At 73.4% G+C, this 57,671-nt stretch carries 52 protein-coding genes and 2 pseudogenes (1 of these 54 running past the window's edge); 25 read left to right on the forward strand and 29 right to left on the reverse strand.

What is annotated here, in order from left to right:
* Positions 1-233: 233 nt before the first annotated feature.
* From AAH979_RS10110 to leuS, 3 genes and pseudogenes are all read right to left on the reverse strand, one after another.
* A pseudogene (locus tag AAH979_RS10110) lies at positions 234-459 on the reverse strand (transposase); the annotation flags it as partial.
* Between the two features lie 21 nt (positions 460-480).
* Entirely contained in the window at positions 481-1,980 is a 1,500-nt protein-coding gene (locus AAH979_RS10115; protein ID WP_346257816.1) for a pentapeptide repeat-containing protein, read from the reverse strand.
* Between the two features lie 162 nt (positions 1,981-2,142).
* Positions 2,143-4,986 (reverse strand): leucine--tRNA ligase, encoded by a 2,844-nt coding sequence (leuS, locus tag AAH979_RS10120; protein ID WP_346257817.1) that lies wholly within the window; start codon positions 4,984-4,986, stop codon positions 2,143-2,145.
* A gap of 410 nt (positions 4,987-5,396) precedes the next feature.
* On the opposite strand from leuS, the gene AAH979_RS10125 reads away from it, so the two are divergent.
* From AAH979_RS10125 to AAH979_RS10135, 3 genes are all read left to right on the forward strand, one after another.
* Positions 5,397-6,455: a MoxR family ATPase gene (locus tag AAH979_RS10125; RefSeq protein ID WP_346257818.1), complete on the forward strand. Its 1,059-nt coding sequence runs from the start codon at positions 5,397-5,399 to the stop codon at positions 6,453-6,455.
* A 2-nt stretch (positions 6,456-6,457) separates the two neighbouring features.
* Positions 6,458-7,756 carry a DUF58 domain-containing protein gene (locus AAH979_RS10130; RefSeq protein ID WP_346257819.1) on the forward strand — a complete coding sequence of 433 codons (1,299 nt, stop codon included), beginning with the start codon at positions 6,458-6,460 and terminating at the stop codon, positions 7,754-7,756.
* Positions 7,757-7,842: 86 nt separating this feature from the next.
* Entirely contained in the window at positions 7,843-10,320 is a 2,478-nt protein-coding gene (locus AAH979_RS10135) for a DUF3488 and transglutaminase-like domain-containing protein (protein WP_346257820.1), read from the forward strand.
* Positions 10,321-10,683: 363 nt separating this feature from the next.
* On the opposite strand, the gene AAH979_RS10140 is transcribed toward AAH979_RS10135, so the two are convergent.
* Together AAH979_RS10140 and AAH979_RS10145 are read right to left on the reverse strand one after the other, a co-directional pair.
* The gene (locus AAH979_RS10140; protein WP_101367165.1) at positions 10,684-11,070 is read right to left on the reverse strand and encodes a DUF3040 domain-containing protein; all 387 of its coding nucleotides are present in this window, start codon (positions 11,068-11,070) and stop codon (positions 10,684-10,686) included.
* 115 nt (positions 11,071-11,185) lie between these two features.
* Positions 11,186-12,445, reverse strand: a complete 1,260-nt coding sequence (locus tag AAH979_RS10145) for a DNA polymerase IV (protein WP_346257821.1) — start codon at positions 12,443-12,445, stop codon at positions 11,186-11,188.
* Positions 12,446-12,563: 118 nt separating this feature from the next.
* Here AAH979_RS10145 and AAH979_RS10150 point away from each other — a divergent pair, with 118 nt between their 5' ends.
* On the forward strand, positions 12,564-13,568 hold the full coding sequence (locus AAH979_RS10150) for an aldo/keto reductase (RefSeq protein WP_346257822.1): 1,005 nt from the start codon (positions 12,564-12,566) through the stop codon (positions 13,566-13,568).
* Between the two features lie 52 nt (positions 13,569-13,620).
* Positions 13,621-14,202, forward strand: a complete 582-nt coding sequence (locus AAH979_RS10155) for a hypothetical protein (RefSeq protein WP_346257823.1) — start codon at positions 13,621-13,623, stop codon at positions 14,200-14,202.
* A 39-nt stretch (positions 14,203-14,241) separates the two neighbouring features.
* On the opposite strand, the gene AAH979_RS10160 is transcribed toward AAH979_RS10155, so the two are convergent.
* From AAH979_RS10160 to AAH979_RS10195, 8 genes are all read right to left on the reverse strand, one after another.
* Positions 14,242-14,508, reverse strand: coding sequence for a hypothetical protein (locus tag AAH979_RS10160; protein WP_346257824.1), 267 nt, complete (start codon positions 14,506-14,508; stop codon positions 14,242-14,244).
* Between the two features lie 69 nt (positions 14,509-14,577).
* The gene (locus tag AAH979_RS10165) at positions 14,578-15,054 is read right to left on the reverse strand and encodes a hypothetical protein (protein WP_346257825.1); all 477 of its coding nucleotides are present in this window, start codon (positions 15,052-15,054) and stop codon (positions 14,578-14,580) included.
* Positions 14,961-15,533, reverse strand: coding sequence for a hypothetical protein (locus tag AAH979_RS10170; RefSeq protein ID WP_346257826.1), 573 nt, complete (start codon positions 15,531-15,533; stop codon positions 14,961-14,963). Before AAH979_RS10170 ends, AAH979_RS10165 begins: the two co-directional genes overlap by 94 nt.
* Positions 15,534-15,622: 89 nt before the next feature.
* Positions 15,623-15,928, reverse strand: coding sequence for a hypothetical protein (locus AAH979_RS10175; protein ID WP_346257827.1), 306 nt, complete (start codon positions 15,926-15,928; stop codon positions 15,623-15,625).
* Positions 15,925-16,494, reverse strand: a complete 570-nt coding sequence (locus AAH979_RS10180; RefSeq protein WP_346257828.1) for a hypothetical protein — start codon at positions 16,492-16,494, stop codon at positions 15,925-15,927. Before AAH979_RS10180 ends, AAH979_RS10175 begins: the two co-directional genes overlap by 4 nt.
* Positions 16,495-16,503: 9 nt before the next feature.
* On the reverse strand, positions 16,504-17,040 hold the full coding sequence (locus AAH979_RS10185; protein WP_346257829.1) for a MauE/DoxX family redox-associated membrane protein: 537 nt from the start codon (positions 17,038-17,040) through the stop codon (positions 16,504-16,506).
* Positions 17,041-17,162: 122 nt separating this feature from the next.
* Entirely contained in the window at positions 17,163-18,536 is a 1,374-nt protein-coding gene (locus tag AAH979_RS10190) for a nucleotide pyrophosphatase/phosphodiesterase family protein (protein ID WP_346257830.1), read from the reverse strand.
* A complete protein-coding gene (locus tag AAH979_RS10195; RefSeq protein ID WP_346257831.1) occupies positions 18,533-19,282 on the reverse strand; it encodes a methyltransferase domain-containing protein in 750 nt (249 codons plus the stop codon). Before AAH979_RS10195 ends, AAH979_RS10190 begins: the two co-directional genes overlap by 4 nt.
* Before the next feature lie 218 nt (positions 19,283-19,500).
* Between AAH979_RS10195 and AAH979_RS10200 the strand changes: the two genes are divergently transcribed.
* From AAH979_RS10200 to AAH979_RS10220, 5 genes are all read left to right on the forward strand, one after another.
* On the forward strand, positions 19,501-20,037 hold the full coding sequence (locus AAH979_RS10200; RefSeq protein ID WP_346257832.1) for an RNA polymerase sigma factor: 537 nt from the start codon (positions 19,501-19,503) through the stop codon (positions 20,035-20,037).
* Positions 20,034-20,849: a zf-HC2 domain-containing protein gene (locus tag AAH979_RS10205; RefSeq protein WP_346257833.1), complete on the forward strand. Its 816-nt coding sequence runs from the start codon at positions 20,034-20,036 to the stop codon at positions 20,847-20,849. The genes AAH979_RS10200 and AAH979_RS10205 overlap by 4 nt, the downstream gene beginning before the upstream one ends.
* Positions 20,850-21,002: 153 nt before the next feature.
* A complete protein-coding gene (locus AAH979_RS10210) occupies positions 21,003-21,755 on the forward strand; it encodes an ABC transporter ATP-binding protein (RefSeq protein ID WP_346257834.1) in 753 nt (250 codons plus the stop codon).
* Positions 21,752-23,020, forward strand: coding sequence for a hypothetical protein (locus AAH979_RS10215; RefSeq protein ID WP_346257835.1), 1,269 nt, complete (start codon positions 21,752-21,754; stop codon positions 23,018-23,020). The genes AAH979_RS10210 and AAH979_RS10215 overlap by 4 nt, the downstream gene beginning before the upstream one ends.
* Entirely contained in the window at positions 23,017-23,634 is a 618-nt protein-coding gene (locus tag AAH979_RS10220) for a hypothetical protein (RefSeq protein ID WP_346257836.1), read from the forward strand. Before AAH979_RS10215 ends, AAH979_RS10220 begins: the two co-directional genes overlap by 4 nt.
* 18 nt (positions 23,635-23,652) lie before the next feature.
* On the opposite strand, the gene AAH979_RS10225 is transcribed toward AAH979_RS10220, so the two are convergent.
* Both AAH979_RS10225 and AAH979_RS10230 read right to left on the reverse strand, forming a co-directional pair.
* Complete coding sequence (locus tag AAH979_RS10225) at positions 23,653-27,054, reverse strand: error-prone DNA polymerase (protein WP_346258002.1); 3,402 nt, start codon at positions 27,052-27,054, stop codon at positions 23,653-23,655.
* 57 nt (positions 27,055-27,111) lie between these two features.
* Positions 27,112-28,776, reverse strand: a complete 1,665-nt coding sequence (locus tag AAH979_RS10230; protein WP_346257837.1) for a DNA polymerase Y family protein — start codon at positions 28,774-28,776, stop codon at positions 27,112-27,114.
* Between the two features lie 459 nt (positions 28,777-29,235).
* Here AAH979_RS10230 and AAH979_RS10235 point away from each other — a divergent pair, with 459 nt between their 5' ends.
* Positions 29,236-30,078, forward strand: coding sequence for an LppX_LprAFG lipoprotein (locus AAH979_RS10235; RefSeq protein WP_346257838.1), 843 nt, complete (start codon positions 29,236-29,238; stop codon positions 30,076-30,078).
* Positions 30,079-30,194: 116 nt separating this feature from the next.
* Here the strand turns inward: AAH979_RS10235 and AAH979_RS10240 are convergent, their stop codons facing one another.
* The 3 genes from AAH979_RS10240 to AAH979_RS10250 form a co-directional block, all read right to left on the reverse strand.
* Positions 30,195-30,917 (reverse strand): hypothetical protein, encoded by a 723-nt coding sequence (locus AAH979_RS10240; RefSeq protein WP_346257839.1) that lies wholly within the window; start codon positions 30,915-30,917, stop codon positions 30,195-30,197.
* Positions 30,918-31,118: 201 nt separating this feature from the next.
* Entirely contained in the window at positions 31,119-31,568 is a 450-nt protein-coding gene (locus AAH979_RS10245) for an SAV_6107 family HEPN domain-containing protein (RefSeq protein WP_130460711.1), read from the reverse strand.
* A gap of 476 nt (positions 31,569-32,044) precedes the next feature.
* Entirely contained in the window at positions 32,045-33,301 is a 1,257-nt protein-coding gene (locus AAH979_RS10250) for a hypothetical protein (RefSeq protein WP_346257840.1), read from the reverse strand.
* Positions 33,302-33,631: 330 nt separating this feature from the next.
* Here AAH979_RS10250 and AAH979_RS10255 point away from each other — a divergent pair, with 330 nt between their 5' ends.
* Positions 33,632-34,603 carry an EamA family transporter gene (locus tag AAH979_RS10255; RefSeq protein ID WP_346257841.1) on the forward strand — a complete coding sequence of 324 codons (972 nt, stop codon included), beginning with the start codon at positions 33,632-33,634 and terminating at the stop codon, positions 34,601-34,603.
* 204 nt (positions 34,604-34,807) lie between these two features.
* Positions 34,808-35,644: an ABC transporter permease subunit gene (locus AAH979_RS10260; protein ID WP_346257842.1), complete on the forward strand. Its 837-nt coding sequence runs from the start codon at positions 34,808-34,810 to the stop codon at positions 35,642-35,644.
* A gap of 36 nt (positions 35,645-35,680) precedes the next feature.
* Here the strand turns inward: AAH979_RS10260 and AAH979_RS10265 are convergent, their stop codons facing one another.
* Positions 35,681-36,334, reverse strand: coding sequence for a phosphatase PAP2 family protein (locus AAH979_RS10265; protein ID WP_346257843.1), 654 nt, complete (start codon positions 36,332-36,334; stop codon positions 35,681-35,683).
* Between the two features lie 385 nt (positions 36,335-36,719).
* On the opposite strand from AAH979_RS10265, the gene AAH979_RS10270 reads away from it, so the two are divergent.
* The 6 genes from AAH979_RS10270 to crtI all read left to right on the forward strand — a co-directional run bounded on the left by AAH979_RS10270 (position 36,720) and on the right by crtI (position 42,251).
* Positions 36,720-37,208 (forward strand): YbaK/EbsC family protein, encoded by a 489-nt coding sequence (locus AAH979_RS10270; RefSeq protein WP_346257844.1) that lies wholly within the window; start codon positions 36,720-36,722, stop codon positions 37,206-37,208.
* 74 nt (positions 37,209-37,282) lie between these two features.
* The gene (locus AAH979_RS10275; RefSeq protein ID WP_346258003.1) at positions 37,283-38,110 is read left to right on the forward strand and encodes a monooxygenase; all 828 of its coding nucleotides are present in this window, start codon (positions 37,283-37,285) and stop codon (positions 38,108-38,110) included.
* Positions 38,107-38,658 (forward strand): GNAT family N-acetyltransferase, encoded by a 552-nt coding sequence (locus AAH979_RS10280; protein ID WP_346257845.1) that lies wholly within the window; start codon positions 38,107-38,109, stop codon positions 38,656-38,658. The genes AAH979_RS10275 and AAH979_RS10280 overlap by 4 nt, the downstream gene beginning before the upstream one ends.
* Complete coding sequence (locus AAH979_RS10285) at positions 38,655-39,458, forward strand: carotenoid biosynthesis protein (RefSeq protein WP_346257846.1); 804 nt, start codon at positions 38,655-38,657, stop codon at positions 39,456-39,458. Before AAH979_RS10280 ends, AAH979_RS10285 begins: the two co-directional genes overlap by 4 nt.
* A gap of 52 nt (positions 39,459-39,510) precedes the next feature.
* On the forward strand, positions 39,511-40,647 hold the full coding sequence (locus tag AAH979_RS10290) for a glycosyltransferase family 2 protein (RefSeq protein WP_346257847.1): 1,137 nt from the start codon (positions 39,511-39,513) through the stop codon (positions 40,645-40,647).
* A 107-nt stretch (positions 40,648-40,754) separates the two neighbouring features.
* Positions 40,755-42,251, forward strand: coding sequence for a phytoene desaturase family protein (gene crtI / locus AAH979_RS10295; protein WP_346257848.1), 1,497 nt, complete (start codon positions 40,755-40,757; stop codon positions 42,249-42,251).
* Between the two features lie 69 nt (positions 42,252-42,320).
* On the opposite strand, the gene AAH979_RS10300 is transcribed toward crtI, so the two are convergent.
* From AAH979_RS10300 to AAH979_RS10325, 6 genes and pseudogenes are all read right to left on the reverse strand, one after another.
* Positions 42,321-43,442, reverse strand: coding sequence for a DUF418 domain-containing protein (locus tag AAH979_RS10300; protein WP_346257849.1), 1,122 nt, complete (start codon positions 43,440-43,442; stop codon positions 42,321-42,323).
* 538 nt (positions 43,443-43,980) lie between these two features.
* A pseudogene (locus AAH979_RS10305) lies at positions 43,981-44,661 on the reverse strand (CDP-alcohol phosphatidyltransferase family protein); the annotation flags it as partial.
* 124 nt (positions 44,662-44,785) lie between these two features.
* Positions 44,786-45,703, reverse strand: a complete 918-nt coding sequence (gene metF / locus AAH979_RS10310; protein ID WP_346257850.1) for a methylenetetrahydrofolate reductase [NAD(P)H] — start codon at positions 45,701-45,703, stop codon at positions 44,786-44,788.
* A gap of 82 nt (positions 45,704-45,785) precedes the next feature.
* Positions 45,786-46,052 carry a hypothetical protein gene (locus tag AAH979_RS10315; protein ID WP_346257851.1) on the reverse strand — a complete coding sequence of 89 codons (267 nt, stop codon included), beginning with the start codon at positions 46,050-46,052 and terminating at the stop codon, positions 45,786-45,788.
* 191 nt (positions 46,053-46,243) lie between these two features.
* Positions 46,244-46,762 (reverse strand): hypothetical protein, encoded by a 519-nt coding sequence (locus AAH979_RS10320; protein ID WP_346257852.1) that lies wholly within the window; start codon positions 46,760-46,762, stop codon positions 46,244-46,246.
* A gap of 95 nt (positions 46,763-46,857) precedes the next feature.
* On the reverse strand, positions 46,858-47,043 hold the full coding sequence (locus AAH979_RS10325; protein WP_346258014.1) for a hypothetical protein: 186 nt from the start codon (positions 47,041-47,043) through the stop codon (positions 46,858-46,860).
* A gap of 548 nt (positions 47,044-47,591) precedes the next feature.
* Between AAH979_RS10325 and AAH979_RS10330 the strand changes: the two genes are divergently transcribed.
* The 3 genes from AAH979_RS10330 to mptB all read left to right on the forward strand — a co-directional run bounded on the left by AAH979_RS10330 (position 47,592) and on the right by mptB (position 52,263).
* Positions 47,592-48,998, forward strand: coding sequence for a helix-turn-helix transcriptional regulator (locus AAH979_RS10330; RefSeq protein WP_346257853.1), 1,407 nt, complete (start codon positions 47,592-47,594; stop codon positions 48,996-48,998).
* Between the two features lie 273 nt (positions 48,999-49,271).
* The gene (locus AAH979_RS10335; protein WP_346257854.1) at positions 49,272-50,354 is read left to right on the forward strand and encodes a polyprenyl synthetase family protein; all 1,083 of its coding nucleotides are present in this window, start codon (positions 49,272-49,274) and stop codon (positions 50,352-50,354) included.
* Between the two features lie 274 nt (positions 50,355-50,628).
* The gene (gene mptB / locus AAH979_RS10340; protein ID WP_346257855.1) at positions 50,629-52,263 is read left to right on the forward strand and encodes a polyprenol phosphomannose-dependent alpha 1,6 mannosyltransferase MptB; all 1,635 of its coding nucleotides are present in this window, start codon (positions 50,629-50,631) and stop codon (positions 52,261-52,263) included.
* 75 nt (positions 52,264-52,338) lie between these two features.
* On the opposite strand, the gene AAH979_RS10345 is transcribed toward mptB, so the two are convergent.
* From AAH979_RS10345 to AAH979_RS10355, 3 genes are read right to left on the reverse strand one after another with little or no spacing between them, the layout of a single operon-like run.
* A complete protein-coding gene (locus AAH979_RS10345) occupies positions 52,339-52,734 on the reverse strand; it encodes a lycopene cyclase domain-containing protein (protein ID WP_346257856.1) in 396 nt (131 codons plus the stop codon).
* Positions 52,731-53,063, reverse strand: coding sequence for a lycopene cyclase domain-containing protein (locus AAH979_RS10350; RefSeq protein ID WP_346257857.1), 333 nt, complete (start codon positions 53,061-53,063; stop codon positions 52,731-52,733). The genes AAH979_RS10345 and AAH979_RS10350 overlap by 4 nt, the downstream gene beginning before the upstream one ends.
* Positions 53,064-53,078: 15 nt before the next feature.
* The gene (locus AAH979_RS10355) at positions 53,079-53,444 is read right to left on the reverse strand and encodes an Rv2175c family DNA-binding protein (RefSeq protein ID WP_346257858.1); all 366 of its coding nucleotides are present in this window, start codon (positions 53,442-53,444) and stop codon (positions 53,079-53,081) included.
* A 327-nt stretch (positions 53,445-53,771) separates the two neighbouring features.
* Between AAH979_RS10355 and pknB the strand changes: the two genes are divergently transcribed.
* Genes pknB through AAH979_RS10370 form a run of 3 tightly spaced genes read left to right on the forward strand, consistent with a single transcriptional unit; the run spans position 53,772 to position 57,525 of the window.
* Complete coding sequence (pknB, locus tag AAH979_RS10360; protein ID WP_346257859.1) at positions 53,772-55,769, forward strand: Stk1 family PASTA domain-containing Ser/Thr kinase; 1,998 nt, start codon at positions 53,772-53,774, stop codon at positions 55,767-55,769.
* Positions 55,750-56,715: a deoxyribonuclease IV gene (locus tag AAH979_RS10365; RefSeq protein WP_346257860.1), complete on the forward strand. Its 966-nt coding sequence runs from the start codon at positions 55,750-55,752 to the stop codon at positions 56,713-56,715. Before pknB ends, AAH979_RS10365 begins: the two co-directional genes overlap by 20 nt.
* Positions 56,716-56,775: 60 nt before the next feature.
* Positions 56,776-57,525, forward strand: coding sequence for a M15 family metallopeptidase (locus AAH979_RS10370; RefSeq protein ID WP_346257861.1), 750 nt, complete (start codon positions 56,776-56,778; stop codon positions 57,523-57,525).
* Between the two features lie 45 nt (positions 57,526-57,570).
* On the opposite strand, the gene AAH979_RS10375 is transcribed toward AAH979_RS10370, so the two are convergent.
* Positions 57,571-57,671, reverse strand: partial view of a GntG family PLP-dependent aldolase gene (locus tag AAH979_RS10375; RefSeq protein ID WP_346258004.1) — the 3' portion only. The gene runs 919 nt beyond the window's last position; only the last 101 of its 1,020 coding nucleotides appear in the window; its start codon lies beyond the right edge, outside the window; its stop codon occupies positions 57,571-57,573.

The following is a 57,671-nucleotide window of genomic DNA, read 5'->3' on the forward strand; positions in this document are numbered from 1 at the left end:
GACCGTCAGCCGCTACCACTGGCAATCCTCGTCACGGCGATCGCTGCCACCATGACTGGCATCCATCACCTCGCCCGTCGCCACAAGCCCGAGGTGCGGTCGCTACCACCCGATGAACCCGTGATGCGCTGAACACCAGCTTCGGGTCAGACGAGCGGCGACCGCGGCAGAGCACGATCTTCTTCCTTCCGCCGTGGTCGCCCTCTTCAGCGATTTCAGGGTCGGCCGCAACGCCAGGTGCCATCGGCCGCCCATCGACGGAACCCGCTGGTAGGCGGTCTTCCACGGCCCCCCGTACCGTTCGGGCAGGTCACGCCAGGGTGAGCCGGTCCGTTTCACCCAGCAGATCGCGCTGATGACCTGCCGATGGTCCCGCCACTGGCTACCACGCACGGGCAGCGCCGGCAGCAACGGTGCCAGCACCGCCCACTCGTGATTCGTCAGATCGCCTCGTGCCACGAAGGGTCTAACGAGCGACCCTCATGATCCGCGAGACAGAACCTCGTCGCCGAGGGGCGGTTGGGTGCCGAGGCGGGCCCCGGTGGCGTCGACCGGACCGTGGAAGGTGGCGACTCCGCTGCCGTCGCCGAGGTCGAAGGCGGCCCGCTCGAAGCGGCAGCCGGCGAAGCTGGTGGTGCCGTGGAACTGGGCCCCGACGAACTCGGCGTATCCGCCCTCGCCGCCGCTGAGGTCGAGATCGACCAGGGTGGCGCCGCAGAGCCAGAGGTTGGTCTCCGGCCAGTACGGCTCGGCGGCCGGGCGCAGCCGCTCGGCGAGCACCTGCTGGACCTCCCGGCGCAGCCGCAGCTCCTCGGCCTGGGCCGGATCCAGGTCACCGCTGACCAGGAACGGCAGCGGCGTACGCAGATAGGCGCAGAGCGCGTCGACGACACGTTCTCGCAGCTCCGGACGGGTGTCGCCGAGTTCGGCCAGCAGTCGCAGGCCGGCACGCCGGGTGCCGGGGTCCGGGCCGGCGAGCTGCCGGGCGTACGGGTGGACACCGTCGTCCGGCACCAGCCGGCCGCTGCCAGGCTCCGCCGCCCAGCCCAGCGGCCAGTACGTCTCGCCGTATCCGTCGTCGTTCTCGTTGGACCAGTGGGCGCCGGTCAGCTCCACGGTGGGCTGGTCCAGGTGCACCCGAGCGGCGAACTCGGCCTCCCGGAAGTCCGCCGCAGCGCCGAACCGGGCCATGTAGAACCAGGCCGGGCCGGCGAAGCGGGCACCCCGGAACGAGACCGGACCGGCGAAGCGCGCCCCGTCGCCGCCCTCCTCCCAGTCCTGGTAGTCCTCGATCAGTACGGCGACCGGCCACTGCGGATCGGTCTCGTTCGGCTCGTCCCAGGGCAGCGGGGCGAGTTCCTCGATCGTCTCCCAGGCCGGGTCGTCCTCCCAGAGGGTGTCTGCGCCCCGCCCGAACCAGGCGATGTCGCCGAACTCCGCCCCGGCGAACCCGGCCGCGCCCCGGAACCGGGCCCGGCCGAAGACCGCCTCGTCGCCGAAGCGGACGCCGTCGAACCGGGCGTCGCCGTCGAAGACCGTACGCGGGAAGAGCGCCTCGCCGTCGAACCTGGCCCCCTCGAACGACGCCGTGCCGACGAACCGGGTGTCCGCGAACCGCGCCTCGGCCAGCTCACAGCCGCGCAGGTCGACGCCGACCAGGGTCGTCCCGGACAGGTCGAGGCTGATCTCCGGCCACGGCCCCGAGTCGCCGGGGCGGAGCCGGTCGGCGAGCAGGGTGAGGGCGGCCCGCCGTGGGTCGGTCTCCGCGCCGTCGGTGGAGCCCGCCCGCCCCGCCGGACGATCCGCCGGACCGGTGGCCCGCAGGTGTTCGCAGATCGCGTCCACCACCGGCTGCCGGAGTTCGGGGCGGCCGTCGGCGCGGGCCAGCAGCCGGCGTACCGCCGGAAGCCGGTCGGGCGACGACTCCGCCGCCAGTTCGGCGAGGTCCGCCCGGTGTTCGTCCAGGTCCCGATCGGCCATACCCGCCCGCTCCCCTTCCCCGGCTGCTCCGGCCCACGGTGCCGCCGCACCGGCGGCGCCGGAACGCACCCTAGCCGCAGCGGGCAACTCCGGCCGCCGCCGGCATCGCCGGCAACCACTCGCCCGGACCGCTCACCTGGACGGCGGGTTGCCGACGGGGGGTCAGGCGACGACGCTGACCATCCGGCCTGGCACCACGATCACCTTGCGCGGCTCGCGACCGGCCAACTGGTCGGCGACCGCCGCCAGCGCGGCGGACCGGATCGCCTCCTCGGTTGCCTCCGCCGGCACCTCGACCCGGCCCCGGACCTTGCCGTTGACCTGCACCGGGTACGTCACCGTCTCGGCGACCAGCAGGCTCGGGTCGGCCACCGGGAACGGCTCGTACGCCAGCGACTCGGCGTGCCCCAGCCGGTGCCACAGCTCCTCGGCGATGTGCGGGGCGAACGGCGACAGCATCAGCAGCAGCGGCTCGGCCACTTCCCGGGGCGTCGCCTCCAGCCTGGTCAGACCGTTGGTCAGCTCGATCAGCTTGGCGATCGCGGTGTTCATCCGGATGCCGTCCAGGTCGCCCCGGACCCCGTCGATGATCCGGTGCAGCAGTCGCCGGGTCTGCTCGTCGGCCGGGGCGTCGGTGACCCGCAGCTCGCCGGTGTGCTCGTCGACGATGGTCCGCCAGACCCGTTGCAGGAACCGGTAGGCCCCGATCACCGCCCGGGTCTCCCAGGGCCGGGAGACGTCCAGCGGGCCCATCGACATCTCGTAGACCCGGAAGGTGTCGGCGCCGTACGCCTCGCACATCTCGTCCGGGGTCACCACGTTCCGCAGCGACTTGCCCATCTTGCCGTAGACCCGGGTGACCTGCTGGTCGCCGAAGTAGTACCTGCCGTCGACCTCCTCCACCTCGGCGGCCTCGACGTAGCTGCCCCGGTCGTTCTGGAAGGCGTACGCCTGGATCATGCCCTGGTTGTACAGCCGGCGGTACGGCTCGAACGACGAGACGTGGCCCAGGTCGTACAGCACCTTGTGCCAGAAGCGGGCGTACAGCAGGTGCAGCACGGCGTGCTCCTGGCCGCCGACGTACAGGTCGGTGCCGCCCGGGTCGCCGGGCGACTGCGGGCCCATCCAGTACCGCTCGTTGGCCGGGTCGACGAAGGCTTGCGAGTTGGTCGGGTCCAGGTAGCGCAGCTCGTACCAGCAGGAGCCGGCCCACTGCGGCATCACGTTGGTCTCCCGGGTGTACCGCTTCGGCCCGTCGCCCAGGTCCAGCTCGACCTCGACCCAGTCCTTGCGCCGGGACAGCGGGGTCTCCGGGTCGGAGTCGGCGTCGTCCGGGTCGAAGGTGCGGGGCGCGAAGTCGTCCACCTCGGGCAGCTCGACCGGCAGCATCGACTCGGGCAGCGCCACCGGGTTGCCCTGCTCGTCGTAGACGATCGGGAACGGCTCGCCCCAGTAGCGCTGCCGGCTGAACAGCCAGTCCCGCAGCCGGTAGGTGACCGCCCCGGCGCCGTGCCCGTTCGCCTCCAGCCACTCGATGATCTTCGCCTTGGCGTCGGTGACGAACAGCCCGTTCAGGTCCAGGCCGCCGTCCGGCGCGGCGCTGTTGATCGCCGGGCCCTCCCCGGTGTACGCCTTGCCGTCGAAGTTCTCCGGCGGCTGCACGGTACGCACGATCGGCAGCTCGAAGACCTCGGCGAACTCCCAGTCCCGCTCGTCCTGCCCGGGCACCGCCATGATCGCGCCGGTGCCGTAGCCGGCCAGTACGTAGTCGGCGATGAAGATCGGGATCTGCGCGCCGTTGACCGGGTTGGTGGCGTACGCCCCGATGAAGACGCCGGTCTTCTCCCGGTTCTCGGCCTGCCGCTCGATGTCGGTCTTGGCGCCGGCCGCCTTCCGGTAGGCGTCCACGGCGGCCCGCGGGGTGGCCTGCCCGCCGGTCCAGGCGTCCTTCGTCCCCTCCGGCCAGGCGTCGGCGGCCAGCGACTCGACCAGCGGGTGCTCCGGGGCCAGCACCATGTAGGTGGCCCCGAAGACGGTGTCCGGCCGGGTGGTGAAGACCCGGATCGGCGCATCGGCGGTCGGGAACTCGATGTGCGCGCCGGTCGACCGGCCGATCCAGTTCCGCTGTTGCAGCTTGATCGGCTCGGGCCAGTCCAGCGCGTCCAGGTCCTCGATCAGCCGGTCACCGTACGCGGTGATCCGCATCATCCACTGCTTCAGGTTGCGCTTGAAGACCGGGAAGTTGCCCCGGTCCGACCGGCCGTCCGGGGTCACCTCCTCGTTGGCCAGCACCGTGCCCAGCCCCGGGCACCAGTTGACCGGCGCCTCGGAGACGTATGCCAGCCGGTGGTCGTCGACGATCCGCCGCCGCTGCGCTGGCGACAGCTCGGCCCATGGCCGGCCGTCCGGGGTGGCCCGGGTGCCCGCCTCGAACTCCGCCACCAGCTCGGCGACCGGCCGGGCCTTACCGGCGGCCGTGTCGTACCAGGAGTTGTAGATCTGCAGGAAGATCCACTGCGTCCAGCGGTAGTAGTCGGTGTCGATGGTCGCCACCGAGCGCCGGTCGTCGTGCCCCAGCCCCAGCCGGCGTAGCTGCGACCGGTAGTAGCCGATGTTCGCCTCGGTGGTGGTCCGGGGGTGGGTGCCGGTCTGCACCGCGTACTGCTCGGCCGGCAGCCCGAAGGCGTCGAAGCCCATCGTGTGCAGTACGTTCCGGCCGGCCATCCGCTGGTAGCGGGCGTAGCAGTCGGTGCCGATGTAGCCCAGCGGGTGCCCGACGTGCAGCCCCGCCCCCGACGGGTACGGGAACATGTCCAGCACGAACAGCTTCTCCGCGTCCGCCCGGGGATGGCCGGGATCGGCCAGCGGCCCGACCGGATTGGGCGCCCGGAAGGTACCCCGCTCGGCCCACCGGTCCTGCCAGCGGATCTCGATCTGGCCGGCCAGCTCGGCCGTGTACCGGAACGGCGGGATGTCCGCCGTCGGCTCGGCTGCCTCGGTCGTCATGTCGTCTCCTCGCTACGTCCGCCGTCGCTCCGCCCTCGTCGACCGGGGCTGGCTGAGCATCAGATTCAGGTTTGTGGGCCGGGTCCGTTCTCCGGGCATAAAAAAGCCCCTCACGCAGGAGGGGTGGCCGTGCTGTCGCTCTCTGTCGCGTCAGCACGGCTCGCTAAGGAGCAGGTAGACCCTGGACATGCGGCCATCGTACCGCGCCCCCGGCAGCGCTGTCGCACCCGATACCGGCCCGGAGATCCGACCCGGGCTCTCCCGGTGTGCTCGGCTCTCCCGCCGAATGCGGTTAGCCTGAGTGATGCGGGTGATCCGGTTACTCCGGACAGACGTATTCTCCCGCGAACCATACGGCCGGCCCAGGGACTCTTACTAGGCGGCGGCCGTGACCGACGAGGAGGAGGCCCGTGACTCAACAGACCTGGGACGAACTGGGTGGCACGCTGCCGAGCGACCAGTTCCGTGCCGCCAGCGACGCGATCGTGGCCAACATCGAAGAGGTCATCGAGGGCAAGACCGCGACGGTCCGGCTCGCGCTCGCCGTCCTGCTGGCCGAGGGCCATCTCCTGATCGAGGACGTACCGGGCGTCGGCAAGACCAAGCTGGCCAAGGCGCTCGCCCGGTCGATCGACTGCTCGGTCCGGCGCATCCAGTTCACCCCCGACCTGCTGCCCAGCGACGTCACCGGGGTCAGCGTCTACAACCAGGAGACGCACGACTTCGAGTTCAAGCCGGGCGCGGTCTTCGCCAACCTGGTGGTCGGCGACGAGATCAACCGGGCCTCGCCGAAGACCCAGTCCGCGCTGCTGGAGAGCATGGAGGAGCGGCAGGTCACCGTCGACGGTGTCACCTACGAACTCCAGACGCCGTTCATGGTGATCGCCACCCAGAACCCGATCGAGATGGAGGGGACCTATCCGCTGCCGGAGGCGCAGCGTGACCGGTTCACCGCCCGGATCGCGATGGGCTACCCCGACCCCGGTGCCGAGCTGGCCATGCTGGACGTGCACGGCGGCCGGGACCCGATCCACGAGCTGCGACCGGTCTCCGACGCCGCCACCGTCCGGAAGCTGATCGCGACGGTCCGTGACGTGCACGTCGCCGACGCCGTCAAGCAGTACGCCGTCGACCTGGTCACCGCCACCCGGGAATCCCCCGACCTACGGCTCGGCGCCTCCCCCCGGGCCACCCTGCAACTGCTGCGCACCGCCCGGGCGGTCGCCGCACTGGAAGGGCGCGACTACGTCCTCCCCGACGACCTCCAGGCGCTGGCCGTGCCGGTGCTCGCGCACCGGGTCATCTCCACCGCGGACGCGCAGCTCGCCCGGCGTACCACCGACGCGATCGTCTCCGACCTGGTGCACCGGCTGCCGTTGCCGCACGAGCGGCAGCGCTCGCCGTACGACACCCGACCGTCGTCCGAGGACGGCACCGGGCGCTCCCAGTACGAGCCGCGGAGGCGGTGACGGTGCGCGAGGCACTGCGTGGCCTCACCACCCGGGGGCGGTCCTTCCTGGCCGCCGCCGTGGCAGCGGCGATCTCCGCGCTGATCCTCGGCGAGAAGGACCTGCTCCGGGTCGCCGTCCTGCTCGGCGTACTGCCGCTGCTCGCCGCGCTCTACGTCGGGCGCAGCCGCTACAAGCTCGCCTGCAGCCGCTCGCTGGAGCCGCACCGGGTGCCGGTCGGCGCCAGCTCCCGGGTGGTGCTCCGGTTGCAGAACATGTCCCGGCTGCCGACCGGGACGCTGCTGCTGGAGGACCGCCTGCCGTACGCGCTCGGCAGCCGTCCCCGGGTGGTGCTGGAACGCCTCGGCGCGCACCAGGCGAGTTCGGTGGCGTACACGGTTCGGGCCGACGTACGCGGTCGCTACGAGGTGGGCCCGCTGGTGATCCGGCTGACCGACCCGTTCGGGCTCTGCGAGCTGACCCGGGCGTTCCCCAGCGTCGACCCGCTCACCGTCATCCCGCAGGTCACCCCGCTCCCCTCCGTCCGGCTGGCCGGCGAGTACGCGGGCACCGGCGAGAGCCGGGCCCGCTCGGTGGCGGTGCACGGCGAGGACGACGCGGCGACCCGGGAGTACCGGCGCGGCGACGACCTGCGCCGGGTGCACTGGAAGTCCACCGCGCGCACCGGTGAGCTGATGGTGCGCCGGGAGGAGCAGCCCTGGGAGAGCCGGGCGACGGTGGTGCTGGACACCCGGGCGTTCGCGCACCGGGGCGAGGGACCGACCGCCAGCTTCGAGTGGGCGGTGTCGGCGTCGGCCAGCATCGCCGTGCACCTACGGCAGGCCGGCTACAAGCTCCGGCTGGTCAGCGACTCGGGGATCGACGCCAGCGCGAACGACGCCGGCGGCGAGGGGCTGCTGCTGGACTACCTCGCCGACGTCCGGCTCAGCCAGCGCGGCGACGTGGCGACGCTGGTCGAACGGGTCCGGCAGCGCTCCGACGGCGGGCTGGTCATCGCACTGCTCGGCACGCTGACCACCGCCGAGGCGGACCTGCTGGCCGGGCTGCGCGGCAACGGCGCGACCTGCATCGCGTTCCTGGTGGACAGTTCGACCTGGCTCAACCTGACCCCGCAGGCGCGCGAGGAGGCCAACCACGCGCACGGCGCCGCCGCGCTCGCGCTGATGCAGAGCGGTTGGCGGGTGGTCGGGGTCGAACACGGCAGCAAGCTGCCGGCGCTCTGGCCGCAGGCGGCCCGGGGCTCGCAGGGCTTCGCCTGGCGGGCCGTGCTGGCCGAGACGGTCGCCGGCGGAGTGCGGTGACCGGTCGCCGGAGACGGGATCGACGAGGCGGATGAGGGCGACGCGATGAACCGGAACGGCAGCACCGGCACGGACGGGACGATGTGATGAGGGGACGCCGACACCTGGGGTTCGTGGCGGCCGCGGCCACCCTGCTCGCCGCCGCGCCGATGTCGACCATCTACGAGCGGTGGACCTGGCTGATCCAGTGCGCGGTCATCGTCGCGCTGATCGCCGGTACGGCCACCCTGGCCCGCTGGTGGCGGGCACCGGTCTGGGCCCAGGGACTGGGCATGGTGGCGGCACTGCTGTTCGGGTTGACCTGGATCTTCCCGAGCGGCCAGGAGATGATCTCCCTGCTGCCCACCCCCGGCACCCTGACCCACTTCGGCTCGCTGCTGGCCAGCTCCGGCGAGGACATGCGCTCGTACGGCGTACCGGTCCAGGACCTCGACTCGCTGCTCTTCCTGACGGCGCTCGGCGTCGGCGGGGTGGCGATCGTGGTGGACCTGCTCACCGTCGGGATGCGCCGTCCCGCCCTGGCCGGGCTGCCGATGCTGGCGATCTACTCGGTGCCGGTGGCGGTGCACGTCGACAGCGTCTCGGCGGTGCCGTTCGTGATCGGGGCGGTCGGCTTCCTGTGGCTGCTCGCCGCTGACAACGTGGACCGGGTACGCCACTTCGGACGCCGGTTCACCGGGGACGGCCGGGACGTGGACGTCTGGGAGCCGTCGCCGCTGGCCGCCGCCGGCCGCCGCCTGGCGGTGATCGGTGTCGCGGTGGCCGTACTGCTGCCGCTGGCCGTACCGGGGATGACCTCGGGGCTGCTCAGCCAGTTCAACTCCGGTGGCGGCGGCGATGGCGGCGGCCGGGCCGGGCCGGGCGGATCACCGGGCCGGGTGAACCTCTTCGCCCAGCTCAGCGGTGAACTGAACCGCTCTGAGCAGCGCGACATGGTGCGGGTGACCACCAACGACCCCGATCCGTTCTACCTGCGTTTCGCGGTCGCCGACGACTTCGAACGGACCGGGTTCGGGCCGCGCTCCCCAGAGGGGACTCCGGTGACCCAGGGCCTGCCGGATCCGCGCGAGGTGACCAGGGAGGCTCCGGGCATCACCCGCGACCAGTACAACGCGGACGTCGAGATCCTCGACTTCGCCATGCCGTTCCTGCCGGTCTACACCGCTCCGGTGAGTACCCGCCAGATCGACGCGAACTGGCGCTACGACGCGACCATGCAGGTGATCTACTCGGAACGGGCGTCGTCGCGGAACCGGAAGTACTCCTTCGACTTCGTCCGTTCGGAATACACCCCGGCCGCGCTGGCGGCGGCACCGACGCTGGCACCGGAGCACGCGTTCCGGAAGCTCTACACCACGGTGGAGCCGGTACGGGAGGTCGAGGAACTCGTCGACCGGCTGACCACCGGCAAGCGGAACGACTACGAGCGGGTCCGGGCGATCTACGACCACTTCTCCCGGAAGAACGGGTTCAGCTACGCCCTGAACACCGAGGGCGGCACCAGCGGGCAGGACATCGTCAACTTCCTCACCAACAAGGTGGGCTTCTGCCAGCAGTACGCCGCCGCGATGACCTGGCTGGTCCGCGAGGCCGGCATCCCGGCCCGGGTGGCCTTCGGCTTCACCAGCGCCAACCGGTCGGGCAACACCTACACCCTGACCAACAACAACCTGCACGCCTGGACCGAGGTCTATTTCACCGGCATCGGCTGGGTCCCGTTCGACGCGACGCCGGCGGCCAGCATCACCGGCTCGTGGCGTTCCCAGTGGGCGCCGGACCCGGACGCGCCCGAGCAGACCTCGACCACTCCGGACACCCCGGTCGGCCCGACCACCGACCCGTCGGCCGGCCCACAGGCGACGGACGGGTCGGACCGCCCGCTCGACGAGGCATTCGACGGCACCGCCGGGGTCGCCCCGGACAGCGGGCCCAACTGGCCGCTCTGGGTACTGGCCGGGGCGGTGCTGCTGGTCCTGCTGCTCACCGTGCCGGCGCTGCGGCGGGTGTTGCTCCGGCGGCGCCGCCAGACCCGGGCCGCTGCCGCAGCCAGCACCCTCGCCTCGGTGGCGGCGGACGGGAACGCGGCCCCCGGCGTCGCCCGGGTGGTGCTCAGCGACTCCGAGCTGGCCCGGGCCCGGGCCGACGCGCACGCCGCCTGGGACGAGCTGGTCGACACCCTGGTCGACTTCCGGGTCCGGGTGGATCCGGCGGAGACGCCCCGGGCCACGGCCGACCGGCTGATCCGGGAGGGGCTGACCGCCGGCAGCGCCGACGAGGCGATCCGCCTGCTCGGGCACGCCGAGGAGCGCGCCAGGTACGCCCGGGAGCCGCTGCGGCACGGTCCGCTGGGTGACGCCCTCCGCTCGGTACGCCGGGCGCTGAGCGCCGGAGCCGACCGGCGTACCCGGCTGGTGGCGGCCACCCTGCCACCGTCGGTGCTGTTCCGCTGGCGATTGGCGATCATGGATCTGTCGGCCGGGTTCGTCGCGCTGACCGGCCGGCTCCGGGACCGGCTGCTGCGCTGGAGCCCTCGACGGGTGCTCGCCGGACGCACGTCCCGCTGATCCGAGCCGTACCGGTCGGCCCCGACCGACCGGAGGCGTCGCCGGGCCCATCCCGCGAGTCGCGGGGTGGGCCCTGCGGTCTGCCGGATGCGCCGGCAGAGCGTCTGGTGGATCCGCCGGAAGCGCCTGGTGGGTGGATCCGCCGGGATAGTCCGGCGGATGCGCCGGGAGATCAGATCGGTGCGACGTCACCCAGCGAGGTCGTGAGGCGGATCACGGCGAGCCGGGCACCCGCGCCGGGGACGCGAACGGCCGGCGGAGACGGCGCCGGCAGCAGTGTGTAGGCATGGAGAAACGCCACTGGTCGCCGGGACGGAACCCGGCGGTACCGTCAGCGGGGCGTGCCCCACGGACGGGAGACGGTCAGCGGTGGCCTTCCGGCCGCTGACGCCACCTCTCCTCGAGTCGGTCGATCAACGACAAGCGTCGCCCGCTGCGGACGCGGCGGCTGGTGGTGCCGCCAACCACGTGCAGGTCCGGTGACTGCGCCTTACGCTGCGACAGCATCGCGAACGCGGCCGCACCGAGCATCACCACGAAGCCCGCCACTCCGAGCAGCGGAGTTTTGCTCACCGTGCCGTAGACGACCAATGCTAGGCCAGCGATGATCACGCTGACCGCGACGAGCAGGCGACGCCGCGCGTGGAAACGCGGATCGCTGGCGCGCACAGCCGAGGCGAACTTAGGGTCCTCGGCAAGCGACTGCTCGATCTGCTCGAACAGCCGCTGCTCGTGCTCCGAGAGCGGCACGGCACTCCTCCCCGGTCACGTTGGCCGGTCCGCTCGGACCGACAGACCGTGGCAGCCAACCGGCTGCTTACCCGCCAGTCTACGAGGGGGGTCGCGGGTCGGAAAGCGGGACGACCTATGGCCGCGCCGGATTTTCCGTCCGCCGCAGGTCGCCGTGCCCCAACAGACTCGCTGGGCGCACCATGGAACGCCCGAATCGGGCAGCTGCGGCGTCCGCTGCGGCCTCCGCCTCCCGCCAGCCGTGCTCGGGCGCGCCCAGTGCGAGCTGTCGGGGAGTCTGGTCGCCGTCGCTGAGCCCCTCGACCCGGACGCCGATCAGCCGGATCCGGTCACCCGGGCCGAGAGCGTCGAACAACGCCCAGGCGGTGTCGAACACCTCTCGGGTCACGTCGGTCGGCCCGCCGAGCGTGCGGGACCGGTTGACCGTCCGGAAATCGGCGAACCGCACCTTGATCGAGACCGTCCGACCGACCTGCCCGGCCCGGCGCAGCCGGACGCCGACCTTCTCGGCGAGGGCCAGCAGAGCCCGCCGGATCGTCTCCGGCTCGGCCAGGTCGGTGTCGAAGGTGACCTCGGCCCCGATCGACTTCTCCGCGTGCTCCGGGCTGACCCCGCGGGGATCCCGCCCCCAGGCCAGCTCGTGCAGGTGGGTCGCGGCCGCGTCGCCCAGGCTGCCCCGGAGCATCCCGACCGGCGCCTCGGCGATGTCCCGGACCGTCCGCAGCCCGAGCCGGCGCAGCGTCTCCGCCGCCCGCTCCCCCACCCCCCAGAGCGCCTCGACCGGCAGCGGATGCAGGAAGTCCAGCACCTGGTCGGCCGGCACCACGATCAGCCCGTCCGGCTTGGCCCGGGTGGAGCCGAGCTTGGCCACGAACTTGGTCGGCGCCACCCCGACCGAGCAGGTCAACCGCTCCTGCTCGGCGACCCGGGCCCGAATCAGCCGGGCGATCTCGGCCGGCCGGCCGAACAGCTTGCGCGCCCCGGCGACGTCGAGGAACGCCTCGTCCAGCGAGAGCGGCTCGACCAGTGGAGTCACGTCGCGGAAGATCTCCATCACCGCGCGGGAGGCGGCCGTGTACTGCGCGAAGTCGGGTGGCAGGAAGACCGCCGACGGGCAGAGCGCCCGGGCCCGCATCGTCGGCATCGCGCTGTGCACGCCGTATGTCCGGGCCTCGTAGCTGGCCGAGCTGACCACGCCGCGCGGGCCGACCCCGCCGACCACGACGGGCCGACCCCGCAGGTCGGGCCGGCGGCGGACCTCGACCGCGACGAAGAACGCGTCCATGTCGACGTGCAGGATCGGTGAGCCGGAGTCGTCGGCGTCCGCACCGAAGCGCGGATCACTGCCGCGTGGCACGGACTGGCTGCGACCCATAGCGGCAGGTTAGCCCGGGGGTACGACGCAACCGCGCCGACAATCCCGGTTGGCACCGCACGGGTCCGGCTCTTTACCATTGCGGTCCGGCGCAGCACCGGACCCGGGGGAGGAATCGATGAAGACGGTGCCACTCGGGCAGACCGGCGAGCGGGTCAGCCAGTTCGCCCTCGGCTGCATGCTGATGGGCACGCTCACCGACGACGAGTCGTCGTACGCGATCCTCGACCGCTACCTCGACGGCGGCGGCACGTTTCTGGACACCGCGAACTGCTACGCCTGGTGGCCCGGCCCACCCTTCGCCGGCGGCGAGAGCGAGAGCCTGCTCGGCCGCTGGTTGCACCGCAGCGGGCGGCGTGACGAGGTGTTCCTGGCCACCAAGGGCAGCGCCTGGATCCGCGACGTGGCCGCGGTGCGGAACAACCCGCACGACCCGCAGGCGGCGAGCCGGCAGTACGAGGGGGCCGGTGGGGACACCCTGCGCCGGGCGCTCGACGACAGCCTGCGCCGGCTGCGCACCGACCACGTGGACCTCTACTACGTGCACGTCGACGACCGGAACACCCCGCTGGAGGAGACCCTGGAGGCCCTGGCCGGGCTGGTCTCGGCCGGCAAGATCCGGTACGTCGGCTGGTCCAACGTCCGGACCTGGCGGCTGGAGCGGATCCGGCAGCTCGCCGACCGGTACGGCTGGCCGGCCCCGGTCGCCCTGCAACAGCAACACTCCTACCTGCGCCCCCGGCCGGGTGCCGACACCCTCTCGATCGTGGACGACGAACAGCTCGACTACCTGCGGGCCAACGACGAGGTGACCCTGGTGGCATACTCGCCGATCCTCAAGGGCAGCTACGACGACCTGGCGAAACGGCGCGATCACCACGTGATGGAGTCGTACCGCGGGCCGGACGCCGAGGCCCGGTTCGCCGCCGTCGCCGAACTGGCCGCCGAACTCGGGGTCACCGGCAACCAGCTCGTCCTGGCCTGGCTGCTGCACCAGCGGGACCCGGAGTTCGTCACGCTGTTCGGCCCGCGCACGCCCGAGCAGTACGCTGCCGCACTGCCTGCGCTCGACCTCACCCTCAGCGGCGGGCAGCTCGCCCGGCTCGCCGCCGCCGGGGCCTGATCCGGGGCGACGGGGGTCGCAGATCACTTCGGTGATGGTCGATACTGCGGGTGTGCCGAGAATTCTCCGGGCAGCGGCCACTGTCGCGCTCCTGCTGGCGTCGGTGGCCTGTGACGGTCCGGCCCCCGAGGCCGCCCCGCCGGCCGCCACCCCGGCATCGCCCGCCGAGTTGTCCGCCGGCCCGCTCCGGCTGCCCAGCGGGGCGCCCGGGGACAGGTGCCCGACCACCGCACCGCAACCCTGGTCCGGGCCGGGTCAGGCGACCCAGGTGCTCGGCCCCGGTCCGGTGTACCCGGTCGCGGACTACTTCCGGGACGGCGCGGTGCTGCGGCTGCGCGAGGACGACCGGCAACCGGACGGCACGTACCGGAAGAAGGTCCGGTGGATCGCCACCGGCTACACCGGCCCGGTACTGCTGCGGGTGGCGCGGATCGACGCACCGGGCAGCGCCGCCGCCTCGTTCGCGTACACCGGTGGCCCCCGCGACGGCGGGCACTACGCCGTGCTGACCAACCCGGACAGCGACCTGCCCGGGACGACGACGGTCGGCGGCCCGGGTTGCTACGCCTACCAGGTCGACGGGACCACGTTCAGTCTGACGATCGTGTTCCGCGCCGCCCCGGAAGGGTCGTGACGGGTGGGTCCCGGCCGATGACAGGTGCCCGATGCGGCGTCACGACAGCTCGCCGCCGCCGGACAGCGGGCGGATGTGCACGTTGCCGCTGCCGTCGGGCACGACCTCGACCACCCCGCCGGTGAACCGGAGGTCGCCGGCCTGCTCCATCGCCACCTCGATCCGCACCAGCTCGGTGGGAATGCGCACGTGCCGGGCGAACGTACCGACCGGCACGCCGTGGCGCACCTCGGCACACACGTCGATGGTGGTGGTGCCGTCGGCGTTGCGCCGGACGGCGACGATGCCGCGATCCGTCGGAGGCATGAGCGGATCCTCTCTGCTCGTACCGCAGGAACCAGGAGGCGTCACCTGCGGAGAATCTTCCCGGACGTTTCAGGGGACGACCGGCTCGAACGGGCTCCGGGCCGGCACCGGACTGTGGAACATCACCCGCCGCCAGTCGCCGGCGAAGCAGAACACCCCGCATGTCGTACGGATGCCCAACCGGCCGGGCAGCCGGGCCGCCGCCACGTGCCGCGGCACGCCGCCCATCGAGTACACGCTGCCGATGTCGGGCCAGAGCGAGACGCTGAGCGCGACCCGACGCCGCCAGTCGACCACCACCCGGCTGCCGATCAGCCCCTCGCCGAGCCTCGCGACGTCCCGCTTGACCCGGTGGTGCAGCACGAGCAGCACCAGCAGGCGGGCGAGGCTGCCGCACTCGAACCGGGTCACCACGACCTGGCCACCGCCGGGTTCCAACTCGAACAGCGGGGTCAGGTCAGCAGCCCCGCGACCGTCGCCGCCGCCGTCGACAGGATCAGCAGCCCCGAGCCGCGTCTCGCCCACGTCACCCATGATCCGCTCCATCCCGCCTCGGTACGCCGGTCGGCTCCGGCCGCCAGCGTGGTGACCACGACCACCACCATCGAGCCCACCGCGATGGCGGTCAGCGCCGTGACGGCCAGCGCCGGCCGTACCAGGGCCACCGCCGCCACGGCCACCCAGATCAGCGAGGTGGTCTTCTGGGTGGTGAACAGCAGTCCCAGGTCGAACCCCCAGGCAACGCCGAGCGCCCCCGGCGGCAGCCGGTGCCACAGCGCCTGCGGCACCTGGCGCCACACGTGCGGTGTGCGCTGCGCCAGGTCCGCCAGCCCGAGCAGCACGCAGACCCCGGCGAGCACCCCGAGAGCGACCGGGTCCGGCAGCGGCTCCAGCAGCCGACCCAGCAGGTACACCGGCACGGCCACCACCACCGCACCCGCCGCCGCACCCGCGATCAGGCCGGCCAGGAAACGGATCCCGTCCGCCCGGGAGCGCCGTAGCATCGGGCTGGCGACCCCAGCCATGGAGAGTCCTCATGGGCTGAACGCCTGGAGGACCGCGCCCAGCAGCCCGACCGCCAGGATCGCCCAGGACGCCACGCCGATCCCCCCGGTTACTGGCAGCTGTAGGCGGAGGCGACGGTGTGCCCGTACGAGTCCTTGGCCTCGCAGCACTGGCAGCGTACGTATCCGGCGTGCCAGCAGTGCCAGACGTAGTGCGCCCCGCTCTTGCACTGGGCGACCGAGATGGACGGGTGGAACTCCAGGTTGCAGCAGGCGTAGACGTAGGAGGCCGCCGCCGGTGAGCTGCGGCCGAACACCGCGACCGCCGCGGCGAGCCCGCTGGCTCCGATCCCGGCGAAGAGGCGCCGCCGGCCGGTCTTGCGCTGCCGGCTGCCGGCATCGTCGTCTGTACTCATCGCGCGACCTCCTCGGGTTGCTGCTCGTCAAGGATCTGGACACTGCGGGCCAGCAGCGCGGCGATGTCGTCGAACAGCAGCGCCGCCCGGACCCGGCCGGCGGCGAGAAGCACAGCGGCGGGGCTGGTGTGGATGTCGAATTCGCCCTGGACCCAGTCACCGGCCACGTCGACGTGATGTGGCAGCCGGTCCAGGCCGTACGTCGCGACGAACTCGGCGCCGCTGTCGGCGTTGCCGCAGGTGACCACGACACCGAGCAGCGGCCGGCCGTCGACGCCGCCGGTACCGGCGAGTGCCGCGACCTCGGGCGCGAGCTGCCGACAGGTGTTGCAGACGGTGCTCAGTACGAGCAGGACCGCCCCGTCGGCCGCACCCAGCGCCGCCAACCCGTCCGGCCAGCCGGCCGGGACGTGACCGACCCTCGCCTGGTCCAGCGGCAGCACCTCGACCGACCGGCTCCGGCTCGCCGGGTCACCGACCCGGGACGCCAGCTCGCCGACCATCGCGAAGAGCACCACCATGCCGGCGGCGAGCACCAACAGCACGATTCCGAAAAACAGCTCCATCGACACTCCTCACGTCGGGTCGGGCCGGGTGGAGGGGCGCAGCAACCGCCACGCCAGGCGCCGGTGCAGCCACAGGCAGAGCAGTACCGTCGCGGCCGCCGTGATCGCCGGGGCGCGGGCCTCGGGCGCCGGTCCGCTCGGCACCGCGACGACATCGAGTACGCCGAGCGCGACGAACGCCGCGCCTACGAGTACGTTGCGGGCCCCGAGCGGGTACGGGCCGCCACCGAGACAGCCGCACGGCAGTGCGCTCCGCCGCCACCGGCCGGCGGCACCGGCGAGCGCGAACAGCACGCCCAGCCCGACCACCGCGAATCCGGTGGCGGCGCGGGCTGCCGGAATCAGCAAGCCCAGACCGATCAGGACCTCCGCGACCCCGAACACCCGGACCGCGGTCGTGGAGACAGTGTTAGCGCTGCCATCGAACAGTTCTTCGACCGCACGGCGGACCGGTTGCGGCACCACCGTCTTGGTGACACCGGCTACCAGGAGAACCGCCACTAGCAGGGCATTCAGCGAGACAAACAGCAAACCGTCGACGCCCATCGGCCACCCCCGTGGTGTCTGCCCGATAGAGATGAACGCTCACATGCGGTGATCGGAAGCGTACGAGGTAATGGCACGCCGGACAATAGACCTGCCTAGATCTTCTTCGGCGGCGGCGGGTGTCAGGCGCGGAGCGAACGTACGACCAGCAGCGGGATGGTCATCTCGGTCGCCGTACACGAGCCGTGGTACGCCACCAGCGTGGTCTCGATCGGGTTGTGCGTCTTCGAGGCGAGTACCACGGTCGGGGTCAGGCAGGCGACCACCACGTCACCGATGCGTGGCAGGTGTGCCTCGGGTACCGGGCCGAACCAGCCGGCCGCGACCGCCTCCTCCCGGGTCGCCACCCACGCCTGCTCGCCGAGCACCTCCGACCAGGCGGCCACCACGTCGGCGGTCGCCCCGGCCAGGGTGTGCAGGTAGCGGACCCTGGCCTCGCCGGCCACCACCCGTATCCCGGCCCGCAGCCGGGGATCGGTGTCCAGGTCGTACCGCCCCTGCGCCGGGATGTCGAGCTGGCCGTGGTCGGCGGTGACCAGCAGTGCGGCGTCCGGCGGCAGCCCGTCGACCAGCCGGGTGACCAGCGCGTCGACCTCGGCGACCGCCGAGCGCCAGTCGGCGGAGTCGATGCCGCTGAGGTGCCCGTGCCGGTCCACGTCCGGGTGGTAGCCGTAGACCAGGGTCGGGCCGTCCCCGGCGGTGAGCGCCGCGAGCATCTCGGTGGCCAGCGCGTCGACGTCCTCCGCGCCCCGATGCGCCCCGCTCCGGTAGGCGGCCACGCTCAGCCCGGTGTTCGCCAGCGCCGGCCGGCTCACCACGGTCACCGCTACCCCGGCCGCCTCGGCCCGCTGCAACTGGGTCGGCAACGGCTGCCACCGGCGCGGATCCGGATCGTCGCCCGACCCGGCGGCGGGAGTGGGCACCGGTGCCCGGGCCGGAGAGCCGGGGAGTGCCGGCCCGGCCGGGTGCGACGGGCCGCCGCTGCCGAGCGGGTCGGCCGTACCGGGCAGCTCGGCAGTGCCGGCGGAGGACCAGGAGCCGCTGGCCCGGTCGCCGCCCACCGGCGAGCCCGGGCCGCCACCGGGGAAGTTCGGGCCGTCGACCGGCGACCTCGGCCAGTCGATGTGCGTGAGTACCCGGTCGGTGCCGGGCACGTTGACCCGGAAGCCGAGCACCCCGTGCGCGCCGGGCGCGGCCCCGGTGCCGAGGCTGACCAGGCTGGTCGGGGTGGTGGAGGGGAAACCGCAGGTGAGCGGGCGCCCGAACCGCCCGGTCAGGTCGGTCAGTGCCGGCGCGTGCGGGGCGGCGATCGGCAACTGGTACCAGCCGAGCCCGTCGACCAGCAGCACCGCGATCCGGCGTACCCCGGCCAGTTGACCGGCCAGCCCGAGCGGGTCGGCCCGGTCGACGCCGAGCACGGACAGCGCGCTCGGCAGCACGTCGGCGAGGCTGCCGCCGAAGTAGTGCGGCCGGACCAGGTCGAGTGGGCTCGTCATGCCAGACGGCGGGCGAACAGGTGCAACTGGGCGGCGATGTCCCGGTACGGCGGCTGGGCCGAGGCGGCCAACTCCAACTCCAGCAGGGCCGGCGGGTCCGCCTCGGCGGCCACCGCCGGGATCAGGTCGGCGAAGACGCGTACCCCGTGGGTCTGCTCGACCGCCAGCCCGGCGGCCTCCAGCAGCGCGGCGGCGCCGTCGGCGTCGTAACGCCGGCGCAGGGTGTCCCGGGGCCCGGCGTGCCCGTCCGGGTCGCGTAGCAGCGCGGCGGCCACGTCCAGGTGCCCGTTCGTGACCCGGCTCAGCACGGCGGCGGCCCGGTTCGCCACCAGTACGCTCGCCGCGCCGCCGGGGCGCAGTGCGCTGCCGATCGCCCCGACCACCCCGGCCGGATCGTCGACCACCTCCAGTACGGCGTGGCAGAGCACCAGGTCGGCACTGGCCGGCTCGACCAGCCCGGCGAGGGCGTCACCGTCGCCCTGCACCGCGCGCACCCGATCAGCGACCCCGGCCTCGGCGGCCCGCCGGGTCAGCGCGGCGAGCGCGTCGGGGCTGGCGTCGACCACCGTCACCCGGTGGCCGGCCTCGGCCAGCGGCACCGCGAATCCGCCGGTCCCGCCGCCGACATCGAGCACGGTGAGCGTCCTGTCCTGCTGCCGGGCAAGCTCACGGCGCAGCACGGTCCAGACCACGGCGGTACGCGGGCCGGTCGCCGGGCCGGACGGACGGCTCTGAGTTCGCTCCACCCGACGAGCCTAAGCCACCCGGACCCAAGCTGATCGCCGGCCGCCACGCCGGCCGATCGGCAACCCGGAGCGGCGGCCCGGGTCCGCCGGACGGTGGCCCGAGCCCACCCCGCCCCGGCCCGGTGCACGCAAGCGGCCCACGGGCTCGCGTTCGTCGGTCCCGCCGGAGCGTCCGGCCCGGGAGAACCGTTTCCGGCCGGGCCGCGTCCTACCTTCACGTGATGGAGGTTGGCGACGAGGAGTTGCTGCACCTCGTCGGTACCGGGGACCGGCGGGCGTTCGAGGTGTTCTACGCCCGACACGCCCCCTGGCTGGCCCTGCGGCTGCGCCGCCGCTGCCGGGACCCGGAACTCGTCGCCGATCTGTTGCAGGAGACCTTCCTGGCGGTCTGGCGGGCGGCGGGCACCTATCGCGGCAGCGGTGAGGTGGTGGGCTGGGTCTGGACCATCGCCGCGCACCGCCTCGTCGACGCGAGCCGTCGGGCCCTCGCCCGGCCACGGACCGCCGCCCCGGCCGACGAGACCCTTCTCGCCTGGTCACCGTCGGCAGAGGAGGAGGCCATGCTCGGCACCTACGACGCGAGGCTGGAACATGCCCTGCACCGGCTGTCGCCCGAGTTGCGGGCGGTGGTGCAGGCGACCGTCCTCGACGGCTTCACGGTGCGGGAGGCCGCCCTGTTGCTGGGGCTGCCGGAGGGAACGATCAAGACCCGGGCCATGCGGGCCCGGCGGGAGCTGCGGGCGGCACTGTCGTGAGTACGTTCCACATCCCCGAGGTCGCGCTGCGGGCCTACGCCGAGGACCGGCTCGCCGACGCCGACGCGTGGTCGGTCGAGGCACATCTCGACCGGTGCGAAACCTGCCGGGCCCGATTGCCGCTGGACGAGCCGACCGGACGGCTCGTCGCCGCGGTCGGCGCGACCCTCGCCGCGCGGCTGCCGGGCCAGGGACGGATCCGCCCGGGTACCCGATGGCGGCAGGTCGCGGTGCTGCTCGGCGCGGGACCGGCGGCCCGGGTCGGCTGGCTCGGCTCGGTCGTCACCACCCTGGCGCTGGCCGTGGCGATCGAGATCGGTTCACTGCCGGTCCGGCCCTGGATACTCCTGCTGCTCGCGCCGCTGCTGCCGGTGCTCGGCGTTGCCGTCTCCTACGGCCGGCACACCGATCCGCTGCACGAACTGGTCGCCGCCAGCCCGTACGCCGGGCTGCGGATCATCCTGTGGCGGACGTTGTCGGTACTGGCGGTCACCGTTCCGGTCGCGTTCCTCACCGGCGCGGTATCCCGGATCGGTACGCCGGCGATGTGGCTGCTGCCCTGCCTCGGGTTGACCGGTCTGACGCTCGGGCTCGGCTCGCTGATCGAGCCGGCCCGGGCCGGGCTGGCGGTGGCGGCCGGGTGGGCCGGGCTGGTGCTGGTGCCACCGGGAGACGCGTCGCCGGTCCCGCCGGTCGACAACGGATGGCTGGTCGCTCCGGCGGCCGTACCGGTCTGGCTGGGCGTCATCGCGGCGGCCGTGGCGTTGCTGCTGGCCCGGCAGGGTCGGCTGGGCGGCGAGGTGGCTCCGTGAGGCGGTGTCGGCGGCCCCGGGGCGGTCGTCGACGACCTGACGCGGCGTCGGCGACGGGAAGCACGTCGGAGACGACGCGGCGTCGGCGGCGGGAAGCACGTCGGAGACGACGCGTCGTCGGCGGCGGGAAGCACGTCGGAGAGGTGGGGCACGATGACGGTCAGCATCGAGGGCCTGCGGGTCGGCTACGGCAGAAGGGTCGTCCTCGACGACCTCGACCTGGAGCTGGCGGTGGGCGTACACGGGCTGCTCGGGCCGAACGGCGCCGGTAAGACGACCCTGATGCGGGTACTGGCCACGGTCGCCCGCCCGAACCGTGGCCGGGTACGGCTGCTCGGCCACGACATCGCGGACCGGACCGCGCTCCGGCAGGTACGCCGGCAACTGGGCTACCTGCCGCAGGCGTTCGGCTACTACCCGCGGTTCACCGTCCGGGAGTTCGTGGAGTACTTCGCCTGGCTGAAGGAGATGCCCCGGACCCGGGTACCGCTCGCGGTCGAGCGGGCGCTGGAACGCGTCGGACTGCTGGACCGGGCCGACGAGCGGATGAAGCACCTGTCCGGCGGAATGCTGCGCCGGGCCGGCATCGCGCAGGCGATCGTCAACGACCCGCGCGTGGTCCTGCTGGACGAGCCGACCGCCGGCCTGGACCCGGAGCAGCGGGTCGACTTCCGGACACTCCTGCGGGAGTTGGGCGTCGACGCCTGCGTACTGGTCAGCACCCACCTGGTCGAGGACATCGGTACGGCGTGCGGCCGGGTGAGCCTGGTCGAGGGCGGCCGGCTGGTCTTCACCGGCACGCCCGAGGAACTGGCCGCCGCCGGGGTGGACGGTGGCAGCGGCGACACGGCGATCGAGCGCGGTTACACCGCCGTGCTGCGGGGTGCCCGGACGGTGCGCCGGTGAGACGTCCGCTGCGGGTGGAACTGCGCCGGGGTACGGCACCGGGTGCGGCTCTGCTGATGTTCGGTGCCGGCGGGTGGCTGCTGGCCGTACACCCGGAGGACTGGGGCGGCCGGTGGGCCGGCCTCGCCGGGTACCTGCGGACGTCGCTGATGGTGCTCTGCGCGCTGATGGTCGCCGCCGGTGCCTGGCAGGCCGGTCGGGAGCGGCGTCGGGGCATCGACGAGCTACTCGGCTCGACGGCCCGGCCGGAATGGCAACCGCTGGTGGCGGCCTGGCTGGCGGTCTCGCTCGCCGGCACCGCCGGGCTGCTCACCGCCTTCCTCGGCGCGGCGGTGCTGGTCGGACGGGTGGCCACCTACGCGGGCGGCGAATGGTGGTGGACCCTGGCGGTGGGCATCCTCGCGCTCTGCACGGCCGCCGCGTTCGGGGTACTGATCGGCCGTCTCGTCCCGCTGCGGGTGGTCGCCCCCGTCGCCGGCCTCGGCAGCTACCTCGGGCTCGCTGTTCTCACCTACTGGGACGCCAGCGGCGTCAGTTGGCTGTCCCCGGTCCACCCCGGCTCCGGCCCCGAGCGGCTGCTGCCGGCCGGAACACACGCCCTACAGGCCGGTTGGCTGCTGGCGTTGACCGGCACGCTCCTCGCGCTGGCGGCCCGGCTGCGTCGGGCCGCCCTGCTCTCCGGCCTCCTCGCCGTCGCCGTGGCGGTGCCGATCGCCACCGGAGCCGGCCCCGACGACCTCCGCGCCGACCCGGGTGCCGTCGAGCCGACCTGCACCACGGAGGGGCCGCCGGTATGCGTGGCCCGGATCAACGGTTTCCTGCTGGACGACCTGACACCGCTCGTCCAGCCGGTGCTGCGCCGGATGGCCGGCATCCCCGGAGCGCCGACCCGGGCGGCGGACGCGGCCCTGCAGGTCGACGGTGAGCCGACCGGGCCGGCGGACGGCACCCTCTGGCTGTATCTGGGGAGCCAACCCACCGCGACCGGCGACGGCCTGGCCAACCTCGGCTGGCTCCGCGCCGACCTGCGCCAGGTCGTCACCCTGAACTGCCACCGGCAATTCAGCAGACCCGACAGACGGATCTATCCGACCTTCGACACCGCCCGGGCGTGGCTGTTCGAGGAACGCCCGGCCCCCGACACCCGCGTCGGGCGGCTCTACGCGCTCCCCCTCGACGACCAGCGCGCCTGGTTCGCCGCGTTCCTCGACGCCGCGCACCGCTGCGACGTTCCGCGCCTGATCGCGCTGGGGGAACTGCCGTGAACAGCCGGCTCCTGCTGTTGCACACCCGGGCCAGGGGCGGCCCGGCATTCGTGCTCGGGATCGCTGCCGTGACGCCACTGGCCTGGATCGCCGGGAACTGGCTCGCCAGCCGGCCCTACTTCGACGGACCCGCCGCCCGGATACCGGTCGTCGCGCTCGCGCCGCTGCTCGCCGTACTGCTGCTCGCGCCGACGCTGGGCGGGGCCGACGAGGAACTGGAGCGCGGCGCCCCGCTGCACTGGCCCGGCTGGCGAGCCGGCCACCTCCTGCTCGGGGTCGCGTCGATCGGCGCGGCGCTGGCGGTGACCGGGCTGCGCGCACCCGGGGTGTTCGGCGCGTACGCCCTGGTCCGCAACACCCTCGGTTACGCCGGACTGGTCGCCGCGGCCGCGGTGCTGCTCGGCACCCGCCTGGCCTGGCTGCCCGCGTTCGGGTACGCCTGCGCCGTCTACGCCGCGACCCCCCGGCAGGTCGGCGGATTCACCGGCGTGTGGGCCTGGCCGCTACAGCCGTCCAGCGTGACCGCCTCCTGGCTGACCGCCGCCGTGGTCTTCGTCCTGGGCGCGGCCGGCTACCTGCGCCGGGGCTGCCGGGGCGGCACCGTGGCCAGGTAGCGCGCCCTTCCACCCGGCTCAGCGGAAGTCGCGGGAGGCGGGGGTGACCGGCGGGGTGATCGCGTCGAGGCGGTCGGCGACCAGGTTGGTCACCCCGTCGTGCTTCTCCAGCATTCCCCGCACGACCAGTGCGGTGCTGGTCCGGGCCACCTTCCGGTAGCGCTGCCACAGCCCCGGCGAGCAGGTGACGTTGAGCATGCCGGTCTCGTCCTCCAGGTTGATGAAGGTGACCCCACCGGCGGTGGCCGGACGCTGCCGGTGCGTGACGATGCCGCCGACCCGGACCCGCTGTCCCGGGTCGAGCCGGGCCAACCTGGCGATCGGTACCGCGCCGACCGCGTCGAGCTGGGCCCGGACGAACTGGGCCGGGTGGCTCTCCGGGGAGAGCCCGGTGGCCCAGACGTCCGCGACCAGCCGGTCCACCGCGTCCATCCCGGGCAGGGTCGGCGCCTCCGCCCCGGCGATGGTGCCGGGCAGCCGGTCCGGCTTGTCCTGCGCGGCGGCGCCGGCCGCCCAGAGCGCGGCCCGCCGGGTCAGCCCGAAGCAGGCGAAGGCGTCCGCGGTGGCCAGCGCCTCCAGGTGCGCGGCGGTCAGCCCGACCCGGCGGGCCAGGTCGGCCATGTCCCGGTACGCCCCGTGCGCGGTCCGCTCCCGCTCGATCTTCTCCGCCAGGTCGTCGCCGAGGGTACGCACCCCGGCCAGCCCGAGCCGGACCGCCGGGCCGCCCAGCCCCCACCGGTGCGGCGGCTCGCCGGGCGCGCTCCCCCACCGGGTTTCCGGGGTCGACTCCAGGGTGGCCTTGGCACCGCTGGCGTTGATGTCCGGGCGGCGTACCTCGACGCCGTGCCGGCGGGCGTCGTCGACCAGGGTCTGCGGCGAGTAGAAGCCCATCGGCTGGGCGTTCAGCAGCGCGGCCAGGAACGGCGCCGGGTGGTAGCGCTTGAGCCAGGAGCTGGCGTACACCAGGTAGGCGAAGCTCATCGCGTGGCTCTCCGGGAAGCCGAAGCTGGCGAAGGCGGAGAGCTTGAGATAGACGTCGTCGGCGACCTCGCCGGTGATGCCCCGCTCGGCCATCCCGGCGTAGAGCCGGTCCCGGATCTGCGCCATCCGTTCGGCCGAGCGTTTCGAGCCCATCGCCCGGCGCAGCTCGTCGGCGCCACCGGCGTCGAAGCCGGCCAGGTCGATCGCGAGCTGCATCAACTGCTCCTGGAACAGCGGCACCCCGAGGGTCTTCTCCAGCGCGTTGCGCATCAGCGGATGCGGGAAGGTGACCTCCTCCAGCCCGTTCTTGCGCCGGATGTACGGGTGCACCGAGCCGCCCTGGATCGGGCCGGGCCGGATCAGCGCCACCTCGACCACCAGGTCGTAGAAGCAGGTCGGCTTCAGCCGGGGCAGGGTGGCCATCTGCGCCCGGCTCTCCACCTGGAACACCCCGACCGAGTCGGCCCTTTGCAACATCGCGTAGACCTCGGGGTCGTCCAGGGACATCGAACTCAGGTCGAGGGTCGACTCGATCATGTCGTACGCGAAGTGCAGCGCGGAGAGCATGCCGAGGCCGAGCAGGTCGAACTTGACCAGCCCGGCGCTGGCGCAGTCGTCCTTGTCCCACTGCAGCACGGTGCGGCCGGGCATCCGCCCCCACTCCACCGGGCACACCTCGATCACCGGCCGGTCGCAGATCACCATCCCGCCGGAGTGGATGCCGAGGTGGCGCGGGAAGGTCTGCAACTCGTTGGCGTACGCGATCACGTGCTCGGGGATGTCGTCCACGTCGACCGCCGCCACGCTGCCCCACCGGTCGATCTGCTTGCTCCAGGCGTCCTGCTGGCCGGGTGAGAAGCCGAACGCCTTGGCGATGTCCCGCACCGCCGACCGGGGCCGGTACGAGATGACGTTGGCGACCTGCGCGGTGTGCTCCCGGCCGTACTCGGCGTAGACGTGCTGGATCACCTCCTCCCGGCGGTCGGACTCGATGTCGACGTCGATGTCCGGCGGGCCGTCCCGCTCCGGGGCGAGGAAGCGCTCGAAGAGGAGTTGGTGGCGTACCGCGTCCACGTTGGTGATCCAGAGCGCGTAGCAGACCGCCGAGTTGGCCGCCGAACCCCGGCCCTGGCAGTAGATGTCGTTGTCCCGGCAGAACTTCACGATGTCGTAGACCACCAGGAAGTAGCCGGCAAAGCCGAGCGCCTCGATCATCCCCAGCTCGTGGTCGAGCTGCCGGTACGCCTCCGGGTGCGCGTCGCGGGGGCCGTACCGCCGCAGCGCGCCGTCCATGGTCAGCTCGCGCAGCCAGCTCATCTCGGTGTGCCCGGGCGGCACCGGGTAGTCCGGCAGCCTCGGCGCCACCAGGTTCAGGTCGAAGGCCAGCTCGGCGCCGAACTCGGCGGCCCGGGCCACCGCGCCGGGATAGGCCGCGAACCGGGCCGCCATCTCGGCTCCGCTGCGCAGGTGGGCGGTACCGGCCGCCGGCAGCCAGCCGTCGATCTCGTCCAGGCTGCGCCGGGCGCGTACCGCCGCCAGTGCGGTGGCCAGCCGGCGGCGGGACGGGGTGGCGTAGTGCACGTTGTTGGTGGCCACGGTGGGCAGCCCGGCGGTGGCGGCCAGCTCGGCGAGCGCGTCGTTGCGGTCGCCGTCGTACGGGTCGCCGTGGTCGGTCAGCTCCACCGCCACCGTCTCCGCCCCGAACAGCGCGGTCAGCCGGTCCAGCTCCCGGGCCGCCGCCTCGACCCCCTCGGTGAGCAGCGCCGCCGGCACCGTCCCCTTCCGGCACCCGGTCAGCACCAGTACGTGGTCCTTCAGCTCCCCGGCGACCTCTTCCAGCTCGCCGTAGACCGGGCGGCCCTTCTCGCCGCCGCGCAGGTGTGCCCGGGCGATGGTGCTGGCCAGCCGGGCGTACCCCTCGGGGCCGTGCGCGAGCACCAGCAGGTGCCGGCCGAGCGGGTCCGGTTCGCCGTTGCCACCCCGAGGAAACGCTCCGCGTTTCCCCGGGGACCCCGGCTGCGGGCCGGGCAGCCCGAGCGACAACTCGGCGCCGAAGATGGTGGGCAGCCGCAGCGCCCGGGCCGCTTCGGCGAACCGCACCACCCCGTAGAACCCGTCGTGGTCGGTCACCGCCAGCGCGGTCAGGCCCAGCCGGGCCGCCTCCTCGGCCAGCTCCTCCGGATGGCTGGCCCCGTCGAGGAAGCTGAAGTTGGTGTGCGCGTGCAGTTCCGCGTACGGCACCGCACCCTCGACCGGGGCGGGCAGCTCGGCCGGGGTGTAGCCGGGGCGCTTGCGGGTCCAGGCCGGGGAGTCTCCGCCGTCGGCGTCGACCGCGAGCGGATCCACCACGCGCAGCCGGGGCTCGCCCGGACCTCCGGGTCGGCCGGAGAGCGCGCGTTCCAGCTCCGACCAGGGCATGTCCGGGTTGTGGAAGCTCACCGCGCCACCCGCCCGGTCACGGTCCACCTGCTCATGGTCCGCCTGCGCACCGCCCGCCTAGTCATAGACGGCCTCCACCCACCATCGGCCGCCGGCCAGGGAGAGCAGCAGCGCCGTACCGTCGGTCAGTGCCACCTGGAACCGGGCCCGCCGTCGGGCCTCCGCCGGGGCCCACCAGCGCTCGTCGACCGGCCACGGACCGGCCCAACTGACGATCTCCACCGGCGCTCCGGGCGCCACGGCTCCGGACCCGTCCACCGACGGCCGCACCGCCGGAACGACCTCCTCCGCCCGGGCCACCGAAACGGTCGCCTCCGGCCGGGCCGACGGAACGAGCACCTCCAGTCGGGCCGGTGCGGCGCTGATCTCCAGCCGGGCGGTCACCCGGACGAGTTCCCCGCCTGCGTCGTAGACCGCCGCCGGCAACGGCTCGGGCAGCACGACCGCCGGTGCGGGAGACGGCAGCCGGCCCGGCCACGGCGGATCCGCCGGCCGGCCCGGCACTCGCTCGTCGCCCCAGGGCACCAGCCGGGTCTGGTCGACCGGGGAACGCCCGCCGCCGAGCACCGCGGTCAGCACCGATTCGGGACCGAGGATGCCCTGCACCCGGCTCAGCGCCCGGTGTGCCCGCTCCCGTTCCGCCCCGGTCTCACCCCACAGCCCCGGTTGCAGGCCGACGTGCGCCAGCACCCCTTCGGGAACCAGGCGCAGCCGGATGATCCCGGCGGTCGGCCGGGGCGGGCCGGCCCGGCCGGAGCCGGGACGCCGGCTGGTCCCGGTCAGCCAGCCGTCGAGCTGCCAGCGCACCCGGTCGGCGATCGCCGCCGCGGTCAGCAGCCCGTCGTGCCGCCAGACCCGGCGCAGTTCCTGACCGTGCGCGGTGACCGCCTCGATGCCGAGCCGGGTGCAGGCCAGCCCGTGCCCGGCGAGCGTCTCGTGCAGCCGCTCGGCGAGCGCCCGCGCGGCGAACGCCGCCGCGTCGACCCGGTCGAGCGGATCGTCGTACGTCTCGGTCACCGCCAGGTCGGGCGGCGGGCGCCGGACCGCGAGCGGGCGGTGGTCCTGGCCGGCGGCCAGCCGGTGCGCCAGCGTCCCGTCGAACCCGAACCGGGCCAGCACGTCCCCGGCCGGCAGCGCCGCGAAGTCGCCCAGGGTACGCAGCCCGAGCCGGCGCAGCAGGTCGGTCAGCCCCGGCCGGCCCAGCGCCTCGACGGGCAACTCGGCAAGGAACCCGGCGGTGCCGCCGGGCGGGACGACCCGACCGGACCGGGCCGCCAGCCCGGCGGCGAAGACCCCGTCGGCGATCCCGATCTGGCTCTCCACCTCGCAGCTCTGCGCGACGTGCTCGACGATCCGCTCGGCGGCCTGCTCCTCGCCGCCGAAGTACCGGCTCGGGCCGCGCGCGGCGACCGCGCACGCTCCCGGACGGATCACCTCGACCCCGGCCACCACCTCTTCGACGGCGGCGACCACCGGCTCGAAGGCGCGTACGTCCCGGCCGGGGTCGTGGTCCAGTACGGTCAGCCGGGGGCAGCGGCTCTGCGCCTCCCGCTTGCGCAGACCCCGGCGTATCCCCTCGGCGCGGGCGGAGGCGGAGGCGGCGACGACCCGGTTGGCGTACAGCACCGCGACCGGGGCGGCCGCCGACACCCCGTCGACGATTTCCGCCGCGATCACCGGCCAGTCGGGGCACCAGAGCAGCATCGTCCGCACCGGCGCCATCGCCACACCTCCCTCGACCAGCGGATATGCGATCTTAGAACGCGTGTTCGATTCGCGCTGACCCACCCCACGTACCGGGCGAAGCGAGCCGACCCTGCGGCACCACGAGAAGATCAGCCTGTTCGGCCCGGTCTCCCGGGACGAGAGCAGCGGACACCGGCGCTACTCCCGACCGATCTCGCCACGGTCGAGGCCCTCGCCTGTCTGCGCTCGACCGGCGTCGGGGTCGCGGACATGCGGGTAGTCGACACGGCCGAGAGCCTCCGGCGGCACGGCCTCCTGGCAGCAGGCTGAAGCCCGCCTCTCCAGCCGCCCCCGTCGCCACCGAGCACTGCCCCGGCCCTCACCCACCCCCGGGACCGCCCCGCCGCACGCGCCGGCCGGTCACGGGTTGCACAGGTGGGGTAGCGTGTCGCCGGTTCTATCGGAGGCACCACCTTCTCGGGGAAAGGCTGTCACTTGTCACGTTGGAAGAACGCCGCGGTTCTGACGGTCTCCACGTTCACGGCCCTGGCGTTGACCGCCTGCGGCTCGGACGCGGGCACGCCGGGCGAGTCGAAGCAGTCGAGCGTACTGGAGCAGCTCGCCAGTGACCTCAAGGGCTCGCTGCAGAAGGTCGTCGACAAGACCGACTCGACCGATTCCGTGACCATGACCATGGAGGGCACGGCAGCCGGCGAAAAGATCAAGATGCGGGGTGCCCTGGACCTGCGCGACCCGGTCAAGGCGGAGATGACGATGGAGGGCCCCGACGGCGCTCCGACAACGATCCGGATGATCGGTGCCGTCGTCTACGTCGAGGTGCCCGAGGCGGATCGCGCGGACATGGACGGGAAGCGCTGGTTCAAGATGGACCTGGGCGCTGCCGCCGCGCAGGCGGGAATGGACTTCACCAAGCAACTCGACGACGTCGACCCCACCAAGCAGGTGAAGACCCTGCTGGCGACCGAGGGGACCACCGTCGTTGGCGAGGAGACCGTGAACGGGGTGGCCACGGTCCACTACACGGTCACCGCGCCGGTGACGACCTACCTCGGGCAGATCGACGCCGACACCCGCAAGACGGTCGAGCAGGAGCTGGCCAAGAACGGCGTCAAGGAGATCAAGATCGACCTCTGGGTCGACGAGCAGTACCTGCCGCGTCGGGCGCACATGGTGATGGGCACGATGAGCGATATTAAGATCGACTACACCGACTACGGCAAGCCGGTGAACATCGAGACTCCGGCCGCGTCGGAGACCGCCGACTTCGCCGAGATGCTGAAGGGCCTGCAGGGCCTGGAGGGCCTGCCCACCAGCTGAGCCCGCTGGCTGAGCCCAGCGGCTGAGCCCGCCGCACGGGCTTCCGCCGGTCGTGTTCCGCCCGCTCGGTCACCGACGGGGCGGGCGGAACACGACGGGGTTCAGGCGGGGAACGGTCACCGCGTCCGGACGACGGTGAGCGAGCTTCGCCGCGCGGTGGACCCGACCGGGGTCGAAACCCGCGCCGCCGGCCCCGTCCGGCGGTCACCCGGCAGCCACACCCGGATCTCCTTTGGGCGTACCGCCGCGCCACGGCCCTGGGCCGAGATGGTCACCTCCCGGCGCCGCAACCTGCCGCGCCCCTGCTCCAGGCCCTCCCACCGGCCACGCAGCACCTGAAGGGTGAGGTCGGCTCCGGTCCAGCGGCCGTACGGCACGAAGACGCTGCCGCGCTGCCGCGCCCGGGCGGCGAGCCGGTCGGCGACCGAGGCGGAGACCGTGCCGGGTACCGCCGCGACCACGACGTCGACTCCGTCGATCAGGGCGGCGACCACGGTCGCCCACTCCGGGCCGGGATGGGGAACAAGGGCGAGCCGGTCCAGCGCGATGCCGAGTTCGGCGGCGGCCACCGCGCCCAGTGTGGGCATCCCCACCACAGCACACCAGGCCCCGACCCGGGAAGCCTCGACGAGCAACGCCAGCATCAACGAGGTGCCACCACTGGAGCCGGGGCGACCGACCGCCACGGTGCTGCCACGCCGCAACCCGCGCTGAGGTAACAGCCCGGCCAGTTCCGACAGCACCGGCAGAGTCCGGTGCGGGTCGGTCGTCGCTGGGCCGCTGGCCGGTCGAACCAGCCCGGCCAGGGCGGTGGAACCAAGCACCATCCGCCCCGCCATCGTTGACCACACCCCCGTGTTCCCGTTTGGCCGCCGTGTTCCCGTAGCAGGGTTTCCGTCAGCCGGTTCTTCCGTATCGGTTGACGCCGGTTTCCTGTGTCGTCGCCAGTTCTCGTGTCGTCGCCGGCTTCCCTGCGTCGGTTGTCGCCGCACTCCTCGCTCGCGAGTTGCGGCGCGAGCGAGGAGTGGTCGGTCGTTGTCTCAGGCGGCCATGCCGTCGAGCGCCGGCTGGTGCGCCACCCCGAGCGCCACCTCGATCACCGCGACGAACTGTTCGGCCGCGCGGAGCAGGTCGTCGGCCTCCCGGGCGCTCACCACCCGGGGGATGCCCGCCTCGGCGGCGGCCCGCTTGGTGGCGCCGGTGGCGAAGTAGTTGGCCCACTCCCCCAGCTCCGGGGCGACGACCACCAGCAGCGCCCAGACACTGGTGACCCGGTTTCGGCGGGTGGGTGCGGGACGGGCCCGGGCGGCGAGCATCGCCGCTGCCGCGCGCAGCGCGGCCAGGTGCGCGGCGGCGTACCGCAGGCCGTCGGGGCGGGTCTCGGCGGCCTCCGCCAGCCCCATCCGGGCAATCGTCAGTAGTTGGGCCGGGGTGCGGTGCGGCAGCACGTGCGACGGCACCGTCGGCGCCTGAGCCTGGCTGGTCGGCATGGGACTGTCTCCTCCGCGTCAACCCATTCACCGCGTCACCGTTGCCGGCCGGAACGACCACGCTGGTCAGCGCCAGCGCGGTGGCCGAGGGCGACGCACCACGTCGAACTAGCCGGCTGCGGAGGAAGACGCACCGGTGTGTAGCCGGCCGGATGTGGACGCTTCCCCACACCACACCCGGCCGGCCGAACCGGCGGGTTCGTCGTCCGCCGCCCGGGGGTCGTGGGCGGCGGACGACGATCCTGCCTGGTGGGTCCGGACTCGCGGATCCGGATCCCGTGCGGTCCGCGAAACCGCACTCGGGGGTTACGCCGCGAACGCCACCCCCGGCATCAGCCCGAGCATCCGGCCGGCGGGCCGACTCGCATCGAACCCCGCCCAATCGAACACTCGTTCTAACTACGAGAGAGAGTACACCCCGGCACCGACAAAAACGCAAGCGAACGCGATCCGTCGGCGCGGCTGTCGGGTACGGGTCAGCACCAGGTCAGCGTGGAGTTGTTCCGGGTGACGTTCCGGATCACGTTGTTGGCGCCACCGCAGGGGCTCTGCCTGATGTTGGTGTTGGTCACCGTCAGGTTCTGCAAGGTGATGTTCGAGGAGAGCGGGAACTCCGTACGCGCCGCGATCCGGACCTCGCCACCACCGGTCACCGTCCCGGACTGCCCGGCGATGGTGACGTTGTAGCAGTTCTCGATCAGGATCGAGTTGTTGCCGGTGTTCGAGATGGTCACCCGGTCGATCACCGCGCCGCCGCTCTCCGAGACGCAGAAGATGCCCCGCCCGCCGCCCCGGGCGATCACGTTGCCGACCCGGATGTTCGTCGGGTAGCTGCTGCCCACCCGGCCGTTGCGGTTGGCCATCCGGAACGCCGCGTACCCGGTGCCGGCACCCGCGTTGTCCGCGTCGACCGTACCGATGGTGGCGTTGATGGTGTCGTTGAGCAGCAGTCCGGACTCGCCGACGCTACGGGCGGTGACGGTGCCGACGGTCAGCCCGTCCACCCCGTACGTCTCCACGCCCTGGCTGCGGGTGCCCTGCACGTACACGTTGTCGATCCGGATGTTGCGGACCTTCACCGCCCGGTCGCCGCCGTGGTTGTCGATCCGCACCCCGAGGCCGCCGGAGAGCCGCATGTCGATCTGGCCCAGCGTCAGGTTGTTCACGTTGCGCATGAAGATGCCGTAGAGCGGCGCCCCGGTCAGGTTGAGGTGCTGCACCTCGACGTCGGTGGCGCCCCGGGCGTACACCGGGGCCTGGTCGCCGGAGCCGGAGCCGGTCACGTTGATCGTGCCGCAGACGTCCAGGATCGTGTAGCTCGGCAGCGAGATCCGGGAGTTGGCACTCACCGAACCCGATCCCCGGACGACCACCCGCTGCTTCGAGGTACGCCCCGACGACAGGCTGTTCACCGCGGCCTGCACCGCAGAGCGCATGTCACTGCCGGTGTAGACCGTGCTGCCGCCGTTGCGGGCGGTCCAGGTGCTGCCGTTCAGCACCGCCTCGGCGTTGTACGAGCCGCTGCCGCAGTCGGCGAGATCGTAGCGGTCGGGCGCCTCGCCGCTGTGCCGGGAGACGTGGTGGTCGCCGGTGTCCGCCGCCGCGGGCGGCAGCCCGACCGCGGTGCCGGCGCCGGCCAGCGTGGTCGTGAGCGCCAGTACCAGGCCGGTTCGCCAGCCGCGCCGCCGTGACCGGCGGTCGGGTGGTCTCCGGTTGGTGGTGGTGAGCGTCATTGGTCCTCCTGAGCTGGGGGAACGGTGGCCGGGAAAGCCGGTGTCGGTGACGGTCGGAAAGGGCCCGCCAGGACAACCACCGGAGCCGGTACGCCGAGGTGACGCGCCGGCAGGACAGGGCCGGATCGGAAAGGCCTTTCCCGACGTCGGCAACGTATCGAATCGTTTCAATTAAGTCAACGTCATCGATGGATGAGACCGCCCGGCCGACACGTCGAGGTCGACGTCCTCCCCGATCAGCCCCTTCTGCGGCTCGGCGTCGAGGGTGACCGGCGTGGTAATGACCAAAGGCTATTCGGCTCCTGACCGGTATCCGGCTACCCTCTCCCGGTGACGACTCGCAGACCTGCCCTCGGCGTGGCCATGGTGCTCTCCTCGGGCGTGCTGTTCGCCGTCAACGGCACCGTCTCCAAGCTGGTACTCCAGGCCGGCATCGAGGCCGCGCAGCTCACCCTGATCCGGGCTGCCGGAGCGTTCGCCGGGCTGCTCGCGCTGAGCCTGCTGCTCCGGCCCGGCGCCCGCCGTCTCCGGATCACCCCGGGGCAACTGCCGCTGCTGGTCGTCTACGGCCTGGCCGGGTTCTTCCTGACCCCGATGCTCTACTTCGTCGCCATCTCCCGGATGCCGGTCGGCATCGCGCTGCTGTTCGAGTACACCGCTCCGCTGCTGGTCGCGCTCTGGGCCCGGTTCGGGCAGCACCAGCGGGTACGCCCCCGGCTCTGGGTCGGGCTGGCGGCGAGCCTCGCCGGCCTGGCCTGCGTGGCCGAGGTCTGGGGAGAACTCAAACTGGACGGACTCGGGGTACTCGCCGGCCTCGGTGCCGCCGTACTGCTGGCCGGCTACTACCTGCTCGGCGCCCGGGGCGTACAGCGGCACGACACGCTCTCCCTGACCACCTGGGCGTTCGGCGCCTCGGCCGTGGCCGGGCTGCTCACCCGGGCGGTCACCGACGGCACCGGTGGCTGGGCACCGCTGGCCGGGACCAGCGGTGGCGTGCCGGTCGCGCTGCTCTGCGGGTACGTCGTCCTGCTCGGCTCGATCCTGCCCTTCCTGCTGGTGGCCGGTGCGTTGCGGCACCTGCCGGCGACCAGCGTCGGCATCCTCGGCATGGTCGAGCCGGTGATCGCCGCCACGGTCGCCTGGATCGTGCTCGGCGCCGGCGAGGCACTCAACGCCGCCCAGCTCGGCGGCGGCCTGCTGGTACTGGCCGGCGTCGCCCTCGCCGAGACGGCCCGGATCGCCGAGACGCCGGACGACACCCCGCCCGTTCCCGCCCCCGACGTGGTCGCGGCACCCCGCTGACCCGTACGGGCGCCCCCGCCACCCCGTGCGCGACCCCCTGCCGACCTGCGTGCGGCACCCCCGCTGAACCGCGCGTCCCACACTCCTGCCGGCCTGCGCGGCAACCCCCGTCGACCTGCGTGCGGGACCGGAAGCGGGTCTTGACAGCCATCCGTCCGGGCAGGAAGCTACGCCGACCTCGGGCTGCCGGAGTGCGTCCGTACGTTGGGCAAGGCCGGCCCGGGCGGCAACGAGTCCTGCCACGAGGCGTTCACCCAGTTCAACGGGAAGTACAGCACCCTGCCGCTGGTCGCCATCCTGTTCCTCGTGCTGCCCCTGCTGGTCGGTCTGTTCTGGGGCGCCCCGCTGGTGGCCCGTGAGGTCGAGCAGGGCACCCACCGGCTGGTCTGGACCCAGGGCATCAGCCGCCGGCACTGGGCCGTGGTCAAGTTCGGGCTCGTCGGCGCCGTCACGCTGGTCCTGGCGGTCGGCTACGGGCTGGGCGTCGGCTGGTGGCTGGCTCCGCTGAACCAGGCCGGCCGACAGGTCCGGTTCGACCAGTTCTTCTTTGACATGCAGGGCGTGGCACCGATCGGGTACACGCTGTTCGCCGTCGCGCTGGGCATCTTCGTCGGCACCTTCTGGCACCGGATGCTCCCGGCGATGGCCGGCACAATGGTCGGCTTCATCGGCCTGCCCGTCGTGCTGGCCACCCTGGCCAGACCCCGCTACCTGCCCGCCGAGACGCTCACCTTCCCGGTCCTGGGCACCGCCGCCGCGCCGAACGAGATGGCCGGCGACTGGATCCTCACCAGCGGCGTCCGGAACGCCGACGGCGAGCTGGTGGTGAGCGGCGGCTCGATCGAGTGCCCGCCGAACCCCACCGGGCCGGGCGCCGGCTGCGGCGAAGGGCTCGGTATCGGGCCCGGGGCGTACAACTGGCAGCTCTATCAGCCCGCCGACCGGTTCTGGCTGTTCCAGGGCATCGAGACGGGGATCTTCGTCGCTCTCGCCGTACTCCTGGTCTATCTCGCCGTCCGCCGGATCCGCCGGATCGCCTGACCGGCCCGCTGTTGCGCCGGAGCGTCCGGCCGGCGGTCAGCGGCGGGGGGCGGGGCGGAGCGCGATCAGCAGCGCGGCGCTGGCCGCCGCGCCGAGCAGCAGCCCGGCGACCACGTCGTGCGGATAGTGCACCCCGGCCGCCACCCGCAGCGCCGCCACCGCCCCGGCCACCGGCAATGCCACGTAGCCGAGCCGGGGAGCCAGCAGGACCAGCCCGGCCGCCAGCCCACCGGCCAGCGTCGAGTGGTTGCTCGGAAACGACCAGTCCCCGACCGGCGGGCAGGACACCCAGGTCACCACGTCGGCGAACGCCCGGCACGGCCGCTCCTGGTCGACGACCAGCTTCACCGCCTCGCTGGCCAGGTACGCCAGCACCGTGCCGAGGCCGACCAGGAGCGCGCCGAGCGCGTCGGGGGTACGCCTGCGCCGCCAGCCGAGCCAGCCGACCCGGGCCAGCAGCCCGGCGAGGACCAGCAGGCCACCGGCGGCGGCGTACTCCCCCAGGCCGTGCAGCCAGCCGGGCAGCTCACCGGCGTGTCCGACCATCCCCCGGTACGCCTCGGCGGACGGCCCGTCGGTCACCACCCGCGGCCGCGGATCGCCCAGTCCGCCCGGAGCCAGCAGGACCACCGCCGCCCCGGCGAGCAGGAGCATCGGCACCACCAGCAGAATCCGCCGCAACACAGTCATAGCGGATCAACGTAGTCGTTCCTTCCCCCCGACGGCCCCGCCCGAAGGTCATTTCGTCCGTACGACCTTCGTCAGGTCGACCGACCGGGCCGCGACGTGACCGGCGGGCAGACGCGCCTTGACGCGTTCCTGGATCTCCTGACGCAGTGCGGAGAACTCGGCGAGCCGGCCTTCGTGTCCGTCGTCGTCCGTCGGCGTCTGCGGGCCGCCGGCCGGCGCAGGTTCCGATTCCGGCCGTCGGGTGCGTTGACCGTACAACCGGACCGCCAACCCCAGCATTCGGCGCGATCTCGTCGCCGATTGGACACCTTCAGGTGGACCGGACAGTAGCCGGGCCAGTTCACCCGGGCCCGACGTCGTCGGCCCGGCAGGCAAGATAGAGCTCATGCAGCCACATCCAAACGTGCAGGCGGTGCAGGACGCGCTGGACAACGCGGGCGGACGCGACGGCTCCGGCGCGCCGAGCCGGGTCCGGATCCTGCCCGAGGCGGTGCACACCGCCGCCGCCGCGGCGGCGGCCCTCGGTGTCGAGGTGGGCCAGATCGCCAATTCGCTGATCTTCGACGCGGGCGGTGAGCCGCTGCTGGTGCTCACCTCGGGGGCGCACCGGGTGGACACCGCCCGGGTCGCCGCCGACCTCGGGCTGCCCGCGCTGCGCCGGGCCAGCCCGGAGTTCGTCCGGGAGCACACCGGCCAGCCGATCGGCGGAGTCGCCCCGCTCGGGCACCCGAAGCCGATCCGTACCCTGGTCGACACCGCGCTCGCCGACTACCCGGAGATCTGGGCGGCCGGCGGCGTGCCCCGGGCCGTCTTCCCGACCACCTCCGCCGAACTGCTGCGGATCACCGCCGGCAGCCCCGCCGAGGTGGCGTGAGCAGTCCCGACCATGACACGACCCGGCGCGCCCCGTCCGCGTCCGGACCGCCTGGCAACCCGAGCCCGGTACCGCTGGTCACCCTGCACGTCTGGCGGGTGCCGCCGCGCGCCCTGCCCCGGGCACTGACCCGGATGGCCGTCGACCGGCGCCGGCTGCGGGCGGTTTCCGGCGTACGGTTCGGCAAGCTGCTCGGCACCGGGACGGGCACCGGATTCGGACCCACCGACGCCGACCTGACCCGCTGGGCCGCACTGGTGGTCTGGGCCGACCCGGAGCGGGCCGGCGCATTCGACGAGACCCCGGTGGGACGGGCCTGGCGACGGGTGGCCCTGGCCGGCGCCCGGCTCGACCTGCGGCCACTGGCCAGCCGGGGCCGGTGGTCCGGAGTCGAGCCGTTCGGCGGCGTGCCCCGGTCCGGCGCCGAGACGTTCGGCGTGCCTCGATCCGGAGTCGAGCCGTCCGGCGGCGTGCCTCGATCCGGGCCGGATGGCGCACCGGCGGGCACCGCACCGGGCCGGCCGGTGCTGGCGCTCACCCGGGCCCGATTGCGACCGCTGCGCGCCGGCACCTTCTGGCGGGCCGTCCCGCCCGTCGCGGCCGCGCTGCGGGACGCCCCCGGCCTGCTGGCCCGGTTCGGCATCGGCGAGGCGCCGCTCGGCTGGCAGGGCACGGTCAGCGTGTGGCGGAACGCGACGTACCTGCGTCAGTTCGCGTACCGTTCCCCCGAGCACCGCGCGGCCATCGCTCGTACGACCAGCCAACGCTGGTACGCCGAGGAACTGTTCGCGCGGTTCGAGGTAGGGAATCTCGCCGGTGACCCGGCGGTGCTCGGCTGGGTCGGGTCCGGCGGTGCCCCGGAGCTTGACACCGGCCAGGTAGTGAGGAGCGGACGACCATGAGGCTGGTGCCGTGGAAACCGGACGATCTCGCCCGGCGGCTCGACGAGGTGGTGTCGGTCTACGGCGAGGCGATGGGATACCGGGCCGAGCTGCTGGAGGCCCGCCGCGGCTACATCGCGACCCACGTACGCCGGCCCGGGTTCCGCGCCGTCGCCACCCTCAGCACCAACGGTCACCTGGTCGGCTTCGGCTACGGATATCTCTCCGCGCCCGGGCAGTGGTGGCACGACCAGGTCTACAACGCGCTCTCCGACGACGCCCGCAAGACGTGGTTCGAGGACTGCTTCGAGGTGGTCGAGCTGCACGTCCGGCCCGCCGCCCAGGGGCACCAGCTCGGTGCCCGCCAGCTCCGGGCCCTGCTCGGAATGGCCGAGGGCAGCACCACGCTGCTCTCCACCCCGGAGGCTGACGAGCGGATCTCCCGGGCCTGGCGGCTCTACCGGCGGTTCGGCTTCGTGGACGTGTTGCGGGACTTCCGCTTCCCCGGCGACGAGCGGGCCTTCGCGGTGCTGGGCCGGGACCTGCCGCTGCCCCCGCCGGAGCGATGACCGCCGGAGGGCTTCCTGCCGGCCGGCTGAGCTGGCTGCTGCTCGGCGTACTGGTGCTGGCCCAGATCGGCTATCCGCTGACCGGGGGCGCCGACCGGGCCCGGTTGACCGTCGCCACGGTCTGTCTCGGCTGGCTGCTGTCGGTGAGCCACGCCCTGCTCACCCGGGGTCTCCGGGTGGCCGTCGGGCTGGTACTGGTCACCACCGGCGGTGGGCTGGCGGTCGAGGCGCTCGGCGTGGCCACCGGCGTGCCGTTCGGCGGGTACGCCTACTCCGGCGTGCTGGGCCCGAAGCTGGCCGGGGTACCGCTGGTGATCCCGCTGGCCTGGACCTGGATGGCCTGGCCCGCCTGGCTCGCCGCGGTCCGGCTGACCCGGCCCGGTGCGGCCCGGATCGGGCTGGCCGCGGTGGGGCTGGCCGGCTGGGACCTGTTCCTCGACCCGCAGATGGTCGCCGAGGGCTACTGGAGCTGGCGGGACCCGGATCCGGCCCTGCCGGGGGTGCCGGACGTCCCGGTCAGCAACTACCTCGGCTGGCTGCTCTTCGCGGTACTCCTGATGGCGCTGCTCGGGCCGGTCGCCGGCCGGGCCGCCGGGCTCGCCGCCGTCCAAGACGCCCCGCTGTACGCCCTCTACCTCTGGACCTACGCCGGCAGCGTCCTCGCGCACGCGGTCTTCCTCGGCCTGCCCGCGTCGGCCGGCTGGGGTGGGCTGGTCATGGCGGTTGTCGCCGGCCCGCTCGCGGTGCGGCTGGCCCGACGGCGACGGCGGTCCCGCAGCGGCGCCACCGCACCGGCATGACCGGCGCCCCGCCCGGTTGGACACCGACCACCGCCGCTATCGGACCGCCGGCATGACCGGCACGCTGCTGGGCTGGACGCTGACCGCCGTGGTCGGGCTGCTGACCGGGCACACCTGGCTCAACGCCACCCGCTGGCTGCGCCGTCCCCCGCCCGGCGCCGCCCGCACCGACGAGCCGGTCGCGGTGCTGCTGCCGGTACGCGACGAGGCGACCCGGGTCGGGCCGTGCCTGCGGGCGCTGCTCGCCCAGCGGGGCGTACCCGAGTTGGAGATCGTGGTGCTCGACGACGGGTCGACCGACGGCACCGCCGAGGTGGTCCGGGCGGTCGCGGCCGGAGATCCCCGGGTACGCCTGCTCGGCGGTGCGCCGCCGCCACCCGGCTGGCTCGGCAAGCCGTACGCCTGCCAGCAGCTCGCCGACCGGGCCGGCGGGAGGGCGCGGGTGTTGGTCTTCGTGGACGCCGACGTGACGCTCGGCCCGTACGCGGTCGCCGCCGCCGTGCGCACGCTCCGGTCGGCCTCGGCGGTGCTGCTCTCCCCGTACCCCCGGATCGTCGCCGGCTCGCCGGGTGAGCGGCTGGTCCAGCCGCTGTTGCAGTGGCTCTGGCTGACCTTCCTGCCGCTGGTGGCGATGGAGCGCTCGCCCCGGCCGAGCCTGGCCGCCGCCGGTGGCCAGTTCCTGGTGCTGGACCGGGCCGGCTACCGGCGGGCCGGTGGGCACGCGGCGGTCCGGGACCGGGTGCTGGAGGACATCGAGCTGGCCCGGGCGGTGAAGCGGTCCGGCGGGCGGATCGCGCTGGCCGACGGCTCCCGGCTGGCCGAGTGCCGGATGTACGGCTCCTGGCCGGAGCTGCGGGACGGCTACACCAAGTCGCTCTGGGCCGCGTCCGGGTCGCCGGCCGGCGCCACCGCGGTTGTGCTCCTGCTGCTCCTGCTGTACGCCCTGCCGCCGCTGCTCGCCGTCGGCGCGGCACTGGCCGGCGCGCCGACGGCTGCCCTGGCGGCGCTGTGCGGCTATCTGCTCGGGGTGCTCGGACGCCTGGTCAGCGCCGGGTCGACCGGCGGCCGGGGCTGGCCGGACGCATTGACACATCCGTTGTCGGTCGCGGTCCTCGGTTGGCTCACCATCCGGTCGTACCATCTGCGAAGGCGGGGGCGGCTCACCTGGCGGGGCCGACCGGTGCGCTGATCCGTGGAGGGGACGGTCGGTGCGCCGAGCCGGCGACGGGTACGCACCCGGGCGCCGCTCCGGCCACTGGTACGGCGACGGCGGTTGACCGTGACGAGGGGGCGTACGTGAGTCGGGTGGTCGTCATCGGCGCGGGGGTGGGCGGTTTGGCCGCCGCAGCCCGATTAGCGGCACTCGGCCACGAGGTCGCCGTCTACGAGCGGTCCGATGTGGTCGGTGGCAAACTCGGCCGGTACGTCCGGGAGACGCCGATCGGGACGTTCCGGTTCGACACCGGCCCCAGCCTGCTCACCCTGCCGCAGGTCTTCGCCGACCTGTTCGAGGCGACCGGCGCCACACTGGACGAGTACGTCGACCTGATGCCGCTGGACCCGATCGTCCGGCACGTCTTCCCACCGTCGACCACCGCCTCGGGAACGGTGCTCGACTCGTGTGCCGATCCCGAGGTCTTCGCGGCCCGGATCGCCGAGCGGTTCGGTGCGGAGTCCGCCGACGACTGGCGGCGGCTGTGGCGCCGCGCCGAGCGGGTCTGGACGGCCGCCTGGCGGGACGTGCTGCGTCGGCCCGTCGACTCCCCCCGGGACCTGGCGAAGCTCTCCTGGCGGCTCGAGGACCTGGCCGCGATCGCCCCCGGTCGGACGCTACGCGACCTGGGCCGGCGCCACCTGCGCGAACCCCGGCTCCGGATGCTGCTGGACCGGTACGCCACCTACACCGGCGCCGATCCGCGCCGGGCGCCGGCCGCGCTCGCCGCCGTCCCGTACGCCGAACTGGCCTTCGGCGGGTGGTACCCGCGCGGCGGGCTCGGCACCCTCGCCGACGCGCTGCTCTCTCGCTGCCTCGACCTGGGTGTGGTGGTGGCGACCGGCAGCACCGTCACCGGCATCGACGCGGCCGGCGGCCGGGTGCACGGGGTACGGCTGGCCGGCGCCGTCAGCCCGGTACCGGCGGACGTCGTGGTGGCGAACACCGACGCGCTGACCCTCTACCGGGACCTGCTGCCGACCCCGGACCGGCTGGCCCGGCTGACCGACCGCAGCCTGGCCGGCTTCGTCCTGCTGCTCGGAGTGCGCGGCAACTCCGGCCTGGCCCACCACAACGTCTTCTTCCCGGCCGACTACGACGCCGAGTTCGACGCGGTCTTCGGCGACCCCGGCCGGGGCGTACCGGCCCGCCCGGTGGTCGACCCGACGGTCTTCGTCAGCGTGCCCGACGATCCGCTGGTCCGGCCGGCCGGGCACGAGGCATGGTTCGTGCTGGTCAACGCGCCCCGGCAGGGACGGACGCTGGGCGGGGTCGACTGGCGCCGGCCGGGGCTGGCGGACGCCTACGCCGACCGGGTCCTTGAGGTGCTCGCCGACCGTGGGGTGGACGTGCGGGACCGGCTCGTCTTCCGGGAGGCGCGTACCCCGGACGACCTGGCCGGCACGGCCGGCGCCCCGGGCGGGGCGATCCACGGCAGCGTCGGCGGGCTGCTGCGGCCCGGCAACCGGGGTCCGGCCCGTGGCCTGTTCCTGGTCGGCGGCTCCACCCACCCGGGCGGCGGCCTGCCGATGGTGGCACTCTCCGCGCAGATCGTCGCGGGCGAGATCGGCCCGGCCTGACCGGACGACTGCCCGGTCCTGTGTCGACACCCCGCCAGAGCCGTCCACCGCCCCCTGTGGGCGGACGGCCTAGCGCAGCGGCTGCCGGTAGGTGACCCGCCGGATCAGCACCTCGAACGGCCCGCGCCGCCCGGTCCGGCGCATCCAGTCGGCGAGCAGCACGGTGCCCAGCCAGGTCGTGGCGGCCAGCAGCGCCGTCCCGGCGACGGTGAGGGGGTCGGAGAGATCGAGCAGGAACGGGGTGAACGCGACGGCCCAGACGATCGACTGGGCCAGGTAGCAGGTCATCGACCGCTGGCCGGCGGCGGCGATCGCGTCGACCACCGGCCGAGGACGACGCGCCTGGAGCCGGACGGCGATCAGCGACAGCAGGGCGGCGTACCCGAGACCGCCGAGGAGCCCGGTCGTGTCGTGCAGGGGACCGAGCAGTTCGAGCGTTGCCCGGTCCGGGATCGGCACCACCCCGGCGAGGACCAGCGAGATCGGTTGGGCGCCGAGCACGGCGGCGCCGATTCCGACCACTGCCACGCTGACCAGCAGCCTCGGGTATCGCTGCGGCTGCTCCAGGACGCGTCGACGCCCCGCCCACAACCCGAGCACGAACGGGCAGACGAAGCCCAGCGGTCCCAGCAGTGCGACGTAGAGCGACACGGGAGCGCGCTGGACAACCATGCTGAGTAGGTCCGGCGGAAGCATCGAGACATGCGGCGGTTCACTGCTGATCGCCAACGAGCCGCCACCTGGCAGCGCGCCGAGCACGAAGAAGCAGAGGGCCGTCAACAGCAGCCAGCGGTCCTTGCTGCGTACCAACCACGCGCCTGCGAACAGCAGCACGCCGTACGCCGCCAGGATGTCGCCGACGTACAGCAGCACCGCGTGCAGGAAACCCACCACCACCAGCACCAGGCTGCGCCGCCACAGCAGCCGGCGTACGGCCCACGGCCCGAGTGCCTCCTGCCGGCGTGCGATCTGGGCCACGCCGTACCCGAACAGGAGTCCGAACATCGGGAACGCCCGACCGTCGACGAACGTCGCGATCAGCCAGGTGACGCCCCGGTCGAGGGCTGCGCCGTCCTGCGGGTAGCCGCCGAGCACCGAAGCGCCGCGCAGGAAGTAGTGCGAGTTGGCCAGGGCGATGAACAACAACATGAAACCGCGGGCCAGGTCGGGCCCCAGCGCACGGGTCGACACCGGACCTGGTCGGGGCGGACTCGCCGCCGTCGGGCCGGTCGAAGGCTGGTCCGTCACGTCCGGACCACCCGCTGCTGTCATGCCCACCAGCCAACCAAGGTCCGGTGTCGGGTCTCATCGTGCTTCGGTCGGTGATGGATCGACCAAAGTCGGTCGCTGGCATCGCCACCCGACCAGCGCACCCCCGCTGGATGCTGCCGCGTCTGGAACTGCCGGCATCGTCCGGGCGGGTCGCGGCCGTCATCCAGGGCCGGTCGCGGCTGTCACTCGGGTAGTTCGCGGCCGTCATCCAGGATGGCTCGCGGTCGTCATCCAGGGCGGGTCGCGGCTGTCACTCGGGTGGTTCGCGGCGGCTCAGTTCGACTCCGGTCGGCTCGCGGCGAGCCAACTCCTTGCCGGGGAGATGGTTGCCGGTCGGCTCCTCCCCGATCGGCTGCCGGCCGGAGGATTCCACCCCGACCGGCCGACCGGCGGCCGACGGCTGCCCGGCCGGCGCACTACCGCCCGCCCGCCGGCCCGGCGGCTCCTTGCCGGTGTCCAGCGACCGGCGCACCGCCGAGAGCAACTGGACCATGCCGAAGAAGCCGAGCAGCACCCAGATCGCGGTGGCCACGGTGATCGTGCCGGCCGCCAGCTCCGGCATGATCAGGTATGCCACCCCGGCGACCAGCAGCCCCACCACGGCGACGCTGACCCGGCTCGGCCGCTCCCCCACGGTGACGGTGCCGATCTCCTTCATCCCCGCCGAGACCGAACGGGCCCGGGTGTACTCGTGCAACCAGGAGAGCGCTCCGGCCGCCACCACCAGCACGCCGGGGGCGCCCACCAGCCAGAAGGCGATCAGCCAGCAGACCTCGCCGACCCGGTCGGCCAGCGAGTCGTAGACGTATCCGAGCCGGGTCGTCCGGCCGGTGACCACGGCGACCGCGCCGTCGATGCTGTCCGCCACGGCGGCGAGCAGCACGAACCCCGCCGCCAGGAGCGGCCCGACCGGCCCCGGCCGGGACTGGCCGACCGCCACCGGTACGCCGATGCAGAGCAGCACCCCGAGCACCGTCACCGCGGTCGGCGACACGTGCAGCCGGGCAAAGAAACAGCCCAGGGCGTACGACATCCGCAGCCAGCGGCGCACCGAGGTGGTGGCCATCCGGGGGTCGAAGCCGCCGTGCAGCCGCGCCCATTTGTTGGCGTACTCGTCCCACGTCAACCGGTTGCCCACGCTGGCTCAACCGCCGGACGGCGGCCCAGGTCGCGCCTGCGGGTCCGGATCCGGGTCGACGGTGGGACAGGCGCGGCCTCGGGCGTCGCCGCACAGGCCCGGAGCCGGCTCGGGCCGCATCCGTTCAGACTCCGACGCCGGCCTGGAGGCTCTGCCAGACCTCGCGGGTCGCGGTCGACCGGTTGAGGGTGATGAAGTGGATCCCGGGCACGCCCTCGTCGAGCAGCCGGCGACACATCTCGCTGGCCTGCTGGACGCCGAGCCGGCGGACCGCCTCCGGGTCGTCGGCGACCCGCTCGAACTGGGCGGCCAGTGCGGGCGGGAACGGCGCCCCGGAGAGCTGCTGGGAGCGCTCGATCGTGCTGAGCTGGGTGACCGGCATGACGCCGGGCAGGATCGGCGTGTCGCAGCCGGCCGCCGCCACCCGGTCGCGCAACCGGAGGTAGTCGTCGGCGTCGAAGAACATCTGGGTGATCGCGAAGTCGGCGCCGGCCCGGCACTTCTGGATGAAGTACCGCGTGTCGGTGGCGATGTCCGGCGACCGGGGGTGTTTGTACGGGAACGCCGCCACCCCGACGCTGAAGTCGCCCGCCTCGCGGACCAGCCGGACCAGTTCCTCGGCATAGAGCACGCCGGCCGGGTGCTGCACCCACTCGCCCATCGGGTTGCCCGGCGGGTCGCCGCGCACCGCGAGCACGTTCCGCACCCCGGCGCCGGCCAGCCGGCCGATCACGTTGCGCAGCTCGGCGACCGAGTGGTCGACCGCGGTCAGATGCGCCATCGGCAGCAGGGTGGTCTCGGTCGCGACCCGCTCGGTCACCGCGACGGTGGTGTCCCGGGTCGTCCCGCCGGCACCGTAGGTGATCGAGACGAACGACGGGCGCAGCGACTCCAGCTCGCGGATCGCCTGCCAGAGCAGCCGCTCGCCCTTCTCCGTCTTCGGCGGGAAGAACTCGAAGGAGAAGGTCGGCGTGGGACCACGGACGAGGTCCCCGATCGACGGCCGCGAGTCGGGGAGGACAGAGGGAAGACCGAGCGCCACGCCGCGACTCTACCGGTCCGGCCGGCTCGATCTTGCACCATTCGGTCCCGTTCGGGGTGGGGAGTCCGCTTTTCAATCCCATCTAACGGTCGCCGCGGGCATCGGGAGCGCGGCAGGCGGCGAGCAGTCCGCGTACGGCGATCTGCCGGCCGTGGCAGGGCCAGGGGTCGGCACAGGCGCGGCAGACGTTCGGCCCGGCCGGACCGGAGACCGGGGTCGCCGGCCCGGCGGGCAGCGGACTGTGCTCCCGGTGCAGGCGTACCGCCAGCCGCCAGGCCATCGGCTGCACCGCCTCCGGCGGCGGCTCGTCGGGCGGGTTCTCCGGGTCGAACGGCAACTCGCTGGGCACGGCGGCACTCCTCGGCGGTCGATCGGAATCGACGGTCACCGGTGCCGGCCGGTGCCCGGGGAGGCGTACCGGTCGGTGGTGGACCGTCGCCTCCGATCGAACGGCGGATCGGGCCGACGGGGAGGAGCCAGCAGGGAGGGGCCAACCCACTGGCCCCGGGGCCAGCACGCGCACCGGCTCCGGGGCGGGGGTTACGGTGCCGGAGTCCTCGCGTACGCCCACGGCCGCCGGTACCGCAGCAGGGCCGCCAGCAGTACGACGGTGAGCACCGCCGCCCCGCCGTCCGTGACGTACGACGGCAGCAGCCCCGGCACGCCGAACCGGTCCCGGGTGGCCTCGAAGACCTCCGGCGGGATCATCACCAGTCCGGCCGCCTGGGTCGCGTTCACGGCCAGCACCGTCCAGAAGACCCAGGCCCGTCCGGTCCTGGCGAGCAGGCCGACCGCGTTGCCGACCAGGTAGACGCAGCCGACGACCCGGAACCCGGTCAGGAAGCCGGGCGCGTCGGCTTGGGCCTGCGCCTCGGTCGAGCCGGCCAGCCGCATCATCTCCTCCATCGCCCGGAGGTCGATGACCACGAAGTTCTGTAGCGCCGTGCCGAGCAGGAAGAGGAGCGAGCAGGCGAGGGTCAGGTTCTGCACCGGTCGGGTCCACCGGGTCGGTGTCCGGTTGGCCCGGCGGTCGTCGGTCTGCGGTACGGAAGCGGACATGCCCTCCGACGCTAGGTCGGAGCGGTGCCGGGATGATCGGGGATGATCCCCATCCCTCCCTGAAACCGACACCCGGGGCCGCCAGGGGGACGGTGCTATCCGGCAGCTTGCCGTGCCTTAATCCACTCCTCGACGTCCCGCTTCAGCCACACGTTGCCCATCTTCAACTTCTGGATCGGAGCTGGGAAGTCTCGGTGGCTGGTGATGACGTGCACCCGCTGTCGGGACAGGTTGCCGCCCAACATGTCGCGGATCTCAGCCACCCCGACCAGTTCCTCCACATGGCCGACGCTAAGCAACTGCACTCGCTGTTGACGTCGACAACTACGACGTCAACACTTAGGGCATGGCTTATCCGAACCAGCTCCCGATCCCCGAGCGTCCGATGCCGTTCCGGCTCCGGCCGCACTCGCCCCGACGCCCGTCGTGGCACTGTTCGGGTTGCCCCGGGCAGCCCTGGCCCTGCGGCATGGCGCGACTACTGTTGCGGCCCGAATTCCAGAACGCTCCGGTCGGACTTGCCCTATACATGTCGGCACAGCTCATGGAGGCATTGGCCGACCTGCACCGCCTCAACCCGAACCCCGAGCCGGAGCCCAAGGTCCTGTTTCAGCGGTTCGTCGCGTGGACCGCCCGAGAACCCCTCGCCTAGCACGCCGACGGATTACCGGACCTTCCGTACCCGCCCGGCTGCCTCCGATCCCCGTAGAACGTCGTACCCGGCCGGTAGGAATTGAGCCGCGCAGGGAGGCGGGGTCGCCGGTCTCCGGGGTCGTGCGCGGGGGTCAGCAGCAGGTTCGTCAGATCGTCACGCGCCGAAGGACCGCCCATGCCCCGACCCGAGCACCACCCGCACGACTCCGCGTCCGGCCGCCCCGCCGCACCGGGTTCACTCGGCGCGTTGCTGACCGAGTTGCGCCTGGCCAGGGGCTGGAGCCAGCTCCGGGTGGCCGAGCAGCTCTGCGCCGCCTCCGGCGTACCGACGGTCAGCCGGCACGAGGTGTCCCGGTGGGAGCGGCAGCAGCGGGTGCCCGGCCAGTTCTGGCTGAGCTGGCTGGCGGCCGTGCTCGAAGTGCCCGTCGAAGAGCTGGCGGTCGCCGCCGCCGCGAGCCGGCCCACGACGGCCGACGGCGGAGAGGGCAGAGACGGTGGAAATCCGGGCGCGGTCCGGGCCCGGCAGGAGTTACTGACCTCGGCGCACGCCTGGCTCACCGATCCGGACGGGCCGGTCGGACCGACGATCACCATGCCGGTCGAACCGACCCGAGGGGTCATGGTCGGGCCGGCGCGGATGGATTCGGGCCGGTCGGGAAGGGCTGGCGAGCAGGCGCCCGAGTTGCCGCTCGATGCGGCCGGGGTTGCCGGGGTGCGGCGGCTCGACGACCTGGTGGGTGGAGGGGACCTCCTGTCATCCCCGGCCGGCCGGCTCACCCTGGCGACAGCGCGGTGCGCGACCGGCCGCCCCGGGCGGCGGGCACTGCCGCTGGTCGCCGAGGCGGCGCAGCTCGCCGGCTGGCTGCACACCGACGCGGGCGAGGTCGGCGCCGCACTCCGCGCCTACCGGCTGGCGCTGACCGCCGCCGCCGGTGCCGGCGACCGGAGCCTCGGCGCGCACGTACTCGGCGCGGCCAGCCACCTGCTCAGCGCCTTCGGCGACGCCCGGGGCGGCCTGCTGCTCGCCCGTACCGGATATCTCGGCGCCCGGCGCACCGCCCCGGCCGGACTGCGGGCGCTGCTGCTGCACCGGATCGCCTTCGCGGCGGCGCGGTGCGGGCGGCGCCGGCCCGCGTACGCCGCGCTGCGCGCCGCCGAGCGGGCGACCGGACGACGCGAGCCGCCCCGGGAACCGGCCTGGCTCTACTGGCTGGACGAGGGTGAACTCGCCGCGATGACCGGACGCTGCCTGGCCGCGCTGCGCCGCCCGCTACGCGCCGAGCCATTGCTCCGCGCCGCGCTGACCCGGCCGGGGCAGCCGAGGACGGCGGCGGTCTACGGTGCTTGGCTGGCGCACGCCTGTCTCGACCTGGGCGAGTGGGAACGGGCCGCCGAGGTGGCCGACGCGGCGCTGCTCGACGCCGTACGGTCCGGGTCGGCGCGGGCGGCGGCGGAACTCACCGGTGTCGGCCGGCGGCTCGCGGCGTACCGGACGGAGCCGGCCGGCCGACGGCACGCGGCGCTGGCGGCGGCCACCCGTCGCTACCTGCCCGCGACGCCACCGGCAGCTCTGGCCGGATGACCCCGTGTACCCGTCCAGTCGACCGGGGGCGGCGCCGGGGTGCCGGTCGCGGTCAAGGAGAAACACACCGGGTGACCGTCGGCGGTCCCGCCGCCGGGACACCCATCGACCAATATCTTTGCCTGGCGGGCAGACCGCACCGGATGGCACGCGGTCGATCATGCCTCTGAGCAGGGCGGACAGCCGGACGAGCGAGCCGATTCCGGCCACGGCCCGAAGCTCGTGGCGTAGCCGCACCGCGCACTCGGATGGTCGATCCACTAGCGTCATGGCGTGAACGCATCCGCCCCTGTCCCACCGGTCGACCGCGCCGGCCTGCGCCAGCGGGTCGACAACTCGTTGGCCCGGTTCTTCGTCAAACAGCGAGCCTGGATGACCGGTGTCGATGACGGGCTCGCCACGGTCGCCGACGCGCTGGAGGCGTTCGTGCTCGGTGGCGGCAAGCGACTGCGGCCGGCGTTCGGCTACTGGGGCTACCGGGGGGCGGGCGGGCTCGACTCTGACGAGATCGTCAGCGGCCTGGCCGCGCTGGAATTCGTGCAGGCGAGCGCCTTGATCCACGACGACCTGATGGACCGGTCCGACACGCGGCGCGGCGAGCCGTCGATCCACCGCCGCTTCGCCGCCCAGCACCGGGCGGCCGGCTGGGGCGGCGAACCGGACGGGTTCGGCGAGTCCAGCGCCATCCTGCTCGGCGACCTGTGCCTGGTCTGGTCCGACGAGCTGCTGCACGGCAGCGGCCTCGACCCGATCGTGGTCAGCCGGGCCCGGCCGGTCTTCGACGAGATGCGTGCCGAGGTCACCATCGGGCAGTACCTGGACGTGCTCGCCCAGGCGACCCGGGACGCCTCGGTCGACCGGGCGAGCAAGGTCGCCCGGTACAAGTCCGCCAAATACACCGTCGAGCGACCGCTGCTGTTCGGCGCCGCGCTCGCCGACGCGCCCGCCGAGCTGCGGGCCGCGTATTCGGGGTACGGGCTGCCGCTGGGCGAGGCATTCCAACTCCGGGACGACGTACTCGGCGTATTCGGCGATCCCGGCCAGACCGGTAAGCCGGCCGGGGACGACCTGCGGGAAGGCAAACGTACCTACCTGGTGGCGGCGGCCCTGGAGGCGACCAGCCCGGCCGGACGGGAACTGCTGAACCGCCGACTCGGCGACCCCGGACTCGACCGGGCCGGCATCGAGGTCCTGCGCGAGATCATCACCAGCAGCGGGGCACTCGACCGCACCGAGCGGCGGATAGCCACGCTCACCGACACGGCGCTGGCCGCGCTGGTCGGCGTCGATCTGGAGGCCGAGGCCCGCGAGGTACTGGTGGACCTCGCGGTCGTGGCCACCCGCCGCAAGGACTGAGCCGGACAGCGGACGGAAGCCGCCCGCTCTGCCGTCGCGACCGGCTCTCCTCGCCGTGGCCCCGTCGCGACCGGCTCTCCCCGTCGTGGCCCCGTCGCGACCGGCTCTCCCCGTCGTGGCCCCGTCGCGACCGGCTCTCCCCGTCGTGACGTGCTCGTTCCCCGGTGCGGCTTCCATCTGGACGGCTCCGGTCCCCGGTCCTGACCGCCCGTCTTTTCCGGCCTCCCGGGCGAACCGGCCGTCCGGCGTACCGGCGGCTGGAGATGCTGGTTTCGTGCGACCCGTCGCAGCGCCGCCCGCCCCGGATCGGCCCAGCCGGCTCCGGATGGCCGGGCTCGCCGCCAGTGCCACGCTGGCGGCCAGCGCCTATGGGGTGGGAGCACTGCCGGCGGGTGCCGCCGAGGCGGCGCCGGTGCCGGACACCTGGGGATACTGGCTCGGCCTGGCCGGTTGGGTCACCGGACTGGCGGCGCTGGCGGGCATCTGGTGGCGGCTCGGCGTACGGATGCGGCGCGAGCCGGCGGGCGTACCGCTGGGCTGGCTGCTGCGTACCGGGCTGCTCTGGGCGGCTCCGCTGCTGGTCGCGCCCCCTGTCGGCAGCCGGGACGCGTACGCCTACGCCTGCCAGGGCGCACTCTGGCTCGACGGCGTCGACCCGTACTCCGTCGGCGTACTGCCGGGCGGATGCGTCTGGTCGGACGCCGTACCCGCACTGTGGCGGGACACCCCGACCCCGTACGGGCCGCTGGCGGTGGCCCTAGCCGGCGGGGCGGTCGCGGTGGCCCGGGCGATCACCACGTCCACCGACGGCCAATTGCTGGTCGTGATCGCACTGCTCCGCGCCGAGGCGCTGGCCGGCGTCGTCCTCGTCGCCGGCTGCCTGCCCCGGCTGGCCCGGGCGGGTGGCGTCGACCCGCTCCACGCCACCTGGCTCGGTCTGGTCTCGCCGCTCGTCCTGGTCCACGCGCTCGGCGGGGCGCACAACGACGCCCTGGTGCTGGGGCTGGTCCTGGCCGCGTTGTCCCTGGCAGCCGGCGGGTCGTCGGCCTTCGGCGCCGGGCGGGCCGGACTCGTCACCGGCGCACTGCTCGGGCTGGCGGTCGCGATCAAGGTCACCGCCATCGTGGCGCTGCCGTTCGCCCTGCTGCTCGCCACCGTCCGGCCCGGTCGCGCCCCGGGCTCTGCCGGCGCCGTCGACACAGTCCGCCTGACGCACTACGAGCGGGCCAGCGGGGCCCGAAGGCGACCGCCCGGATGGCGGCGGGCACGCTTGCCGGGCGTACTCCTCGATCGCCGGCTGCTCGCGCTGTCGGCCGCCGGAGGGCTGACTGGTGCGGTCCTGGCGTTCGCCGGGGTGACTCTGGCCACCGGCCTCGACCTCGGCTGGATCTCCGCCCTCTCCGACACCGGCCGGCTGGTGCAGTGGACCTCGGTACCCAGCGGGCTGGGCATGGCGGCCGGATACCTGCTGCGGCTCGCTGGACGTGCGGAGGCGGTCGACGACGCGGTGGCGGCGGCCCGACTCCTCGGCCTCGTCGCGCTGGCCGGAACGCTCGCGATCCTGCTGGTCCGGGCCGGGCGGGCCGGATCGGCACCCGACCCGACCCGCGCCCGCCGTCGACTGGTGACCATCACCGGCCTGGCCTTCACCGCCCTCGCCCTGCTCTCCCCGATCTTCTACCCCTGGTACGGGCTGATCGCCGTCACCGTGCTCGCGGCGGGCTTGTCCGTCCGGCGCTGGGTCCACCGGGTGGCCGTCGCGGTGGTCGTGCTCAGCTTCCTGGTGCTGCCCAGCGGGCTCGGGCTGGCCGTGCTCACCAAGCTGCCCGGCGCCCTCTTCGACGTGGCCCTGCTGCTGGTCCTGGCCGGGGTGGCGTACCGGAACCGGCGGTCCCGGCGACCGGGCTGACGGTCGACCCCGTCAACGGTCTCGGACCAGCCGGGGCGGAGGTGTTGACGCTCTCGCTCCAGCGGCGGCGGGCCGTCAGCGGTCTCGTTCCAGCGGTCGCGGGGCCCGGCGGTCCGATCGCTTCCGGTCGACCAGCCGAAGCAGCGGGGAGCCCTCGCCGGCCGCCGGGGTTCGCTGCACGCCGGCCCGGCCCAGCCGGACCCAGACGGCCAGGGTCAGCAGCACCAGGGCGAAGCCGAACAGCAGGTCCTCCACCGGCGCGTACGCCAGGCGCCAGCCGATGATCTCGTCCGGGGCGTACCGGACGATGCCCCGGCCGGTCAGGATGCCGTTGGAGATCAACTGGAAGAACACGATGATCGGGTACGTGGCCCAGAACACCGGCCGGAGCAGCAGCCGGGTACGCAGCACGAAGAGGTCGGCCAGTACGGCGCCGGTCACCCCCAGCAGGGCGGCCACCGTGTAGCTCACGGCGACTCGTCGCCGGCCGGCCAGCGCAGCACCGCGCGGACCGCCTCGAAGCCGAGGATGGCACAGCAGGGTACGACGACGAAGAAGAGCAGCTCGTCCAGTGGCAGGCCGCCGGGGAGCAGTACCCCGGTGGTCTGTTCCGGGTCGAAGGTCCAGTGCCCGGCAGCTATCGCGGCCAGGTCCCAGAGCGCGAAGAGCACCACCACGGGTAGCAGGGTGAGCAGCAACCGCCGCCACCGCCGCAACACGTTGACCCGCAGGACCGGCTCCAGCCACAGCGCGGCGCCGACGCACCCGGCGAGCACCACCAGGTAGGCGAATCGCTCCATTCGGCGGGATCCGCCTCAGAAGCCGGTGGCCTGGGCCCGGCGCTTGACCTCGCGGGCCCGGTCGTCGCCGAGTGCCGCCGCCGGGGTGCCCGGCAGGGTGTCGTCGGGTAGGTAGAGCCAGCGCAGCGCCGCCTCGTCGTCGTACCCGGCGTCGTGCAGCAGGGTGAGGATGCCCGGCAGGTGCTTGCGTACGGTCCGGTTCGCCACCAGCTCGGCCGGAATCACCCGGGTTCCGTCCCGACGGACCGCCAGCAGCTCCCGGTCCCGGATCATCTGGTGCACCTTGCTGATCGACACCTCGAGGCGTTCGGCGACGTCCGGGAGGCTCAGCCAGCCGGCCGGCTCGGTCGGCTGCGGGTCGACGGGTGAGGATTCGGTCACCCGCTCACCTTGCCACGCCGCCCCCGGACCCGGACGAACGGCTCCCCGCGAGGCTGCCGGCCGACCCGGCTGGGCCGAACCGGCCGACCCGGCTGGGCCGAACCGGACGACTCGGCTGGGCCGAACCGGACGACTCGGCCAGGATGAGCGAAACGACCCGGTCAGGATGAACGGGACGACTCGGCCAGGATGAGCGGGACGACACCGGCAAATCTGGCCGAAGCGATCTTCGCCAAGCGCGGAACGGGCGACACGAACTTTTCGCTTCGGCGTCGGCTGTGGCATCCTGTTCTGCCGCCGCCCCCTGGAGACATAGACTGCCTGCCGATGGACATACAGGTCGCCGACACGCTGCTGAACTCGCTGATCGACGGACGCTACCGCATCCGCGGTCGCGTGGCCCGTGGTGGGATGGCGACCGTCTACACCGCCATCGACGAACGGCTCGACCGTACGGTCGCGATCAAGATCATTCATCCGAACCAGGCGCAGGCCGCGCAGGTGCAGCTCGCCGGGTTCCTGGAGCGGTTCACCGACGAGGCCAAGACCATCGCCCGGTTGACCCACCCGAACGTGGTGGCCGTCTACGACCAGGGCACCCACGGCGGCCTGCCGTACCTGGTCATGGAGTACGTCCGGGGCCGGACCCTGCGCGAGATCCTGGCCGAGCGCAAACGGCTCAACCCGAGCGAGGCGCTCGCGATCCTGGAGCAGATGCTCGCCGCGATCGGTGCCGCGCACCGGGCCGGTCTGGTGCACCGGGACGTGAAACCCGAGAACGTACTGGTCGCCGAGGCGCCGAGCGGTGGCGCGGCCAACCTCGTCGACAGCGTGGTGAAGGTCGCCGACTTCGGGCTCGCCCGGGCGGTCGAGGCAAGTTCCGACACCGAGGGCGGCAACCAGTTGATGGCAACGGTCGCCTACGTGGCACCCGAGCTGGTCACCGAGGGCCGCGCCGACCCGCGTACCGACGTCTACGCCGCCGGGATCGTGCTCTTCGAGATGCTCACCGGCCGGGTCCCGTACGACGGTGACCGGGCCGTGGACGTCGCCTGGCAGCACGTCGACCGGGACGTACCGCCGCCCTCCGGGCTGGTCCCCGGCCTGCCGCCGGTCCTCGACGAGCTGGTCCGCAGGGCGACCCGGCGCGACCCGGGAGCCCGGCCGACGGACGCGGGCGCGTTCCAGGCCGAGGTCCAGGTGGTCCGGGACGACCTCGGCACCGTCGCCAACGCCAACACGGCGGTACTGCGGCAGATCCCCGCCGTCGACCAGCCGACCATGGTGGTGCAGCAGCCCACCATGGTCGTCTCGTCGGTACGCCCCGCCGACCGTCCCTCCTGGGCCCGTCTGCCCGACCAGCCACGGGAACGCACCACCCCGCACCGCCGCCGCGCGGCGGCCGGCCCGGGTTCCGATCTCCTCGACCGGGTCCGCGAGGTCGGCGGGCAGCTCTTCGCCGGTCGGGCCTCGGTCGTGGTGACCGTGGTCGCGCTCGCCCTGGTGATCGGGATGACCGGCTGGTGGTTCGCGTTCGGCCGCTACACCGAGACGCCGAGCCTGGCCGGGCTGGCCGGGACGGAGGCGCAGGCGCAGGCCGAACGGTCGGGCTTCGTGGTCGAGTACGCGGAACCCCGCTACAGCGAGGACATCGCCAAGGACAAGGTGCTCGCCCAGGATCCGGAGTCGACGAGCCGGATCCGGCGGGGCGGCACGATCACCCTCACCCTGTCCCTCGGTCCGGAGCGCTTCCCGGTCCCGGACGTGGCCGGCAAGACGCTCGACCTGGCCCAGCTCGACCTGGAGAACGCGAACCTTGTCCTGGTCCGCGGCACCGACCGGTACGACGACAACCTGCCGAAGGGCGTGGTGATCGCCACCAGCCCGAAGGTCGGCACCGAGGTCAAGCCCGGTGACAAGATCACGGTCATCGTCAGCAAGGGCAAGGCGCCGATCAGCGTCCCGGTCCTGGTCGGCAAGGACATCAGAGAGGTACGCAACATCGTCAGAGACCTCGGCCTGGAGCTCACCGAGTCGTACAAGGACTCCGACAAGCCCAAGGACCAGGTGATCGCGCAGACGCCCCAGGACGGCGCCGGGGTGGAGAAGAACGCGCAGATCAAGGTCGACGTCAGCAACGGTCCGCCGGCCGTCAACATGCCCCGGGTGGTCGACCTGCCCTGCCAGCAGGCGAAGCAGGTCCTGGAGGGCCAGGGTCTGGGTGTCGTGGTGCAGTTCAACCCGAACGGGACGGTCCGGATCCAGAACCCGAACGAGAACACTCCGGTGCCGCCAGGGACCCAGGTTGTCATCACCTGCTTCTGATCATCACACCACCGGCCCAGCCGCCCCAGGCAGCACCGGCACGTCCGGTTCGCCGGGTGGCCGGTCCGGCACCGGGGCGAGCGGCCGGCCGGCCCCGAGCCGGCCCGTCGGCTCGCACACGCCCACCTCCGGCGGGCTGGCCAGAGCCGCCCTGCCGTACGCCGACGCGATCGGCTCGGAGGTGGTGCAGGTCTACGTCGGCAACTCGCGGGGCTGGGCGCTGCCGCCGGGCGACCCCGGCCAGGACGAGGCGTTCCGGGCCGGCTGCTCCGAACGTGGACTGGTGGCGTACATCCACGCGTCGCTGCTGGTGAACCTCGGCTCGCCCACCCCGGCGACCGTGCAGAAGTCGGTGGCGACCCTGGCGCACGCCCTGGACCGGGGCGCCGCGATCGGTGCCACCGGGGTGGTCTTCCACGCCGGCAGCGCGGTCGACGCCGGGCACGCCGAGGCGGCGATGCGACAGGTACGCGAGGCGCTGCTCCCGCTGCTCGACTCGGCCGCCGCCAGCGGCGGTCCGAAGCTGCTGGTGGAGCCGAGCGCCGGTGGCGGGCGTTCGCTGGCCTCCCGGGTCGAGCACCTGGAGCCGTACCTCGCCGCCGTCGACTGGCACCCGTGGCTCGGCGCCTGCTTCGACACCTGCCACGCCTGGGCGGCCGGGCACGACCTGGCCCGGGAGGGCGGCATGCGCGAGACGCTGGACACGCTGGTCGAGGCGATCGGCGCGGAGCGGCTGTGGCTGGTGCACGCCAACGACTCGCGAGACCTCTGCGGCTCGACCCGGGACCGGCACGAGACCATCGGCAAGGGCAGCATCGGCGAGTCCGCGTTCGCCGAGCTGATGACCCATCCGGCCACCGCCGGGATCCCGGTGGTCGTCGAGACGCCGAGCGAGAACCAGGGACACGCCGACGACATCGCCACCCTCAAACGCTTCCGCCCCTGAAGGTCGGGCGGCCTGCCGGACGGTTTGGGCGGCGGTTCGGGGCGGCGTAGCGTGGCGGCGGTGGGACGGGGTGTGCGGGGTGTGCTGCTGGTCGGGCTGCTGACCGCGCTCGCGGCGGCCGGCTGCGGCGGGCCGCCGACCGACCCGACCGGCGGCGCGGGCGCGTCGACCACCGGGGCCGGACCGTCGGTCACCCCGTCCGGGCCGACGACGAGCCGGCCCGGCGACCCGCCGGGCACAGCCCCCACGTTCGAGCACGACGTCTCCACGGTCACCGCAGCCGACCTCGGCGAGAGCTGGCGCCCCGGCTGCCCGGTCGGCCCAGACCAGCTCCGGCGGATCCGGCTCGACTACTGGGACTTCGACGGCCTTCCCCAGGTCGGCACGATCGTCGTGCACCGGTTGGTCACCGCCGAGGTGGTCGAGATCTTCGCCACCCTCTACCGGGAACGCTTCCCGATCCGGCGGCTACAGCCGGTCGACGCGTACGCCGGCAGCGACGGCCGGTCGATGGCCGACGACAACACGTCCGGCTTCAACTGCCGCAGGGCGGTCTCCACCGGCGCGGCGAAGTGGTCCGTACACGCGTACGGGCAGGCGATCGACGTCAACCCGGTGGAGAACCCGTACCTGATCGACGGCCGCGTGCTGCCACCCGCCGGGGCGGCGTACCGGGACCGCTCCGGTCACCGACCGGGGATGGCGATCCCGGGTGGCGTACTGGTCGAGGCGTTCGCCGCGGCCGGCTGGCAGTGGGGCGGCGGTTGGCGCTCCCCCGACTACCAGCACTTCAGCCGCACCGGCGGCTGACCCGGCCCCCGATCCGGCCCCGCGACACCGGCGGAGCGGCTCCGGTCAGCGGCGGAAGATCTCGGTGAGCACCTCGACCGCCCGGTCCACTCCGGCGTCGTCCAGGTCGTAATGGGTCACCAACCGGGCGATGCGCGGGCCGAGCA

Origin of the sequence: Plantactinospora sp. ZYX-F-223 (assembly GCF_039649625.1) — a bacterium.
GTDB lineage: Bacteria > Actinomycetota > Actinomycetes > Mycobacteriales > Micromonosporaceae > Plantactinospora.

Coding starts and splice junctions, on each gene's coding strand:
- AAH979_RS10115 (WP_346257816.1), bottom strand. CDS start 1,980: ATGGCCGATCGGGACCTGGACGAACACCGGGCGGACCTCGCCGAACTG.
- leuS (WP_346257817.1), bottom strand. CDS start 4,986: ATGACGACCGAGGCAGCCGAGCCGACGGCGGACATCCCGCCGTTCCGG.
- AAH979_RS10135 (WP_346257820.1), top strand. CDS start 7,843: ATGAGGGGACGCCGACACCTGGGGTTCGTGGCGGCCGCGGCCACCCTG.
- AAH979_RS10145 (WP_346257821.1), bottom strand. CDS start 12,445: ATGGGTCGCAGCCAGTCCGTGCCACGCGGCAGTGATCCGCGCTTCGGT.
- AAH979_RS10150 (WP_346257822.1), top strand. CDS start 12,564: ATGAAGACGGTGCCACTCGGGCAGACCGGCGAGCGGGTCAGCCAGTTC.
- AAH979_RS10160 (WP_346257824.1), bottom strand. CDS start 14,508: ATGCCTCCGACGGATCGCGGCATCGTCGCCGTCCGGCGCAACGCCGAC.
- AAH979_RS10165 (WP_346257825.1), bottom strand. CDS start 15,054: ATGGAGCGGATCATGGGTGACGTGGGCGAGACGCGGCTCGGGGCTGCT.
- AAH979_RS10170 (WP_346257826.1), bottom strand. CDS start 15,533: ATGGCTGGGGTCGCCAGCCCGATGCTACGGCGCTCCCGGGCGGACGGG.
- AAH979_RS10175 (WP_346257827.1), bottom strand. CDS start 15,928: ATGAGTACAGACGACGATGCCGGCAGCCGGCAGCGCAAGACCGGCCGG.
- AAH979_RS10180 (WP_346257828.1), bottom strand. CDS start 16,494: ATGGAGCTGTTTTTCGGAATCGTGCTGTTGGTGCTCGCCGCCGGCATG.
- AAH979_RS10185 (WP_346257829.1), bottom strand. CDS start 17,040: ATGGGCGTCGACGGTTTGCTGTTTGTCTCGCTGAATGCCCTGCTAGTG.
- AAH979_RS10190 (WP_346257830.1), bottom strand. CDS start 18,536: ATGACGAGCCCACTCGACCTGGTCCGGCCGCACTACTTCGGCGGCAGC.
- AAH979_RS10210 (WP_346257834.1), top strand. CDS start 21,003: ATGACGGTCAGCATCGAGGGCCTGCGGGTCGGCTACGGCAGAAGGGTC.
- AAH979_RS10230 (WP_346257837.1), bottom strand. CDS start 28,776: ATGGCGCCGGTGCGGACGATGCTGCTCTGGTGCCCCGACTGGCCGGTG.
- AAH979_RS10240 (WP_346257839.1), bottom strand. CDS start 30,917: ATGGCGGGGCGGATGGTGCTTGGTTCCACCGCCCTGGCCGGGCTGGTT.
- AAH979_RS10245 (WP_130460711.1), bottom strand. CDS start 31,568: ATGCCGACCAGCCAGGCTCAGGCGCCGACGGTGCCGTCGCACGTGCTG.
- AAH979_RS10250 (WP_346257840.1), bottom strand. CDS start 33,301: ATGACGCTCACCACCACCAACCGGAGACCACCCGACCGCCGGTCACGG.
- AAH979_RS10265 (WP_346257843.1), bottom strand. CDS start 36,334: ATGACTGTGTTGCGGCGGATTCTGCTGGTGGTGCCGATGCTCCTGCTC.
- AAH979_RS10270 (WP_346257844.1), top strand. CDS start 36,720: ATGCAGCCACATCCAAACGTGCAGGCGGTGCAGGACGCGCTGGACAAC.
- AAH979_RS10280 (WP_346257845.1), top strand. CDS start 38,107: ATGAGGCTGGTGCCGTGGAAACCGGACGATCTCGCCCGGCGGCTCGAC.
- AAH979_RS10285 (WP_346257846.1), top strand. CDS start 38,655: ATGACCGCCGGAGGGCTTCCTGCCGGCCGGCTGAGCTGGCTGCTGCTC.
- AAH979_RS10290 (WP_346257847.1), top strand. CDS start 39,511: ATGACCGGCACGCTGCTGGGCTGGACGCTGACCGCCGTGGTCGGGCTG.
- AAH979_RS10320 (WP_346257852.1), bottom strand. CDS start 46,762: ATGTCCGCTTCCGTACCGCAGACCGACGACCGCCGGGCCAACCGGACA.
- AAH979_RS10330 (WP_346257853.1), top strand. CDS start 47,592: ATGCCCCGACCCGAGCACCACCCGCACGACTCCGCGTCCGGCCGCCCC.
- AAH979_RS10350 (WP_346257857.1), bottom strand. CDS start 53,063: ATGGAGCGATTCGCCTACCTGGTGGTGCTCGCCGGGTGCGTCGGCGCC.
- pknB (WP_346257859.1), top strand. CDS start 53,772: ATGGACATACAGGTCGCCGACACGCTGCTGAACTCGCTGATCGACGGA.